Consider the following 55,101-nt stretch of genomic DNA (forward strand, 5'->3'; position numbering starts at 1 on the left):
GGATATGCCCCGATAAATCGGGGCATAGTGAATGACTCCGCTTACGCTTCGTCAGGCGCCCGAATACGGGCGCTGTTTATGATTTCGCAAGCGAAATCATAAACCAACTGGAGGGAAGGCAATTCGCGCAAGCGCGAATTGCCGGAGCCTCGCAAGCGAGGCTCAACGGCGCTGGCTAGAGGAGGAGGTGCATCACGCGCGGGCCTGTGTAGGGTGTGGGGTTCCCAGCCACCACCCCCCGCAACGAGGATGACGGACTGTCGGTCCAATCGAGTGCCGGCCGTACCGCAGTGACGGGCTCCGCTGCGCTCCACCCGAACCCCTCCCCCGCCGCTAAAACCGGCCGTTCACGTTCACGAGTACCCCGTCAGCATACAGGTTAATCCGGCAATGTGCGGCGGAGTTCGTGAAGAGTCACCCGAGAGTGGGAACGCGTTGGCCTGCATGCTGCATCACTGATGCCAACTGTGTAGCGTATGGGTCGATGGCGTGCCACCCCTGACCCTGATCATAAACTCACTGGTCGAATTCAATTAACGCGGCTCTGAATAGCTTAACCATAGAACGGAAGCCCGATATGGGAACGCTGGAATTCAACGTGCGGAGGTGCATGAGCCGTTCGGCCGCTAGGCCGAACGGCGGAGCAGCCCGCCACCAACACCGGCCACGCGTCGATGCTTTTGAGCGTCACGGCCGGTACCACCCAAGACGCAGTTCCGCTGGTGCCGGCTACGGTCTGCACCCGACGCACGGAGCCGCACGCGAAGCCGCCTCAGTCCCGCCCGCGGGCCGACGCGCAGCAACTGGCGGGGTGCCGACGGATGGATCCGCAGCCTCCCCCGCTTGGTCGCGAGCCTCGCTGCTGCATGGAGCGGCTGGAGGGCACAGCGAGGGCCGCCAGGGGGCGGGCCTCTAAAGATCAGAAGGTGCGGAACTGTGACCTGCGGAAACGTGGAAGTTCTATTCCCCTGCACGCATAGATCGTGGTCGCGGGGCCTGAGATGTATGCGGCCTAGCGGACTAGATCGTCCCTGGCTAGGGACACGCCGAAGGTGAATGGATCTCACGCATAACATCACTCATGAGGTATGTTATGCGCCTCGATGATCATGGAGGGAAGTCAGTGGCTCAGCGCTTGAGAAGCAGTGCATCGGCGCCGTCGCGGACACCGCCGTTGGCTCCCGTCCCTGCCCCGGAGCGGGACGACGTCAACGGCCTCGAATCGGCTGCCGCCCTGCTCAACAAGTTCAAGGAGCTGTCCAAGGGCGGGACGTTCACCTACGACCGCAAGCGTCGGCCCTACGCCTTCTACGGGACGAACCACTCCAGCGTCTCCGACGTGTTGCAGGCGAACCTGTGGAAGTTCCGGCTCACCACGGTGGCCCGAGACGTGCTGGACTACCTGGTCACGCACCACGACCGGCAGGCCCTGGTGAAAACGACCCAGGCGAAGCTGGGCGAGCACTTCTGCTGCTCGCAGACCAAGGTCAGCAAGGCGATCGGGGAGCTCTCCCGCCACAACTTCACGTGGAAGGAGAAGCGCGGGCTGTACCGGCTGAACCCGCTCTACGCTTACGGGTGGGGCAGTGACCACCACCGGGAGCTGGTCGTGTCGCTGCAGAACGTTCTGTTGGAGCACCAGATCGAGATTCCGACGGTCGGGAAGAAGGAGACCTCGCGATGAGCAGCACGATCCCTGGATTCCACAACCCGCAGCTGTTCGAGGTCCTGCCCAACGCCTGCCTGTCGGCCACAGCTCGCGACATCTTCGACGTGCTCACCGCGCGCCAGGAGCCCGGCGGCCTGGTCCACATCCGTCAGCAGGAGCTTGCCGAGCGCCTCGGGTTGTCCCAGTCAGCCGTTTCCCGGGCCATCAGCCAGCTGCGTGACAAGGGCATCATCAGCGAACGTCAGCGCAAGGGCACGCTGCTCATCCACCCGCTGCTGGCCGGCTACGAGTCCCTTGCCCACATGACCAACCACCTCAAGGCCCCGGACACCCATGTGTGGCCCATCAACTTCCCGGTCGGTGACATCCGCCCGCCCCGCGTACGTGACGGCCGCACCGGCACCGACTTCGACCCGGATCCCGACGATGGCGAAGACGCCACTCTTGAGGATGTCCAGCCCTCACTGCGACTGGCCGGATAGCCCGTAGCTCCTGCCCCGCCACCGCCACGGCGCCCACCCCATAGGGAGGGCGCCGTCGTCGTTCCCGGCCGGGCCGCCCCGAGCCGGTAGCACCAGGTGAACCGGACCGTTCCGGATTTCTGGAACAAGCCGCGGCTCGCCGATCCGCCGCTGCTGCCATCGGCTCGTTACAGCGGCAGCCCGCCGCTGCGCGAGCGCGCCGGCCTGCTGTACGAGCAGCACGCCTGGCCCATGCAATTGCTGCGCTGCCCCCGGACCTTCGCCGTACAGCAGACCGTGAGCACGACCAGGACCACGGGCAGCACCGATTACAGCACCGTCCCGGCCAGGGCCCGGCGGTCCCCGGTCAGGGCGTAGCGGCGGGCAGCAAGGCCGTGGTCGAGGGGCTCGCCGATCTCGTCGCACAGGAGCGCCAGTACGTCGGCGGCCTCGGTGTCGGAGAGGTAGGCGGGGGCGACTTCGAGCATCAGCTCCCCGAGCTGGTGCGAGCACGCGGCCAGGTCGTCGACGACGACGCGCAGCGCGGCGACGGCTGGGTCCGCCGACGGTTCGGCGGGCGCCTGGGACGGCGCGGTGCGGACGTCGTGCACGGCCTGGCGGACCACGGCGCGCACCGTGGCGGCGTCGAGGGTCTGGAGGCCGCTGTGGGCGAGCGCGGCGAGTCGGCGGGTGACGATCTCCGCGACGGCATCCGTACGGCCGGAGACGGCGATCAGGGCCCGCTGGGACAGGCCGCAGTGAGCTGATGCGGAAGCAGGAGCCGGGTACCTGGCGTCACATGGAGGACTACGACCTGTCCTTCGAGCGTCTGGCCGACGCCGTCGACGCCGCGACCGAGGCCCGGCGGGGCGCCCGCCGGCGGGGTGCCCGCTGGGAGGGGCCCGACCTCCGGATGCGCTGCACGACCACCGAGGCCGTGTACGAGTGGCCGGAGGGCGCTCCCTACGAGGGCGGCGCGACGTCACGTGGAACGTGCCGGGCCACGGCTCGCACGCCACCGACCCCGAAGAGGACGGGGCCCTGGCACGCTGTGCGGCTTCAAGTGGGCGGAGGGAGAGGGCCGGCGGGTGAGCGGCTTGCCGGACTGTCGCGAGTGCCGGCGCGAGGTCCAGCTCGGTGCCGAACGGTCCCGCGGCCGCTGGTGACTACCGGGCGGCTACGCGTTGCCGCCCAGATGGCAACTGGGTGGATACGGCGGTGACTACGCCGTGGAAACGGCCCGGTGCCGCCTGGACTGGGCCGAGGACGACAGAGCCTCAGGGGGTCCAGGCGGCCAGAGCGGTGGCAATGTCGCGGACGTCCAGCCCGTTCGCGGCCTGCTCGACCAAGTCCCCGGCCTGCTGGGTGCTCACCTTCACCGCGCGGCCGCTGGCGCTCAGGAAGGCTGCGGCAACGGCGGCCGCGTACAGCTCATTGGAGTGCTCCAGGGCGGGCAGCCGGACGAGGGACTGCAGGAGGGCGGCAGCGCGGTGGTGCGGCTCGGGGTAGACGGTGGTGCCCATGACGACCGCGCAGTGGCGGGCCCGGGCGGCCTCCAGAGCTCCGTAGTCGACGACGTCGGGATCGCCCGGAATCTTCTCCTGGGCGACCTGCAGGAGCCAGATGAGGTCGACGGTCAGGTTCACGCAGCCTGGTCTCCAGCGGCGGGGCGGGGGCCGAAGCGCTCGGCGAAGCCGAGGGCGTGCTCGGCGACGAACTCCTCGGCGCCGGCGAGGAACCGAGAGCGGGTGATGTCGTCGGTGAGCATCCGCGCAGCGTACTCCTCCGCCGGGACGGCCTTGCCGGCCGCGAGCGCTTGGAGCTGCTCGTAGACCTCGTCGGTGACGGTGACACGCAGCTCGCGGCGGCCGGGGTGCGAAGCGGATGTGCTCATGACGGTCTCCTGGCGGGTGGAGAACAAGAGGCCCGGGGGCCTGTGGCGGTCACCCGAGGTGGCGGCCCCGGGCGTGTAAATCCTGTGTCTCCTACCGTACGGGTACCCGCCCCCGGGGATCGCGGCCTTCTCTGGAACCGGTGCGGGCGGGCCGCACTCCGACCGGGGTCTTCGCGAGGCGGGGAGGTCGGCACGACCGGCGCTTTGCGGTTCACCCGATCGTGGGACATCGGCGGCGGAGCACCGCGAGGTCCCGGTTCGACCGTGGTTCGTCCCGTTGCACCTCACAGCCTTACAACCGTGCGGTGTGCCGTTTCACCTGGGGAAACAGGGTGTGAGCCTCACATCTGGAGGGTGGCCAGTACGGCTCTACGATCCGCGCCATGACTATCGAGATCGATACCGTTCAGGTGGACCCGGAGCAGTTGCCGGCCGACAGCTTCACCGATTCCGACATCGCCAGGATCCAACTGGTGAACGTGATCGAATCCGTCGCGACACGCCTGGGTGGGTACGCGCAGATGGTGGGTGAGGACCTGGCTCGGGCGGGTGACTACGTGCGAGCACTGCCCCACGGTGTTGAGGACTCGGTGGTCAGGCAGGCGGTGATCACCGAGAGGGTTCGCGGGACGAGCTGGGAGACCATCGGCGAGGCCCTTCGCATGAGCGCGACGGACGCCGAGGAGAAATGGGGCGAGCACGAAGCGAAGTGGCGCCGGGAGAGCCGTGCGACCACCGTCTACCGCAAGAACCCGGGGCGACATGCCGCATCAGCCGACCGGTACATCACCACGGACAAGCCGTATCAGTTCACCACTGCCACGCGACGTCCGCTGTCCGCCTCCCTGGACGCGGCCACCCACCTCACCGGCCGCGATGTCGCCGCGGCAAACAGCGCCTTCACCGGCACCCCCGCCTGCACGCACTGCGCTCCCTGACACCTGGGAGACTGAAGAGCGCCTCGCCCCGGCAGCTGCAATGCCGGGGCGAGGCGCTCTTCGTCGTACGGGGCGTGTGCCGTCAGGAACGGGGCGGGAGGCCGCCGGCGATCCGGCAGGTGTTGCGGGTTAGGTGGTAGACGGGCATGTCCAGGCGGTCCTGGCCCGGTTCGGGTACGGGCCCGAACCAGGTGTCCCCGGGCCCGTCGGCAGAGGTGATGCGCTCGCCGCAGTGGACGCAGCGGGGCGCGGCCGGCAGTGCCCAGGACGCCTCGAGTCGCGCTCGAAGGCCGGCACCCAGCGGTCCGCGCGCTTGTCGGCGCGCAGCTGGGCGAGGAGTTCGGCCGGCGCCCCGGGCGCGGGAGCGTACGGCGTGGCGGGTGCGTGGTCGGGCTGCGCGCTCATCGTGTCCTCCCGGCGGGTCCTCCCCTCACCGTACGCGCGCCGGGTGGCCGTGGATGCGGTCATGGGTGGATCCCCTCCTACCGGGTCAGGGTGCGGGCGACGGCCTGGGCGTGCTCGCGCAGCGGCAGGTCCTGCTTGTCCCAGGTGGCGGCTACGTAGTTGAGGAGTTCGGCTGTGGCGCGCTCCGAGTCGCTCGGGTCGCTGGTCAGTAGCCGGTCGGCGGCGTAGGCGACGTCGGCGGCCGGGGTGGCGTGCTCCTGGTCGTCGACGGGGCGGTAGGCGGGGGTCAGCGTGAGGGTGTACTCGTTGCCGGTGCGGGTGAGCGCGGTGATGGTGTTGAGGTTGAGCGGCCCGAAGGATGGCTGTTCGAGGGCGGCACGGATGAAGTGCTGGTGGTTGCCGATCGCGGCGACCACGGCGTCCCAGGAGTAGGCGACCCGCTTACCGTCGGGGTCCGGCTCCACGGTGGCGAGGGACAGGTCGAAGCCGGTGCCGTCGGCGTCGCGGAACCAGACCGTCTCGTCACCGGGCGCGGCCGGGGCGACGAAGGTGATGTGCGGGCTGGAGCGCAGCGCGTTGGCGATGCGGACAGCATCGTGGTCGGCATCGAGCAAAGGGCTCTTGTCGCGGTCAATGGGCGGGAATTCAGTGGTCACGCTTTTCGCTTCCAGTCAGTAGTCCAGATCGAGGTAATCAATGTCGTTGATTTCCACGTCCGACAGTCCCATAGCGCGACCGCCGCCGTCCTGGAAATACACTTCCTTGAACCCTTCGGCGATGATTCCACGCATCTCCTGGTCGCTGGCCCCCGTGTCGCGGGCGTCGAACAGGCGCTGCGCGTAGGCCGCGGGGAGGTGCACGGTGAGCCTGCGGAACCGTCCGTCGTCGGTCGTGCCGACGGCCGCGGAGTACCCGAACCGGGCCCTCGTCTCCACCGTGACCCCGCCGGTGGTGGCGGCCTGCTTCTGCCGGCGCTTGCGCACCAGCGGCTGCCAGCGAGCCTTCACCGTGTCGTCGATCTTCGCGGCGACGTCGGCGCGGGCGTGCTTGCGGGCGCCGCGCCGGTAGCGGTTGACGGAGTCGGCGGTGACACCGATCTCCGCCGCGACCGCCTTCGCGCTGCCGAACTGCTTGAGCAGGAACCCGATCTGGCCCTTGAGGGTCTTGGGCGGGTCCTTGGTGAACGCCTCGCGGTCGGCCCGCTCGATCGCGTCCTCGATCTCCCCCACGGGTCTACTCCCCTTCGTCCAGGACGGCGTCGCCGCCCTTGATGTGGCGGGCCGGGTTCAGCCCCTTCTCCATCAGATCGACCGCCCACAGCATCGACTGGACGCCCTCCAGCTTCGCCAGACCCGGCGTCGGGCCGAGGCGGAACCCGCCCGGCTGCGGCTTACCTGAGGCGGCGTACGGGAGGAAGTCGAGCGGGCTCTCCCCCGGCGAGGGGTAGACGACGCAGTCGGACAACACCGCGAGCGGGAACAGGCCCGTCATCGTCGCCATGTTGCGGAGCTTGCGGTGCATGTTGACCCGGGCCTTGCTGATGACGGCGGCGCGGATGTCGGGGCGCCAGGTCGGCCGGGACAGGGCCGGCCACGTCTCGCCCTCCTTGTAGTGCTTGCCCTGAGGGCGCTCGCGGAGCTTGCCGACGCCGCCCTTCACCGTGGCCTTGATCGCGGACAGGACAGCGGCCAGCGCCGGGTCCTTCTGCTTGTGCTGCTCCATCGCCGCCAGGAACTCGGTGTCGGACAGGTCCCTGGTGACGCCGAGGTCGGCGAGGGTGTCGACGTAGGCGTTCTTGAGGCGGTCGTGCCACGGGTCGAGGTACGCGCCGGTCTCGCGGCGCAGGTACGCCTCGATCGGGTGCACGTCGTGCCCGAGCTCCTGGGCGTAGGCGAGGGTGTGCGTCTGGTACCAGGCCGGGCCGGTCGGCCGGGAGCCGTCCGGCGTGAACGGGCTGGGCAGGCGCGCGTCCAGCTCGATGTGGGACAGGTCGGCCAGCCAGCTCCCGGGGATCTTCGGGTTGAACTTCGGGGCGTGGAAGTGGTCAGGGGCGGAGAGGCCGACGACCAGGCGGGCCGCGGCGGCGAGGAACGCGGTGTTCAGGTCGAGGCCGACCGCCCACGGCAGGGTGCACTCCTCGTCCGAGAGCGTGTCCACCGAGCGCACCCACTGGTACGCCTCCTCGTTCAGGAAGCCCCCGGTCCAGCCGGAGTTCACGACGACGGGGTGTTCCGGGGTGGCCTCCGGCGGCGCCGGGTCCATCGGCTCGGTGCCGAGGCTGCCCGCGTTGTAGCCGGACACCCAGTTGCCGGTGGCCGGGTCCTGCACGGCCTTCGTCGGCGGGCGCAGCGCCGTCATCAGCTCCAGGCCGGAGACGGCGGTGGAGCCGCGCGGGGTGATGACCCGCTGGGCGTATACCCCGAGGACGCGGGCGATGTCGGCCGGCTCCATCTCCGTCACGCCGGGCCAGGACCGCTCATCGAGGGCGTCCCAGGACAGGACCGCCAGCTGCACGCACTGCCGGTCGCGGCCCTGCGCCTTGCGGTAGACCCTGGCCCACGGGCCGAAGCCGCGCTGGGTGAGCTGCCACTTGGCCTTCGCGACCTGCTTGACGACCGGGTGGTCCTCCGGCAGGCGCAGGGAGCGGCGCTGCTCGTGGCCCTCCAGGCGCTCGGGCAGCCCGAGCTTCACGGCGGCGGCCGCGGTGAGCACGATCAGCGGATCGGAGTCCTTGCCGTACCGGTTGAGCTTCGGCGCACCGAGACCGGACTCGCGCAGCGTCCACTCCACCAGCTCCGGCACGGTGGTCGCCGGGCAGTCCAGCACGACGCCGCCCACCGCGTACGCGGAGCCGTCGCCGTCCAGGACGGCCAGCGGACCGTGAGGGAACCGCGGGTCGACCGCGGGCGCGGAGGCCTTCTTCGCCGCCGGACGCCGCGACGTCGCCGGGCGGGCGGGGCGCTCGGGCGCGGCCGGGGCCTGCGCCGGGGTGGCTACGTCGGCGAGCTCGGGCGCGGCCGGACCGGTGAACGTGTCCGGCACCGGGGCAGGCTGCGGAGCGGTCGCCGGGGCCGGAGCTCCGTGGCTGTGGGCGGGGTACTTCGCCGCCCAGCCCTTGAGGAGCCGCTGGTACGCCTCCAGGCGCGGCGACTTCGGCTCGGAGCGGCCGTTCTCGTAGTTCTTGACCGTCTGCACGGTCGACTTCAGCGCGGTCGCGAGGCGGGCCTGGGTGATGCCGGCGGCCTCCCGCAGCCGGGCACGCTCCGCCGGGGGCGGGAGCTGCGGCTCCTCCTCCAGCAACGCGTCGATGTTCGCGAACAGCTCTTCCTTAGACGCCATATCGATCCCCTTTCGCACCCTCACCCTAGCACTGATTTACCCTGACGTTTAACCCATTCCTTTAACCTGATCGGGCGGTTCGGGGGGCGTCTTGTTGGACCGTTCGCCACCGAATCTCGACGAACGCGAGCTAGTGTCAGCGAAGTTGAGCACCGCAGGTCAAGGAGCCGCCATGTCCGAGCCCATCCCCGACGACCTGCGCTGCACCCGCTGCGGTCACCTGCCCGAGCCGCTCCTGTGCCTCGGCCATAAAGCCGACGGCACACCCATCACCGACACACCCGCGGCGATGGCCGCGCTCGAAGCCGAACTTGGCCTCGCCGATGACGCGCGCCGCCGAGCCACCGGTGCCGCGCTCACCGATGCCCAGACCGCCGCGGTGCTGCGCGCCATGGCGGACGACCCCGAACTCGGCAACGGGGAACACGGGCGCTGACCAAGCACGCCAAACGCGAGGCGTCTCCTCAAGCACCCTGAGCAGCGGGGAAGCTACGGCCCAGGTCGCACAGGTCAGGAGGATCACGGTCCTGCCTGGCGCAGGGCAGGGCATGGTCGAACTAATGTCGGGGCTGTGGCGACGTACGACTTCCCCGGCGACCTGGTGTCCGCGCAGCGTGAGCTGGACGTGGTCGCCGCCGAGCTCACGGCTCTGCTGGAGGCACTGCCGTACTCGGTGGAGCCGCTGGAAGGGTGGGAGCGTCCGAAGGACTACTGGTACTCCGGTGGCGTCCGTGCCCGTCCCGCGTCCCCGGGTTGGACCGACGAGCAGCAGGACCAGGTCGCCGTTCTGCGTTCCCGCCGCCTGGCCCTCGCCGCGATGGTGGTCACCCACCCGTACTGGAGCACCCTCACAGGCGAGACCGTCTCGGACGCCCGCACCGCGCTCAAGCACCTCGACCAGGACGTCGGCGAGGAACGGCGGACTGCCTGATGTCGGACCAGGAGCAGCCCGTGCAGACGGGGGTGGACGCGCCGCTGATCACCGTGGTGCTTCCGGACGGCCAGGAGGTCACGGGGCGGTTGCACGAGCGTCGTCAGACGCCCGGGCAATGGTGGTACTGGGTGGGCGTCCCGGCGTGGCGGAACACGGACGACGGTGGTGTGGAGGCGTCGGAGTACCGGGTGTGGGTGAGAGCTCCGGCCATGGTTCGCCCGGTCGACGGCATCTCGTACAACACGGTGCCCACCCGGCGGATGAAGCCACCGACCGCGGTCGACACGATCCTAGGACCTCGTCGACCGACGGGTTGGGTTCTCCAGAAGGCCGGCCCTCGGCGCACAACCGGGCCAGCAGTCGTCCACGCTCCCGACTGCTCCGAGGCACCCTTCGACGTCCAGGTACTGGGGCTGGACGCAGCGCTGACAGCCACGGAACAGGCCGGTGTGACGCTCTGTTCGCTGTGCGGCGCCGCACAAGAACTCGAACCCCTCCTCGACCCCGCGGAGGACTCGACCGCCACGCCCTGACCGCGGCCAGGGCGCGGATGACGCGGCGTGGGGGCGTCGCGGACCGGTCGACGAGCACCGCCGCCCGGCCGCGATCTTCCAGTCGCGGTCCGTGGTGAGCGGTGGCCCTGGTGGACGATTACATGTCATCCGGGGCGGGGAGACGGACTCCCCGAGCGCGCGAGACCCAGTGGATTCGCTGGCGGGGCGGCAGCAGGGAGTACTCCAGGGTCCCGACCCGGAGCCTTCGAGGCGATGCTGTCCCCCGGGCGGGTGACCTGCACCCAGACCGGGCCCAGGGAACCGGGCCTGCCCGGTATGCCTGTTGTCCATGATCACCACCCTGCGCCGCACAGCCACGGCCGTCGCGCTCGCCGTTCTCCCGCTGACCCTGACCGCCCAGACCGTCCACGCCGCCGCGCCTGAGGAGACCGCCCCCCTCGGAGTGGCCGTCGGCCTCCTCCCTGTGTCCGACGAGAGCCGAGAGGGCTACGCACGGACCAAGTTCCGGCACTGGAACGCCGGTCTTGATCTCCGCGACGGTTGCAACACCCGGGCGGAGGTCTTGATTTCGGAGGCGATGGCCGCCCCAGCCGTGGGCCCCGGGTGCGCGCTCAGCGGAGGCGAGTGGTCGTCGTACTACGATGTCCAGCACGTCGTCGGGGCGGCCGGGCTGGACATCGACCACATGGTCCCCCTCGCGGAGGCCTGGGACTCCGGGGCGTCCGTCTGGTCGGCGGCCCGCCGCGAGGCCTACGCAAACGATCAGGCGGCGCCGCAGTCGCTCGTCGCGGTGACGGCGAAGACGAACCGCAGCAAAGGCGACAAGGACCCGAGTGATTGGCTGCCTCCGGCGGCGTCGGCGTTGTGCCGGTACGCGGTCGAGTGGACGTCGACGAAGCTCCGGTGGGGCCTGGCCGCTGACCAGGAGGAGCAGCGGCGGCTCTACCAGTTGGCAGCAGGGTGCGGTGAAGAGGTCGTCGCCTGGACCCCCGCCCCCTAGGCGCCGCACAGAACTGGCCCTGACCGCCTCGCCCACACCGGTTGGTCGAGGTTCTCTGGGCGAATCTCCTCCTGGGCGGCGATCTTGGTGAACGCCTCCGTAGGCTCTCGGCTCCGTCGTGGTCGCCGGGTCTGGCTTTCGGCGGCTGCGCGGCCGCCGACCGCTGTCGTCTCCTCGCACCGTCCGCCCGGATCGCTGGCCATCCCTATGGAGACACCCTCGCCGGCCGGGTTGCGTTGAAGGGGACTGCCCGCTCCCTTGCTGAGGCTGTCCGGCCGGCGCCCCGCCCGACCGCTGCGGGCCGTGACCGCTAGCGGGCGAGGCGTCGCCCACACGGCCAGGGTCTGGGCGAGCCGGGCTGCGGGAGATCCGGTCGATCGCCGCGGGGATCTCTACCCCACGGCCGTCGACGGAGCGTGGTCCAGGCCGTCGGCTTCTCGTCGCTTACGGTGGTGGGCCCTTCCTCTTCGGCCGCCCGCTGTACGTCGCCCGGGCCCGCGGCCGTACGGCCCGGGGTCGGGTTCCCCTTGCGGACGACACCGGGGTTCGGTGTCCACGAGCAGTCGGCGGGTGCCGGGCGTCTGCCGGATGTGCTGTTCGGTCCGGACGCGGGGAGGGGGCGGTTCGGGTGCCGTGGCGGACCTGACGGAGGAGGTGGTCAGTTGCGGATGGCGAAGCAGTGCAGGCGGTCGGCGAGCTCGCGGCCGGGGAGGAAGACGAGCCGGGAGCGAGCGCTGAGGCGGTCGAACTCGACCTCGAGGCTGGTGGTGGCGACGGCGGCGGGTGATCCGGGTGGGTCGTGGCGGCCGACGTAGGCGACGAACTGGTCGAGGCCTTGGAGGAAGTCATCGGAGATGTGGTGGCGTAGTTGGTCTTGCCAGAAGGTGGCTTCTCTGGTTTCTCCGCGGCTGAGGTGGAGGAGGTGAAGGCTGTAGGTGGCGGCTCCGTGGTCGGCGCCGGCGGCGAGCTGCCACCAGAACTGGGCGCTTTCGGAGTGGTCGGCGAGGTGGAGCATGGCGGCGTAGATCTGGATCCCGTCGATGTCGAGGTCCCCCCCGGGCGGGGAGCCGCCGGGGGGGACGTTCGCGATCTCGTCCGCGAGGCACTTGAGGTGGGTGGCGGCGGAGGGGAGGTTGAGGGTCCAGCGGGAGATGAGGGTGAGTTGGTGGCGGGCACGAGAGGTTGGGGACAGTTCCTTGGTGGGGCGGGTGTATCCGGCCTCCTCGGCGAGGCGCCGCAGGCCCATGGCGACGTCGAAGGGCCTACGGCGGGGTTCGGAGGCCTTTTGGACCTCGGTGAGGAACTGATCGGCGATGCTCACGTGGCGTCTTCCTGCTTGATGTAGGGCCGCAGGCTGAACTCCAGCCGCTCCTTGGCCTTGCGGCAGTGGTAGTCGACGGTGCTCGGGGTGACTCCCAGGTACCAGCTGATCTGGTTGGTCGAGTACTTGATCACGTAGCGCAGGACGATGACGTCGAACTGGCGGGGCGGCAGGGCGCTCAGAGCGGCGTAGAGGCCGATGCTCGTGTGCACGTTCGACAGCTCCAGCCGCTTGCTCAGCAGGGATTGCGATATGACGACCCGCCTCATGATGGCCCAGGTCTGCGCCTGGAGATTGCGCTGCTCCAGCAGGTCGTCCCAGTGGCGGAGAATCTCCAGGAACACCCGGTGGATGGCCTCCTCAGCCTCTTCGTTCGAGCCCAGGACGTAGAGCGCGAACTCGTGGAACGCCTCCTGGTTGATGAGGTAGTGGGCCTCGAAGTCCAGAGGGAGGGGCAGTACGGCGTCGACCACGGGGCCGCCGTCGTCGTCTTCGGTCATGGATCCTCTTCGTTGAGGTTGTACACGTGCGTGTGCTCCCGCGGGGCGCGGTTGTGCGCCGTCGCGTACAAGGGGGTTGGGAGTGGGCACTACTCAACCGGTCGAGAGCGCCGAACACGCATGTGCGCCTTCACCGGTGTGACGTTGAGAGATCATCTAAGTCCGTACAGTGATCACATAAATCACGGACAACGGGCCCTGACCTGCAGACTGACGGGCCGTCACGCAATGGATGTGCGCCAACGCCAGGCGTGACTGTGACGCAAGTCACTTGGTGGTTTCATAGGTAAAACACAGATTGCGAACTCGAACGAGTGAACCCCATCGACCGGACGCGGTGCGGGCGCCACCACCGAGGTCACCCGCCGGCCGCGACGTCGACGCTCGGCTGCGCGACCGCGGCCTCGGCCCGTCCCTGAGCCGCAGTGGCCTGCCGGGCGCGGCCCCATTCCCACTCGGCCTCGCGGATCCAGGGCTGGGCACTCGCGTCCTGATACAACCGGTGCGCGGTGGCCGCGCAGCGTTCATCCTCGGAGGCGTTCGGCATCAAGGCGTCGACGGCGGCCGCGAACGACGCGAAGGGCATCCCGACTTCCGTTGGGCCGTTGGGCCCACGGTAGGGGCAGGCGGCTCGTGGCGGGGTCCGCCGAGTTGTCGGCGAACCCCGAAGGGGTGCTTCCGGATGTTCCGCTCGGCCCAGACGGCGAGGAGGGTGACGGCGTCGGTGTCGAAGCCGTAGTCGGCGCTCACTCCGCCCTAACGCCCGCGCCGCAGCCGGCCGGCCCCGGCGCCGCCCGTTCCGCCGACCTTGACGCCAGAGCCCTTACCTGCGGCCGCCGTTCGCGTCGCAACCCGCTCTTCCTGTACCTCTGCTCCTCCCTCGCAGGCCTGCACTCCCGCCTACACCTCCCCTGCCGCCAGCGTCGACGCAACCCGGGCCGACCCGGCCTGCCCGCCGGAGGCGGTGGCCGTTCCTCCGATGCGAGTGAACCGGCGGCCAGCGCTGGAAGGCCCTACCAAACTTCTGCTGAACAGCTCACAATGAGAGTTGACGTGAGCTGCTTGTGTCGCTTACGGTCAAAGTGGAAACGAGCTGTTCGGTCTGCGGACCGTCATCAGAAGGAGTGCTCATGGCCACGCTCAGCATCCACTTCGACCCCGCTGTGATCGCCCGGCTCACGAGCGCGAGCGGTGGCGACACCATCCACGTCACCCTGTCCCTCGGCGGCGGGGCCTCCCCCACCGCTGCGCCCGCGCCTGTCATCCCGCACGGGCCGCTCGCCGCGCTGATGCAGGCCGGCCTGCTGAAGCGGGGCACCGTCTTGACCTTCCATCAGCGCCGTGCCAACCGGTCGGGCCGCGCCGTTGTGACCGCCGACGGCCAGCTCATCGTCGACGGCCACTCCTCACCGTTCCCCTCCCCGTCGAAGGCGGCGGAAGCCGTCACCGGGAATGTGATCAACGGCTGGACCCTGTGGCACATCGAGGGCGACGGCCGGACGCTGGACGAGCTGCGCCGGGAGCTGGACGCCCAGTAGGAGGCCGGGCCGCTCCGGCCCCACTGCGGGAGCCCTGCGGCGGGGCCGGAACAGGCACGGAAGAGACAGAAGAAGAGCTCGAACGCGCCCGGGAGACGTTGGTGGAGAAGTACGGTGAGCTGCTCGCCGAGGTGATCGTGCCGAAGCTGACGGCGGGCGCGGTGGCGCAGCAGCGTCCGGTGGTGGTGTTCGTGGCCGGGCAGGCGGGTAGCGGCAAGACGCTGGTGATGGACCTCGTGCACGCCGCCCTCGAACAGCGGGGCGGCGCGGTGCGGGTGGACCGGGACGGCTACAAGGCCCTTCACCCGCGCTACCCCGCCTTCCTGGCGGAGGACGTGCGCACGGCCGGGGTGCGGGTGCGACCGGAGACCTACCGCTGGCAGGCCGAGGTCGAAGCCCACGCCCGCGGGCGCCGGTTCGATGTCGTGGCGGAGGAGGCCCTGGCCGACCCGGCCGGGTGGCTGGACACGCTCGCCGTCTACCGGGCGGCCGGCTACCGGGTGGAGGTGGTGGCCCTGGCCGTGCCAGAGGCGGTGTCCCAGCTCGGTGTGCTGGACCGGTACCTGCGCCTGGCCGAAGAGGGTCGGGCCCGGTACGTGGGGTGGGACAACCATGACGCCTGCGCCGCCGCACTGCCCACCGCCCTCGCGGACATCGAGGCCGAGCACCTGGCCGACCGGGTCCTCGTCGTCCGGCGCGCCGGCGAGATCCTCTACGCCAACGACCTCGATCCCGAAGGCCTCTGGCGGCAACCGTCCGGTGCGCGCGAGGCGCTGCTCGGCGAGCGGTTACGTCCGTGGGACGCGGCGCAGACCGGCGCCTTCCGCCGCCAGCTCTCCGACGCCGACCGGCGGGCGCACGATCCACGGCTGCCCGAGGACTGGGCACTGGCGGTGCGGCGCGACGGCGAGCGCGCGGCCGCGCTGGCCGAGCCGCTGCGACGCGGTGCGCAGGCCCGCCGGGAAGCACCGGGCGTCGACTACCACCGGCTCTCCGCTGAGGAACACCGCTGGATCTTCGACACGCTGATCGCCCCGTCCCTTCTGGAGGACATCACGCCGCAGGAGCGGCCGGTCGTGGTGTACGTGATGGGGCAGCCCGGCTCCGGGAAGACGACCGCGGCGAGGGTGCTGCGCCGGGCTCTGCGTGGCCGCCCCACGCGCATCAGCGGTGACTTCTTCAAGGCATCGCACCCGGACTACTACGACCTGCTGCGCGAGGAGCCGCGTACGGCCGGCGAGCGCATCCGGGCGGACTACCGGGCCTGGCAGGCCCTGGCCGAGGCGGCCGTACGGGAGCGGCGCGGGGACGTGACGATCGAGATCGCCCCCGGCAGCGCGGCCGGTTTCGTGGAGGGGGCGGTGGCCTACCGGCGGGCGGGCTACCGGGTGGAGTTGGTGGTGTTGGCCGTACGGGCGGCGGATTCCCGGCAGGGCACCGCGGTGCGCTGCGCTGACGTGAACCGGCTGGGCGGTCACGGTCGCTTCACCACCGTGGCCGGGCACGACCGCCACTTCGCTGTGCTCGCCGATGCGGTGGCCGCGGCCGAGCGGGAAGCGGTGGCGGACTCCGTCATGGTGTGGGGGCGCGACGGAACGGTCCTCTACCGCAACGACCGCACGCCTCGGGGTTCCTGGGCGCGGCTGGCCAGGGCAGTGGGCGTGTTGCTCGCCGAGCAGAGGCGCCCCTACACCTTCCCGGAGGCGGCACGCTTCTGGGCCGTGCAGCGCCGCCTGCGCGCCGAGCTGCCGCACTACCGCCACGACATCGAGCAGATCGCCTGCCTGGCGCGGGCGCTGATGCCCGCGCGCTTCCAGCCGCGTCGTCTTGCCGGGCCCGCCGCCGTGGCCGCTCTCCCTCTCCCTCTCGGGCGCGGGCCCGCGATGGCGGCTACGGGCCCGTAGCCCTAAGTTCCTTCAGCCGGGCCGAGTAGGACGCGGTGATACGCGCGCTCTCCCCGGCGTCGGCTTCTTCCAGCCGCGCCCGGTCACGCACGCACTCCTGCCGCCGGGCGAGCAGTTGCTCCAGCCGCTCCGGATCGGGGTGGGGCGCGCGGCGCGCGGCCAGAATCGCCTTGCTGTACCAGGCCATCACCTCCTCCACCACATCAGCGGGAGCCTGAGGGCTGACCTCGTCGGCGGGCTCGGAGGGGCTGGAGGGGGACGCCGGATCGTGCACGGGAACCAACCTTCACAGGAAAGCGGCAAAAGGATCATTGTCGGCCGTGGGCCGGCATCCAGTCCACCATCGGCGTGCCCCGGACGTCCGGGCTGGACTGCCTTCCAGGGGCCGCCGGGCGGCATAGGTTGGGGCCAGACGATCACCTGTGGGGGGACCATGGCCGACAATCTTCGTGCGCTGTTCAGCTCCAACGACCCGTCCTTCGACGCCAACGAGGCGTTCACCAACCGGGAGCACCAGTGGGCCCTGGTGGCCGGCGCGTTGGAGCAGCATCTGCGGCGCACCGGCGAGCCGGGCTTCGACGTCGAGGATCTCGAAACGCCCCGCAGTAACGTGCTCGTCTTCCACGGCGTCGGCGGGGTCGGCAAGTCGACCCTGCTCCGCAAGATCGAGGCCGCGCTCACCGCCGCCGACCAGCGGCCCGCCCAGTGGGGCGCACCGTCCTGGACGGACCGACTGCTGCCGGTCCGGATCGATCTGGCCCGCTCCGCGTCGACCGGCTCCGACTTCGAGCGGGTCGTCCTCACCATCCGGCTCGCGCTCGCCGGATCCCCGGGCCGTCCGCTGCCCGCCTTCGACGTGGCCTTGCGCCGGTACTGGGAGCACACCCACCCCGGCGAACCCCTGGACGAGTATCTGCGGCGCACCGGACTGGTGGGACGGTTCGCGACCGCGCTGCCCCAGCAGCTGCAGACCGCGGTGGGCGAGGCCGCCGCCCTGCTGCAGTTGCCCGGCGGGGCCACCGCCGGGCAGGTCACCGGGGCCCTCGTCCAGGGACTGCGGGAGCGCCGCGAACGCGCCCGCGCCCTGGCCGGCTGTCCCCACGCGGCCGGGCTGCTGGAGGCCACCCCCGACCTGGAGGCCCTGTCCTTCTACCCGCACCTGCTCGCGTGGGAACTCGACGAGCTGCCCGCGAAGTACAAGGTGACCCCGGTGGTGCTGTTGGACACCTTCGAGGACACCGCCGACCGGCACCGCGACTTCGAGCGCCTGCTGCAGCGCCTGGTGTATCTGATGCCGAACGTGCTGTTCGTGATCAGCGGGCGCAGCCGGCTCGCCTGGGCCGACCCGGCCCTGCACGGTCAGCTCGACTGGACCGGGCCCGCCGCGTGGCCCGGCCTCACTCCCGGCGCCGGGGCGAACGGACGCCAGCACCTGATCGGCGACCTCTCCCCCGAGGACTGCGACGACCACCTCGCCCGCCGCCTGGTCCACGATGGCCGGCCCCTCATCGAGCCCGGGATCCGCGCGGCGATCACCGCCCGCTCCCACGGCCTTCCCCTCCACCTCGACCTCGCCGTCGCCCGGTTCCTGGAGATCCGCCGCACCGGCCGCACACCCGAGCCCGCGGACTTCGACCACAGCTTCCCCGCCCTGATCGCCCGCATCCTCTCCGACCTCACCCCCGACGAACGACACGTCCTACGCTCCGCGAGCCTGCTCGACGCCTTCGACCTCGACCTCGCCACCCGCGCCGCTGGCATCGACCGCCACGCCCCCGCACGCCAACTGACCCAGCGCCCGCTGGTCTCCGAGAACCCCTACGCGCTGTGGCCCTACCACCTGCACGGTGCGATCCGTACGGCCCTGCGGAACGACCAGACCGAGGACCACTGGAGTCCCGCCGACTGGCACCAGGCCGCCGGCCGCGCCCTGGCCGCCCTCGGCGAACAATGGGCCACGGCCTCCGCGCCGAGCCGGATGCTCCTCGTGGCGTGCCTGCGCCAGGGCCTGCGCCTCGCCCGCGACCACCAGCTCCGGGACCTCGGCTGGCTCACCGACGCCGCCCACACCTACACCGACGACTCCGTCTGGGAACCCCTCGCCCCACCCACCGGCCACCCCGGTGCCGACGATGGCGGCAGGGACGCCACCGTCGGTGGCGCGAGCGACGACGGGACCGGATGGGAGACGGCCGCCGACGCCCTGGCCGAGTTGCTGACCGCCATCGCCCGCCGCCAGCACGAACATCGCCAGCGCACCGCCGACCGCCTCACCGCGGTCCTCGACACTGGACTCCTCGACAACGAGCTCACCGCCTTGGCCTTGTACTACCGGGCCAAGGCCCACAAAGACCTTGGCCGCACCGCCGACTCCCGCACCGGGATGCAACAGGTCGCCGACGCCGGTGGCCGGCTTGCCCCTAAGGCCCGCCGCGGGCTCGCGAACCTCGACCGGATCTCCGGTGGTTTCCCCGCCGCCCTCGCCGCCGTCCCCACCCTCGGCTGGAAAGGCCGCCACCACCGCGTGCACGGCGACATCCACTGGCCCCACGGCCACACCAGCCAAGCCATCGCCGCGTTCGAAGCAGGGCGCACCGAGGCCGAACAGCACGATGCCCCAGGCGAGCGCGCCATCACCCAGACCCGCCTCGCCCTCGTGACCGCCTTCGCCGACCCCGTCCGCGCCGGCGACGAACTCGACCTCGCCCACCAACTCCTCGCACCTCTCGACCAGCGCGCCACCACCCTCCTCGCCCACGTCGCCGGCCTCATCAAGGACGCCGGGCACACCGACTCCGACGTTCCCGGCCGCGCCCACGGGCTACGCCGCGACATCACCGACGCCGGGCTTCCCTGGCTGATCAGGTTCCTGGAGCTCGCCCTCGCCTTCCACCACGCCGTCCGCGACGAGCACCAGGACCTCGCTGACCTCGTCGACCGGCTCCACACCCTCACCGCGGGCGGCGACTTCGCCTACCTCGCCGACATTGCCGCCGCCATGGGCAACCTCCCCCACCCACCTCGGCCCACCGTCCACTGGCTCCACGGCCACCAACCCGTACGGGAACGCTGGCGAGAGCTCGTCACCGACCGCCGCGCACACCTGAACGCTTCATCCTGACCACCGGAAGACGTCTCCCGAAGCCACCACGGCCGCAGTGCAGGCCAACGGCTGCGGGCCTGCCACCAGAAACCTTCTGGTGGCAGGCCCGCAGCCGCACAGGAATGCTCAGTACGCGCCGGGGTCCTCACCCGTGAGGGTGGACCGCAGCTCGAAGAGGGTCGTGTTCACGCTGCGCTGCTCGGCGATGAAGCCGTCAATGATGTCGCCGCGCACGATCTGCAGAGCGTTCTCGTAGCGCCGGGTCAGGGCACCGACGCCGGTCACGGGTTCAGGTCCAGCACCCGGACCGGTTCACCGTCCCACCGCTTCGGCACGATGGTGGCGACGACCGCACCGTCAGGCCGGTCCGCGGTCGGCTGTGCCGTGTGCAGGGTGTGCGCCGCGGCCCATGTCTCCTCGCGGGCGAGGGCCAAGGCGGCGGGCAGGTCTAGGTCGAGGACGGTGATGCCGGGCAGGGCGGCCAGGTGTTCCGCGGTACCGGGCCGGGCACGGTCGGCCTCGACCAGCGCGCACGCCGGGGCGTAGAGGAACCAGCCCGGCTCGACGTGGGCCCGGTGGATCAACCGGGAGGCGAGGATGTTGCCCCGCCCTGCCGCTTCCATCGCCGTCTCGTCCAGCACGATGTGCATCCCACCGCTCACCGGCCAGCCGCCTGCGCGAGACGCCGGTCCAGCTCACTGTCCAGCTCCCGCTCCTCGGACACCGTCGGCGCGTAGCCGTTCCACCCGGCCAGCGCGGCCCTGGCCCTCTCCGCACGCTCGGCCCGCTCGGCCGGCGTGAGCAGGGTCTCGGCGAGACGCGCCAGATAGGCGCGCAGCGACAGGCCCTCGGCAGCGGCGACTGCGGCGAGCCGGTCCCTGGCTTCCTCGGGGATACGAACATTGGCATCGGACATCATCGTGCTCCTTCCCACCCCGCTAGGGTACGGGTACGTACCCGTACCCGTACTCGAATCCAGGGCGAAGTTCTCGTGCCTGACCAAAGGGACGGGATCAGCACCTTGCGCGTACGGCTGCTCGACGCGGGGCTGCGGCGAGCTGCCCGTCATCGTGTCAGAGGTGCCCGGGGCCGGGCCGCGGCTGCCTCACCGTCACCCGGCAGGCGGATGGCGGTGTGCGGGTGCTGGGCAGCGGCGGGGTGTCGGCCCCGGGCAGTGGCGGGATCGTACCCGGACCCGCGCTCCAGGTCACCGCGGCGCCCGGGCCTCGTCACCACTTCGTCCGACCGAACTGAGGCCCGCCCGGCCGACAGCACTTCGATCCTGGTGCGCGTAGCGGCGGGAGGCCGGAGAATCCCGGCCATGAACACGGAAAGCCCCTTCGGCGCTTCGGTCCTCGGTTCGTTGCCGAACAGCTTCACCGTTACGGCAAGCGTCCGCCGGAGAACCGGATGCTCTCCTACGACCTGGCGGTGCTGGACGAGTACAAGCCTTGGCGGGTCTGGATGGACGAGCAGCTCGATCTTCTGCCTGGGGCGACGCTCCGCGGGCCTGCTCGACGCCTTCGACCTCGACCTCGCCACCCGCGCCGCCGGCCTCGACCGCAAGCCTCAAAGGGCAGGCCGCGCATCACCCAGTACAGGCCCGGAGCGAGCCGGTTCAGCGTCGTCGACCCGTCCGGGAACTCGATCATCTTCATCCAGCGGGACGAGCCCGCCGAGCTGGAGTACGGCGACTCCAAGAGCCTCACGGGCCTGGCCACAGCCCTCGACAACGCCTGCATCCTCAGCGAGTTCAAGAACGACGACCGCATCACCCTGCCCCACCCCGGGTACGCACCGCCCCGGCCGGCGTGTCCGCAGGCCCGGGGACGACGTCGCCCGGCTCGGGTACCGGCACCGTGCCGGGCGCGAGGATCCGCAAGGCGCGAACGACCACGCGGCCGGCTGACTCGTTGGCGGCCGTGACGATCCGGGTCTGTTCCAGCCGAGTCCTCGTCCCTCGTCGCCTAGGTCGCCGACCAACTCGTCCGCCGGCTCGCCCTGGACGCCGCGGACGAGCGTGCCCAACGCCGTGAGGCTGCCCTCGACCGGGGCCGCAGCCGCTACGGGCCCGGGGTGGCGGGCACGGCGTCTACCTATCTTTTAGCCACTCAAACCCATTATTGATCATTGAATCCATGGCTTGTGATGGTTTTAATTGATGAAATCAAGGTATGGTCCTTCTGTGGTTCCACTGTCCGGCACCAGTCGCCTTCCTGTCTCTACGTCTAGGAGAAGCTTGTGCGTGATCCGGAACATGCCCCCGGTTCTGATGGGCCCACCTGTCGTCGCACTCGGTGGAGGCGGTGGTGGAAGGCGATACGCACGGCGCCTTCCAAAGATCCCATCTCGTTCATGGCTTTGTTGGTCACCGTCGCTGATTGCTGGCAGCGTTGACGGGCGCTCAGGGCCGCGTTCCACTCTGGCATGCGGCGTACCGGCCGGAGTCGGCGTCGCACGACACGGCCGAGGGGCCTGCTCGCAGTTCCCCTCCCCCAGTATGAGGAACCACTCCAGGCCGATGCCGACGATGGGGATGGCGCGGCGGCTGGGTGGGGCGCGGGTGCGCACAGGTCAGCAGCGCTTCCGACTGCGGCTCCGTCGTCGCACGTGGGGCGACTTGCGAACCCCTCCAGGGTTGATGAGGACCTGGAGGCGTTCCTCCACGAGGCCGTGGGCGCCTACCTGTTGCGAACCCTCCAGGGTTGATGAGGACGTCCCCGTGCCGCACCCGGGCGAGGTCTGCCGTGCGTACGCGCTGCGAACCCTTCAGGGTTGATGAGGACGGTGGCCGGAACCCTGGCCGAGGCCGACCGCATGCTGTTGCGAACCCTCCAGGGTTGATGAGGACACGCATCTGCGGGGTGAAGGCTGAAGTGGTCGGGAGTTGCGAACCCTCCAGGGTTGATGAGGACCCGAACGGGGCCGCTCTCATGACCGGCGCCCGCGCCGAGTTGCGAACCCTCCAGGGTTGATGAGGACTTGTCGACCGAGTGCAGGGGCGCCCGTTGGTGGGTTTCTGGTTGCGAACCCTCCAGGGTTGATGAGGACCCGCGCTTCTCACACAGGAATCCGGGTTCAACCCGAGTTGCGAACCCTCCAGGGTTGATGAGGACCACGCCACCCAAAGCGGGGGGAGCGCCGCGTCGGCCGTTGCGAACCCTCCAGGGTTGATGAGGACTCCCGCGCCCCCAGCTCCCGCGCCTCCCGCGTTGTTGCGAACCCTCCAGGGTTGATGAGGACCCGAGGGTAAAGCCGCTGTTCACGGCCCCCGTAGGTAGGGGGCTTGACGTGGATTCTGCAGCGGTCCGTCGGTAGTGCAACACCGCAGGTAGATGGCCCTCTTCGAGATCTGTTCCTCTGGTGCCTGGGAGCTTAGCGGTAGCGGTACCAGTTCTTCCGGGCTTCCCGTTTCCGGCGTTCTGAGACGCTGGCCCTGATCACCTTTCCCGGCGAGCTACCCCGGCTCACTCGGCACAGGCTCGGCGGACTCGGTCACCGCAGCCTGGCGGCGACGCTGATCATGGGGGCGCGGTCCTGGCTGTTCGGTACCGGCTGGCCGCCTCTTCCGGCTTCCGGTTCCGCCGCGGGCGGCGCGGCGCGCACCGATCAACCTGCTTCACGCGGGCACCCGGAGCGGAGCCCGGTTGGGAACCGTAGCCGCCGTTTCGGCGTGCCGCGCCGCGCGCTCCGCCCGGGCCCGGCGCAGGGCCGCGGTGTGGCGGCGGCGCTCGGCGCGGGCCTGCCCGATCGGGGCCGGCGCACCGTCCGGGACGACGTCGGCCTCGGGGAACGCCCGGCGGGACAACGCGCGCATCGCGGCGGTCTGCCGCTCCACCGCTGCCGCGATGCCCGGGTCCGCACGGCGCGGCGCGACAGCTTCCAGGTGCGCGGCGAGCGCGCGGCGGTAGCCCTCAGACGCGGTCTCCCGGGTCTTGACCGGACCGCTGGGAACGGCTGGGGCCGGGTCTGCCGGGACAGTAGCGGCCGGGCCGGGTGCGGGCGCGGCTCCGGGCGGCAGGATCCGCAGGGCGCGTACGACGGTGCGGCCCGCCGCCTTGTTGGCGGCCGCGACGATCCGGGTCTGCTCCAGGCGGGCCTTCGTCGCCCTGGCCGTCGACTCCACGCACACGGTGAGCCGGCCGGAGTCCGAGTCGTACGACACGGCGGCGATGTGCCCGGCGAGCTCGGGGGCGATGGCCGCCCACCGCTCCCGCAGCGTCGCGCCGGCGGCCGAGAGCTCCCACGCACGTTCGGTGACCAGCGCGCCGAGCACGGCACCAAGGCCGACCGGCTCGCGCCCGTCCCGGCGCACCGTACGGAGCGGGCGCGGCTTCGACTTCGCCGTACGGCCGGCGCCGTTGCTGCGGGCCTGCTCCATCGCGGCCCGCAGCGCGACCCTCGCCAGGTCGACGCCGGACGCCTTGCCGCCGCTCACGCCCGCCCCCAGGCGGAGAAGCCGAGGTCCAGGTGCCCGAGCCGGGAGAGGCGCTGCGCCTGGTCGACCAAGCGGTTGCTGAACAGCCGCCTCGCCGACGGCTCGCCGTAGCGGTCGATGTGGTCGAACACCACCTGGTGGTCCTTCAGCGCCCGCACCCGCCAGTCGCGCACCTGGTCGGGGGTGAGCTCCTTGAGGACGAGCTCCTGGTCGTCGTCGACGTCGGCGAACTCCGGCTCCGCAGCGGGGACGACGACGGCCGGGCGCGGCACGGCCGGAGCCACTGTCGCGGCCGGGACGTCGCCGGTCCTCGCAGCGCGGGCAGTCCCGGCCAGAGTCGAGCCGCATCCGGTCGTCGCGAGGAACACCACTATTCTGAATTCAGAAGGCGTGAACTATTGTGAACTGACCGCTTGCCGTCTGCCGTCGTCCCCGGGATGTGGCAGGACGTGGCCGCTTCTGGAGCGCCGCGGCTCCTCCGCAGGGCCTCAAAGCCGCCGTTCACGTCGTGGCGGACGATTGCGGCCCACCAGTGCGTGCGGCGTCGACGACGCTGCCCTCATCGAAGGCTCGGTTCCAGCCCTCCTGGTAGATCTTGAGGTCTTCGGGTGGCAGCGCGAGATCGCCGTGGACGCGGACGGTGCTGGTGTCCCAGGGGCGGCGCCCGTCGTGGCGCGGGGTGAGCAGGACGCCGAGGGTGGAGGATTCCTCGGCGCGTCCGGTGCGGTTGGTGACCTCGTGGTGGCGGAGCTGGACGTAGGCGGCGAAGGCTCCCTGGACGGTGGGGTCGAAGCAGGTGGCGGCGCCGACGATGAGTTGGCCGGTGTTGTCCTCGTGCAGGAGACGCCGGAAGCGCCATTTGACGTGTTCGGCGGGGACCAGGGGAACGTCACGGAGCATGTCCCGCAGGAGGTGGCCCCATTCGGCCCGAGCGGAAACGGGGAGCCGGTCCAGATCGGACAGGACGGTGAAGCGGTCCGACTCGGTCAGAGAAGCGTCGAGTGAGGTCAGGGCGATGTCTTCGAGCATGATGCGGATCATGAGGTGCGCGTTGGTGCCGTCGCTGCCGGCCGGCTCCCGCGGCAGCTGGGGCCCGGAGAACAACGTGCCGCCTTCGCCGACCAGGTCAGTGTCGATGTCCTTGGGCGGGGCGACGGCGTCGGCGGCGGCGAGCTCGTAGTAGCGCACGGGCTCGTTGTCGAGGGCCACGGCGGGTTCGGCCGCGGCCCGGAAGAGGTAGTCGAGGACCGCGGTGGTGGAGCGCAGCTGGTCGAAGAGGAAGTCCCAGTCGCGGCGGGTGAGCGCGATGGCGGGCATGCCCGGCGCTGCCCAGGACGCGAGGGTGCCGGGCGGGACGCGGGGGTGGTCCAGGAGGAACACGGCGATCCACTCGAAGGCGTTTCCGTCGATGCGCAGGGTTCGGCTGCGGCCGTTGACCATGTCGGCGGACTGCAGGCGCAGTTGCCGGACGGTGCCCTTGGCCTGTCGCATCGCCTTCGCCGCGACCTTGCCGATCCATGCGGCTTCGTCGGCGTCGGACTTCGGGTCGACGGTGCGGGCCTTGACCTGGACAACGGCGCCGCGTCGACCCGCCAGAAGCAGCCGGTCACCGAGTTCCCGCACACCCGACCCCTTGACAGCGTGGGCGGCCTGCTGAAACACGAAGTCGGGCAGCCCCCAGGTCGCCGCCGCGGTGTGGGTGGCCTCCTCGGCGCCGCGGCCGTGGTCGGTGTGGGCGGGCAGCGGCAGCGCGGGCGGGACGCGACGGACGTAGGTGCCGTCGGGGGTCTCCACAATGAGCGTGAGGTCCTCGCGGTCATCGTCTTGAGCGGGCAGCCACAGGCCGGAACGAGAAGTGCGCATCATCCCATCCATTAGACACGGCATTCAGCCAACCTGTCTTGAAATCTATACACTTGGCTCGTGCAGCAGTTCGGTGGTCTGCCGGGTGCTGAGTCTCGGGACGCGGCGTTGCGAACCCTCCAGGGTTGATGAAGACGGGGCGGGACCCCGTCAGTGGCGCGGGGCGCAGTCCGTTGCGAACCCTCCAGGGTTGATGAAGACCCGAGGGTAAAGCCGCTGTTCACGGCCCTCGTGGGTAGTGCAACACCGCAGGTAGATGGCCTCTTCGAGGTCTGTTCCTCTGGTGCCTGGGAGCTTAGCGGTAGCTGTACCAGTTCCTCCGCGCCGGCGGGGAAGATGAGCTGGGCCTCGCGGAGGCCGTGAACATCGACTTCGGCGTCGACCTCTTCGACGTCGTGAAGATCGGACCCGATGTGAAGTTCTGCACCCTCCGCCCTCTCGGCCTCGAGCCGCGGCGCGTGAAATGGGAGGCCGCCGACCCCACCGCCGTGGAGGACCGCATGTGGCTCGGCGGCGTCCTCACCCGCCCGATGGCACCCAGACGCCCGGTCACGATGTCGGTGGGTCCGTCGGCTTGGCTCGCTGCGGGTGGAACGTCTCGTGCCGGGCCAGCATCGCCACGCACTCGGCGATCTTCCGGGTGCGCGTCTCGGCCCGTTTGACGGCATTGACCCGGCTGATGAGGGCGAAGCGGTTGGTTCTGGTGAGTACCTCGAACATCGCCTGCGCCGCTGGGTCGGCGGCGATCGCCGCTCGCAGGTCGGCCGGCACCTCCGCTTCCGATGACGGCGCATAGGCGGCCGTCCACCGCCCGTCGGCCTTCGCGGCGTCCACCGCGGCACGGCCGGCGGGCAGCATCAGGCCGGCCGCCTCCAACCGGGCCACGTTGGCGACGTTGCGCTGGGACCAGACACTGCGGGGCCGGCGCGGGGTGAACCGCCTCCAGGAACTCCCCTCGTCACGCTTGCGGGCCTGCCCATCGATCCAGCCGAAACACAGTGCCTCGTCGACCGCCTGCTGCCAGGTCAGCGTAGTAACAGAGCCGCCCTTCCTGGTCAGGGCGAGCCACACGCCAGGAGAGGCGCTGTGGTTGTCCAACAGCCACGCGCGCAGCGCCGCGCCGTCAGCAACGATCAACTCATCCAGCTCGGCTCCGGTCACCACCGCAGGTTAGCGCCGCAACCCGGTGTCGCGACCTGTCGGGGTGTCCTCCACACCCGCCGCGGCGCACACCCTTGTTGGCCCCCCCAGATCACCGATCGGCAGGACGACCCGGCCCAGGGTTGATGAGGACCTGCCCGCGGTGCGACAGCCTCGCGCTGTCCCGCGTGTTGCGAACCCTCCAGGGTTGATGAGGACTGGACGCCCCGGAGTCCAGCATCCACCTACGGACCGCGCGGTTGCGAACCCTCCACGGTTGATGAGGACCGGCCGCCGACGCCGTCCTACGCCTGGACGTCCACACCGACGACGACCACGACGCAGTCCCCCGCCCCGACCCCGCCCTCGCCGCCGAACTGATCAAACACCTGAAGCACAGCCACTGCCCCCCCACCCCGGGCCCGGTCGGGCCTGACAGAATCCCGGGCCCGGCCGGCTCCGTGGGGGCGAGCGGTTTCTCCTCGTTTTGGCCGGGGGTACGGACGGGTCGGGCGCGGAGGGTGGTCAGACGCTCTCGATGGTCCAGAGCTGGTTGGGCTGGTTGACGTTGGTCCACTGGTTGACGTTGTCGCCGTCGGCCGTCCCTTCGTCCTGAACGGTGAGCGCCTTGCCGCTGTTCTGGTTGATCACCTTGAACGAGCTCTGCGGGACGCCCTTGGCCGCACGGATCGTCAGGCGGATGTGGGCCTCGCCCCCGAGGGGCGTGCCGATCCTGTCCTCGATGAGGTACGGGGCCTGTGCGCCTCCCAGGCCCGCGATGACATCGCTGCCGATGAAGTGGGTCCGGGTGCCGACGACGTCCTCTATCTCGGGGGAGTCTCAGTCGCCCCTCCTTTGGAGCAGGGACTGCGCGGCGCCGGGCCACCGCTCAGAGCCCGTGACCCCGGGGCGGTGCGGCGGTGTCGGTCGGGCGCCGCCCTTCTCAGTGCCTCGCGATCCGCGGCGGGTCGACCACGCCCGGCCCGGTCTGTGCCTGAGGGCAGGCGCAGGCCGGGCCGGGAAGCGTTCCGCGTACGACGGAACACGGTGTCCCGTTCGCCACCGCTACGCCGCAGGACGGCAAACCCCGGTGGCGGCGCTCAGAATCCCGGCGGCCGGCGGAACCCGCCGATCACCTTCGAAAGGCACCGCACGAACTGGACTGCGGTGCGGTCGTGTAGGTAGGGCGCGATCACCTGGATGCCGACAGGAAGCCCGTCCCGGGTCGTCCCGACAGGTGCCACCGCCGCGGGCAGATGGTTGACCGCCGACGGCGCCATCCAGGTGAGCATGTCGCGATACGGCCGGTCGGCGCCGTCGACCCGCAGGGTTCGGACCGACCAGCCGGGGTCGGGCCGGTGGTCGTGGGGGAAGGCGGCCGTGGGGGTCACCGGGCAGAGGAGCACGTCGACGTCGCGGAAGAACTCGGCCCAGCGGCGGCGGGAGTGCTGCCGGCGTTCGTCGAGCGCGTGCCAGTCACGGAAGCGGAGCGTCAGGTCTGACGCGAACCCGCCCGCGTCCCCTTCCGCCGCGGCGCGCTCCACAAGCCCGGCATACGACTCGTCCGGCTCGACCAGCCCGCTCTGCGCCATCAGCAACGGCTGGTAGAGAGCCATCGTCTCTTCGAGCCCGACCGGTCCCCTGCCCTCGACCACGACAGCACCCTCGGCCCGCACCGCTTCCAGCGTCGCCTGCATGATCGAGACCAGCTCGCTGTCGACGGGGCAGAACGGGTCGTCGAGCCATGCCGCGACCCTGAACTCCCGCAGGGTGCTCGACCTGGCGGGAGGCAGCTCCAGCCGCCACGCCGGAGCGCGGTCGTGGTCTGCTCCCGCGAGGACGTCGAGGCCCAGGTCGAGGTCATCGGCGTGCCTGCCGAGCGGGCCGAGGACCGCCATATCGAAATCCGCCAGCGTCCCAGGAGCATGTCCCGAGACGCTCCCGTACCTCGGCACGATCCCGAACGACGGGCGCAGCCCATAGACGCCGCAGAAGTGGGCAGGCACCCGTATCGAGCCTGCCGAGTCGCCGCCGAGCTCCAGGCCGGTCAGCCCTGCGGCGAGCGCCGCGGCGGATCCGCCGGACGAACCGCCAGGTCCGCGGGTCGGGTCCCACGGATTGTTCGTGGTCCCGTAGACCTCGTTGTAGGTCTGCCAGTCCCGGGCGTCGGGCGGCATGTTGGACTTGCCGAACACGATCGCTCCCGCGTTCTTGAGGCGCGCGACCGACTCGGCGTCGCTCGTCGAGACATAGTGTCCCCAGCGGGTCGACCCCCCAGTGGTCCGCATGCCCGCAACCTCAAGACTGTCCTTGATCGTCACAGGGACGCCGTGCAGGCGGCCGAGCGGCTCGCCGCGCGAGACCGTGCGGTCGGCCTCCAGCGCTGCGGCCCTCGCGCCCTCCTCGTCCCGGGCGACAATGGCGTTCACCTTCGGATCGTGTTGCTCCACCCGGGCGAGGTAGTGGTCGAGAAGCTCGACGCTCGATACCTCCTTTGCCGCGACTGCGGCAGCGAGCTGGCCTGCGGAGCGAAATGCCAGATCGGTCATGCGACCCTCCAGAAAAGCTCGACCCGCGGCGATCACATCTCTGTGGGCGACGCAAAATCCCAGTTCAGGGCGGGTCTCATTCGACCTTAGTGGACACGGGGGACCATGTCGGGGTGTGGCTTTTCTCACTTTCCGCCACAGCTTCGCCCGGCACGCCGGGCAGCGACCGGAGGTCGACGGGATCCGGGTGGGCGCGGGGCTCATGAGAGAACTCGTCGATCGTGGGGTGTTGCGAACCCTCCAGGGTTGATGAGGACTCGTGCCCTGGAACATTGGATGATGAGCGAGTTCATGCCCTGGGGATCCCCGGCCCGAACGCCAACTAACGGACCCGCCCGAGATGGATCACGCTGACGCGGATCTGCTGGTCGCTGATCTCGTACATCACGCGGTAGGCGGCGACGTGGATGCGCAGCAGGTCCGGACTGCCGAACGCGCCGTCGGGGCGGGGGTTGTCGGCGAGGCGGTCGACGGTCGCGAACACCTGCCGTATCCCGTCGGGGTCGTTCTTGGCAAACCGCTCCGCCTGCGTGAGGGCCTCGGGCTCCCAGATGACCTCGTAGCTCACGCTTCAGCTCCGCCGAACACGCGGCGGTACGCCTCGTCGTGGGAGACGCCGGCGTTCTCGCCGCGGGCCTGGCGGGCGCGGTAGGCGGCGAGCGCACGCAGCTCCTGCAGCTCCAAGGCGTCGGCGGGGCTGACCAGAATGGCGACGGTCTGGCCGTGGTCGGTGATGGCGACGGGTTCCCGGGTGGCGCTGACCTCGCGCGCGATGGCGCCCAGCCGGGCGCGGGCTTCCACGATCGAGTACGTCGTCTCCGTCATGCTCACTACCTTACGGAAGTGTGCACCACCTGGCATCACGAACGGGTTCGTCTACTCGCGGCGCGCGAGCTCCTCGAGAGTGGGGCACGTGCCGGATGACGTACGGCTGGCCCCGCGTCGGCTCACGCCACTTCCCCCGGGGCCGGCTGGGACAGCGACAGCTCCGGGACGGCTCACCCCGCACGCTCGGATCGGGCCCGGCACAGGACGTCGGTCTCGGTCGCCGCGGCCTGACAACGCCGCTGCATACGGGCGTGCTCGATGGGAGCCGCCGCTGCCCACCCCCGAGGAGTCCGCCTCGGTCCGCGTCCCGGGCGAGGTCGAGCTGGCCGGGGTGCGCTTCGGGTACGGGGACGGGCCGGACGTCCTCGACGGCGTCGGCTTCACCGTGCCGTCCCTCACCATGACCGCCCTGGTGGGCGCCTCCGGCTCCGGGAAGACCACCGTGACCCGGCTCATCGCCCGGTGTTCCACGAGGGACGGGTCGCCCAGCGCGGCACCCCTACGGATCTCCTCGCCCTCGACGGGCACTACGCACGGTTCTGGCACCAGCGCAGCCGGGCCGCGGGATGGCGGATCACCACGGCCCGTTCATGACGGACGCCGCCGACAACGGCGCGGCCCGGCCGCTGCTAGCCCTTGTGGCGCATTGACGTCCTCGGTCAGCAACCAGCTTGTAGATCTTGGATAGGGTCCGCAGACCGCAGCCACACCCCACGGTGTGGCACCGCGCTCGCCAGCCTCCGCCGGCGCCCGAGTACGGCTGCGGGCCGCGATCCGAATGGAGTGGGAAATGTCCAGCCACCGACTGTCCAAACGAGCCCGTTGCATCGCGTGGGCCACGACGGGAGCCGCAGTGGTCGCCGGCGCCGGGATCGCGGCGCAGACCTCCGCGGCCGCCCCGAGTCTGCCCGCGCAGAAGACGTACACGGGCCGGGCATTCGACACCTGCACCGCGCCCTCCCTCGCCGCGATGAAGGCATGGAAGACCGGCTTCTACGGAGCCGCCGCCGTCTACATCGGCGGCAAGAACCGCGGCTGCGCCCAGCCCAACCTCACCGCGCCCTGGGTGAAGTCGGTCAACACCGCCGGCTGGAGGCTGATACCGCTCTACGTCGGCGCCCAGCCGCCCTGCCAGACCAGCAGGAACCCGGAGAGGTTCACCGCCGACACGGCAGCCAGCGTCGGGGCGAGCAACGCCAGGGACGCGGCCGCCAAGGCATCCGCGCTCGGCATGAAAGCCGGCAGCCCGATCTACCTCAACATGGAGTCCTACGACATCACGAACAAGCCGTGCAACGACGCCACCCTGACGTACGTGCGCTCCTTCACCAAGACCCTGCGGGCCAAGGCATACCGCGCCGGGTACTACGGCTTCGCCAGCTCCAGCGCCAAGGCCATCGCCACCGCCACCGACCGGACCGACCTCCCCGGCATCCTCTGGTACGCGCTGTGGAACAAGCGGAACACCACCACCGCCGACTGGCCCTGGGACCCCGACCTGTACGCCAACCACAGCCGCGCCCATCAGTACATGGTCAACAGCAAGGAGACCCGCGGCGGCCACACCATCACCGTCGACCGCAACGCCTGGGACGCCCCGGTCGCCATCATCGGATAGGGGAGCCGTGGCCCGGGCGCCAGAGCATGGCCTACGACATCCCCGGCCGCGGCCCGGCACCTGACGTGCAGCCGACGGCGGCGCCGTCTACTCGGGTCTCTTCTCCGGGCAACTCGTTGATCATCGTGACGCGTGCTCCGACCAGCGTAGGCGCGTCCGGCCCCGATTCCACCCGCCCAGGGAGCCGTCATCGGTGTCGCTGGACCGACAGCCGTAGTTGGGACCAAATCCGGTCCAACACACCGCAGCACTGCCTCAGCGACCTCTTCCGCGCCTACCAGCACGCTGCGCGCCACCACCACCCAGACGGTGCTGCGCGCGTACACGGTGAACCTGCCCCAGCCGGCAACCCGGTCCAAGGAGCGCCGCCTGCCGCCGGGTCGCGCCCGCCGAGCGGCTTGTCGACGAGCATGCTGATCCGCCCGGCGTCGACGTTGCCCGCGCGGTTGGTACCGACCCGGTAGTGGGCCCGGATGTTCTCGGTGCAACTGGCTGGGCGGCGGCCCGACACCTTGTTGGGGTGCGGAGCGGCTCGTCCATCGTGGTGGGCGTCGGCCATGTCTCCTCTTGGAGAGTGATCTGGGTCGTCCTGACGGTCAGGCCGCACGCGGAGTGGGAGACCAGGCCCACGGTGAACGGGCCCTGGGGACCGCGCCGAGGACGAGAGGCCATCGGGTCGTCCCGGGGTGCTGTCCTCGTGTGGCGCGAGGCGCCCCGTACCCACCATGGTGAGCGAGCCGCTGCGGGCGTCCTGGTAGGGGTTGTCCGGTCTCCGGGCGTGGTTCGGGCCTGTCGGAGCCCTTGCTTCCCAGTCTTTCCACTGGTCTATCGGCAGCGGGGGGTGCTGCGGAAGGTGGGCAGGAGCGCGGCGTTGTGCCTCAACAGCGGCGTGGCGAAGCGGAGCGCGTGCACCTTGACGGCGGGCGGTCCGGTGACGGTGTCGGCGGCACACGCGGAGTGCAGGACCCGGGGCGAGCAGTTCGCGGATCAGGAGTTCGGCGTTGGTGGAGCTGGCGGACGGCGCGGCGCCCGGGGCTGCGGTGAGCAGGGCGACAAGGTAGTTGAGGCCGTTGATCCGCTGCCAGGGGTCCGGTACGGGCTGCCCGCCGCCTTCGAGTCGGACGAGGGTGCTGTCCCGCTCCGTGTCCTCCTCGACGGCGGCGGCGCGGTGCGGAGTGTGGCTGACGCTGCCGCCCTCGTCGATCTGGATCAGCCCCAGGTCGTTGGCGCGCAGCCGGGTCGCGGGTGGTGAGCCAGGTGAGGCCCGGCAGGTCGGCGGCGGAGAGCCGGGCGAGCACGGCGGCGAGGAAGCTCGCGTGGGCCGGCCCGTGGGTGGGGTGTGGCGGGCGCGGACGGGGTGTTGCCGGTGTGGCCGCCGCAGCTGCGGGTGGTCATCGGCCGCCCTTCGCGACGGTGGTGAAGCGGCCGCTGCGGGCCGGGCCACCTTGTACGGGCCGATCGCCGGGAAGCCGGGCGCGGCGTCCGCGAAGCTTTCTGGCTCGGTGGCCAGGGCAACGACGCACCTGTGGCCGGGATTTCTTAGGTGGGTATGTCCACGTTGTTCTGGCGGTGGCTCAGTTTCTTGTCCCAGTGGCGGGTTTCGTAGCGCGGGGGCTCGTATTGGCCAGGGCTGAATTAATTCAGCCAATCGGAAAGGCTGGGTATTCACAGGATCCTCACATCCGATATGTGCGAGGTGGAGGCGGTTCGCCAGGTAGGGGATCTTGTGCGGTTGCCTCGGGCCGCATAGACAGGTCGGTGTCATATCCAACCAACACCTGCCGTCGCGTGATTGGACTTGCACCTGGCGGCGGCATGAGAGGACATTCACGTGTTCCGCCATAAGGCAAAGAGGCCTTCACCGGCCTATCGCCACTTATCTTCAGCCCTAGTCGTCGGCGCTCTGCTATTAAGTCCAGAAATGGCGTCTGCGGCCGACGGCAACCTGGTGAGCAGTCCGAAGTCGGATAGGCAGCCGTCCGCAACACCGGCCGCCGGGCCCGCGTCGCTTGCCATGGCTGGCAACCGTCCGGTGTCGGGAAAGAACCTCGCCGCCGGTCCGCAGTGGAAGCAGGATGTAAATAAGGTATGGCAGGTCGACCGGACCAGGGCCGTCCTGAGGAACACTGTCACCGACCCGGACGGAGACAAGGCCAACCTGACCTTCAAGATCCACAACGTCAACGCTGACGGCACAGTGGGCACGCAGGTCATGATTCCAGGAGAGCCATACGGCGTACTGGTCTCAGCCATGGTTGTCTCTGGTGGGACCGCCGAAGTCACCGTTACGCAGAAGGCCCTGACTCCTGGCAAGACGTACGCCTTCGCGACATCCGGGTACGACGCGACCGGGCTGTACGAGACCGCGTGGTCGGCGTACTCGAAGTTCGAAATCCGCAGCCGCATAGTGGACATCAAGCTGCCAGCCCCAAACAAGGACGCCCCGAACCCGGAGCACGACACCACCTGGCAGCCGGTCCCCGGCTATCAGTCGTACGAGAGGGGCCCGGCGCTCTCCTCCGCAGCTGCCGACAGCAAGCGGCACTGTCAGCCCGCCGGCGGCGAGAGCGCCATGCAGTTGTGCATCGGCTCCCGGCCAGCCACTGCGGCGGACCTGGAGAAGATCGAGCGGGCTCGATCTGCGCAGCGCACGCCGCGGGCCGCCGCAGCACCTCTCAACCCCAGTTGCGAGACCGGCACCAAATTCCTTTCGGCCTTCACACGCGATGCGGCCTGCATGTACCACATCTGGAGTGTGGAAGTCACCGATGAGAATGGAACGGATTCCTCCGGCTACCAGGAATTCTTCACGGCATACCACATGAAGACGTCCATGGTCGGCAACGAGATGCAGCTCTGGTCACGGATTACGCCGCTCCCGGTGGCGGCAGGGAAGGTCCCCTTTCCGGCCATCCCCGGTGCGATCAAACTGACGCTCGCTCCGCAATGCTCAACAGGCTGCTTGGATAAGCCCTCCTATTCGTGGGACGGCAACCTGATGTGGAATGGCAGCGGTGACATCGACCGGCACGAGGAGACCGGTACAGCCACCGTGAAGTGGGACGGTAAGGTTCCCGGCACGGCGGTGAAGTGGGACTCTGACCGGTCGGCGAAGCTGGCATTCGCCCCGTATGCGACCTTCTCCACGAGCGTTCCCAAGGCCATGCCCACCGGAAAAAGCCAGGGCGTGATCGGCGAGGCGATACGGGTCCGTTGCGACACCGTATACTCCGCTGCCGGCTGCGTATTCCCCGACTACCTCCCCGGGTATGCTTTCAACACCGCGAAGACTCCCGCAGCCGCAGCGAACGCCTGGCTGATCAACACCAAGATCCGCAAGGGCGCGCCGCTGCAGTTCCTGGCTGACCGCTACACGGGCGGCGTGCACGGTGAGCGGAACAAGTGGTCCCGGGACCCCGATTCGAACCGCAAGGTGATCTGCCCGGACAGGTGGGCTGCCGAATACGGGCATCCCGACACGACAAAGATCCCCGAGATCTCCGCCGGAGATACGGCGAGCTGTGACGAGTTCCCCTTCGCCTCCACGTACCAGAGTGGTGGAATGCCGGAAGGTATGGAAGGCACCAACCAGGTGCTCTCCGGGAACGCATGCGTGCAGACGTATGCCACCAAGTACTCCGATGGCGTCTGGCGATTCTGGGACGACGAGCGCATCTCCGGCCCGGATTGGCGCGAGGTGTGCGGCCGTTCGGCCATGTCCAACTGGGTAAACACAACCGCAGGAAGCCGGATCTCCAGCTTCGCCAGCAAGTTCCGTATCCTCGATAAGGACAAGTACTGGGTGAAGATCACTGGTTTCGAGAGGTGTGACGCCACCAAGGCCGTCATCAAGTGCGACATTCGATGACGCAGTGCTGACATGATCGGGCTGCGGCCGGCGATGCTGCCGGCCGCAGCCCGCATCGCAAGAGATCGAGAGATAGAGAGTCGAGTTGAAAACAGACGGAATTAAGTGGCTGGCCGACAAAGCTCCTACCTGGTCTGGCTATTGCATCCATCTGACGCGCGGACTCGATGCCGTTCAGCTAGTCAAGCGCATCGCACGAGGCGCCGCCCCCGTGTTCATTGGTGAATACACGGCCGAAGATATTGAGGCGCACCTCAACTCCCAAGGTCGCGAAATAACTGCCGTCCGCTACGGCACCCACGGCAACCTGGCCTTCACGGTTGCCCACGGCTACTGGCCGGGTGAACTCGGGCCCGGCTATAACAATGACCTCTCCCGAAACAAGGGCGAGGAGGTATTTATGCTCTACAACGACGCCCAGAACTCGAAAGCACCACCACCTCAATTCGAACTCTACCGCGACGGAGAGTATGCATGCGGCTTCCATATGTACATGCATACATGGTCGCACGAGATCACTGGTCCGGATTCTTCCCTAATTCAAGCTGACATCGAAGCAGCGGGAATCCATGACGAAGAGAGACGCGAAACGGCCCATCTAAAATCTCTCGCTATCATTGAAAAACGATTCAAACTCGCCCTACCCATGGGTCAGATACTGAACGAATCGCTATCCACGGCGTTGGTCCACGGGCACGCATAACCGTGAGGGCAGCTTCCGCTGAGGCGGTTTCGCACAGCGCGGTCGGCTATCAGGGCCAGCCGAGGAGCCGGACCACGCGGGCGTCGACGACGCGGTACCCGATCGTCACCCCTGCGGAAGCCACGGCGAGTTTCCGCAGGGCGTCCGGCCCGCTGCCCTCCGGGCGCCCACTGTGAGGGGTTTCGCGGTCAGTGGTCCGCGCATTGCCTCGTGGACCGCGCGGCGCCGTTCCGGGACGAGTCCGGCCAGGGCGCGCTGGGCCTGTGAGGTGAGGATGACCTTGTACGCGGTCATGCTGCCCACTTCTCCACAACGGCCTCCTCCTGGTCCGCAGGACCGTCGAAGCCCGCGGACCACGCCGCACCATCGTTGGCGACCGCGTCTGGGACCTCGACGAACTCGCCACCGCCCGCTGCACCCACGGCCCCCAGGCCGTCCTCAACCTTCTCGGCCGGGTCTCCGCCCCTACCCCATCCGGTCCCGGACCCTCACCAACGGAACCGCCGGCGCCCGCCTCCACCCGTACGCCGCCCTCCAGCCGCACGGGACCCGCTCCGCCAACCTCAGCCGCCTCGGCCACACCAGCCCGGGAGCGCCGGATGACCCCCACCCCAACAAGCCCCGCGCCGCAGCCGCAGGCGCGGGCGATCCTCCGTGTCCACTTCCCCCCCACCGACCGGCCCACTGACCAGGCCGGGGTCCCGTTCCAGCAGCTTCTCGGCGTGCTCAACGGGATCAGCGCCCAAGTCGAACCCCAACGTGAGGACCGGTCTGCCTACGCGGACCTCACCGGCGCCCTCCGTTTCTGGAACCTCGACGTCCACGTCTCCGCAGGCGCCGGGCCCACCCGGGCGCTCGCGGCGATGGCCGCCGACGTCACCCCGCCCGGCACCGCCACCATCATCGACGACACCCGTATGTGATCGCCGCGTTCCTCCGGCCCCGCCCCACCGCAGCCCTCCCCGGCATCGGCCCCAAGACCGCCCGGACCCTCGCCCACTACGGGCTCCGCACCGTCGGCGACCTCGCCGACACCCCGCCCGCCATCCTCCAACGGATCCTCGGAGCCACCGTCGGCCGCCGGATCACCGACCTCGCCCACGGCTGACCCCGCCCGATCGACCCCAACCGCTCCCTCGGCGCGCGCCACGACTTCGCCCGCGACGAGCTCGACTCCGAGCGCCACCAGCGTGTGGTTCTCGGCCTGGCCGAAGAGCTCGGTGCGCGGTTCCGTGCGCATGGTGAGATCGCCCAGGCCGTGACCCTCACGGTCTCCTACGCCGACCGGACCCACACCACGCGCGCCCGAGCTCTCCCCTCTGGCCCCACCGCGCACGCCCCTCTCCTCGCCCGCACCGCCCGCGACCTCCTCCACGACCTCGGCCTCCAGCGTGCGAGGGTGCGGGCCCTTGCTGTTCGCGCGGAGCGGCTTCTGCCCGCCGAGCGGCTCGTCCGCCAGCTCGCCCTTGACGGTGCCGACGACCGTGCCCACCACCTTGAGGCCGCGCTCGACCGGGCCCGGTGCGGCGGGCGCGGCGTCCGCGTACCGGCTCTCCCCGTACTTGACGTGAGCCTGGGGAGGGGCAACGTCGCCCAGACCGGCCGTCGAAGTCCTGGACGACGGCCTCTTCTTCGGGATCGGGCCGGGCCACGAAGGGGCCCTACCGGCGTACCACGGGGCCTATCTGGCGTTTCGTCAACTTCGCGGCTAGGCAGCTGGTCAGGGGCGTTGTGGAGGCGGTTCGGCTGAGGAAAGTTTCACCCTGCACCCCCCGTCGACTGATTGCATATGGGAACTGCGAACGAGTCTCCCTGGGGTGTACCCCCTAGCGCTGGCTCGCGAGTCAAGCCGACGCGCCGCCGTCGATCTCCTTCGCGAAGGATGGCGGATCGCCCCCTGATTGTGGGCCTGTAGATGCCTATCAGCGATCCCGTAGTCGTGATGGAATCGCCACGCCGGGAGGGGTTCCCCTCTCGTCGGAGATGTCCGCCACGGGTGAAAACAAAGGAGATACTTTGCAGTTAAGAACTTTGCTTGGGGCTTCTGTTGCGGCTGCTGGGCTGCTCGCCGCTCTCGTCGCGGTCCCCGCCGCAGCGGGTCCGCCGACGTCTCAGGGGGTCGAGCCTCAGCCGGTGAGCATCGCCGGTCCAGGTTCCGACCCGGCCGTGAAGCCCGGTCAGAGCCGTCTCGTCGCCGCCGAGGAGGACTGCACATCGGGCGCCGACGGGACGGAAGCCTGTCTGCGTCGTACGCCGGTCAGCAGTTCCGCGCTCCAGAACCGGCTGCGTAGCGGGTCATTCGCACCGCGGGCCGGGGCAGCGCCGCCAGCGTGGTGTGAGGACGCGCGCAACCGGGTCCTCGGAATCCGTGAAGCCGTCTGCATGATCTCCGGCCTCACGTACACGACGTACCGGACCGTCCAGGGGCAGCGGCAGGTCACCGGCGTGGCCAACCTGATCGACATCCAGTACAGCTACGGTGACAAGAGCCTGCCGACCTGGGGCCACCAGGTTGAGGTCTCCGCCTACGGCGGGTGGGGCGACGCCCTGAAGGCGTCCGTCAGCGGCAAGGCGACGAAGAGCGGCGAGTGCAAGGTCACCACGTCGAAGTTCCCGGCGAAGAAGTTGACGCCGCTGAACTCCTGGCGGCTGGGCGAGTCGTTCTTCGACACGACCGCCACCCGGACGGGCGCGGTCGGCAAGTGCACCACCACCTGGACGCTGACGCTCACCAACCCCGGCTACAATCCCGCCACCGTCAAGCGGCCCCTCGACGACTTCCGCTGCGACAACGCCTTCACGGGCAGGGTCCCCGGCTGTGTCGTGCCCTGGTACCCCTCCCCGCTGGTCTACAGCAAGCGGGCCGCGCCGCAACTCGCCTCGCACATCACCCGCGCTCAGAACTCAGGGCTCCCCGGCGCCACCCTCGGCCAGCCTCTGACCCGGACCACCTCGCAGACCACCATCGACAGGAACAGGGATCTCGCCTGCCCGCCCGGCGAGACGCGGCCTGCCGGCAAGAGCTGTGACGAGTACCCGCTCGCTTCCTCCAGACAGGGCATGGCGGCTGGCGGACAGCGGCGCAGCTTCTCCGGCTGCTCCATCAGCGGCGTACCGACGCGCACGGGCCCCAAGGGCGCGAGCGCCTGCATGATCAAAGTGGCTGACCAGAACTACCAGGGTGGCAAGAACTCTTCCTTCTACAAGACCGAGCGGGTGATGAACAAGGACCCCTTCCGGGTCCTGATCGGCGACTGACCGGCCAGATCACGACCGGGGGGCGGCGGATTCTCTCCACCGCCCCCCGGTCCGTGCATGGGCACTCTAGGCTCCCGCCATGGACGAATCGTTTGTCGTACGCGTGGATGACGGGCTCTTCTGCATCTCCGACGGCGAGGACATCACGGTCGAGTCGACACGATGGTCCACCGGGCTCCTCGCTCCGATGGACCACGGAGCGTGGATCAGGACCGGTATTCACACCGGCCGAGTGACAGTCCGGACCGAGATGCATTCCGCAGCTCCGCCCGGCGACACAGGGCCCTGGGAGGAGATCGTCGAAGCCAGCGTCCACTCTCCCGGCGGAGCGATGTTTGTCGACCCCGGATACGTGGCGGGCGAGCTCCCGTACCTCGCGAGTGGGGGGCCGGGCTGGTACCGGCTCAGGGTCCACGCTCACGGACGGGGCCTCAACCCCGACGGTGTCAGCACGGACCCCACCGAGCGCTACCTGATCCAGGCCTGGCCCCAGGACTGGAGCCCGCAGCAGGTCCTGCAGTCCAGCCCCAGGATCGAAGAGTCCCTCGCGGACAACGCCGACGAACCGACCGGCCCCCCGGTGCACCGCCCCGCGAGGACGGAACCCGAAACCGCTGAGCGGAAGCGCCTGCTGCGGCATATCCGAAACCGCTGACGTCCGGGGTCCACCCACCGGGCGGACCCCGGAACCGCACTTGCCAGACCACCGCCCGGCAGGACGACCCGGCCCAGCGCCCCTGCCTCACCAGCGTGCGACCCCTGCCGTTACGAACCCTCCAGGGTTGATGAGGACTTCACCGCGGCGCCCAGCGGCAGGAACACGACGGCGTTGCGAACCCTCCAGGGTTTATGAGGACTGGATCCGAGAGTAAAGCCGCTGGTCGAGTCCCCTCTGGGCAGGGTGTCTGAAGCTAATTCTGCAGCGATCCGCCGGTAGTGCAAGAGCGCAGGTCAGGGGGCACTTTTCGTAGCATGCCCGCTGCGTCAGCATTACGCGGTCTGGCCCAGCGGCGTTGGCTGCGGGACCGCAGCCGCTGTTCCGGCGTGCCGGGCCGCGGAGTGGGAGGCATCGTCCTGGCGGTGGCGCTCGGTGCGGGCTTGGGCGGCCGGTTCTGTCCGGCGCGCGGAGTCGGCACTGAGCGCTCACATCGTGGACCCGATGGTAGTCGTGAACCAGCCAGTCTGGTGAACCGGAACGGGACATGGAAGTCAGAAGTGGATTTATTTTTGCTTGATCGTCGGGATTCTGGAGGGATGGAGGACTTCGAGTTCAACTGCTGGCGGTGCTGGGAGGTCAATGTGGTCAAGGGGAGGCCCAAGGGTTTCTGGTCCACGACGCACTACGAGTTGCCTGGTACGTGGACGTGCTGGTCGTGTGGAACGGAGAACACAACCCCCGACGACTGAGCTCCTGCTCCTGGCCGACGTCGTCGACGACCGGGCCGGGCGCGGCGACCGAACGTGGCGCGGGCCCCACCATCGTCGGCACCGGCACGGCCGGGACTTCGGCGGCCTGCCGGCCGCGGACCCTCCCACTCGGCAGCCCGGACCCAGGTCTAGGCTGTCACGTCTTGGTGCAGCCGCCGCGCGGTCGCCACACGGCGTTCGTCCTCGGAGGCGTTCGGCATCGAGGCGTCGACGGCCGCGGACGGCACGAGGGGCATCTCGACTTCCGTTGCGCCGGTGGGCCCGCGGCGGGGGTGGACGACCCGGGGGCGGGGTCCGCCGAGTCGTCGGCAGACCCCGCGGGGTGTTTTCAGATGTACTGCTCGGCCCAGACGACGAGGAGGGTGACGGCGCCGGTGCCAAGGCCGTAGCAGGCGCCGCGGAGGATCTGCGCGGTGGCGACGCGGCGGTGCCTCTTGGCGCGTCGGACATGCGCTCGGAGAGGGCTCCTCTCACAGGTGGCGGGCCGGTTCGGGGCAGGTTGCCGGGGGTTATCGTGCACGTGGATGTCCCCTTCTTCTATGGGATGTCGAGGGAGGGGAGCCTTCCGGCCTGTGGCCTTGGAACCGTGGCCGGTTGGGGATCCCTTTTCGTGGGTCTGGATCAGGTGCGGCGGGCGAAGAACTCGTAGAGCCGGTCGACGAGGTGGCGGTCGGGACGGCGGGCGATCATGCAGGCCGAGCCGACGCTGCGGGACGCGAGCCGGTCGACCTCCCCCTCCAGGCGCCCGGTCGGCGCGGTGGCGTCGGATCCGTGGCGTCGGACGTAGCGGGCGACAGCCTCGAGCCCTTCGATGAACGCGTCGTCGGGCGGCTGGCTGTCGTCCATGGAGCCGGTGAGCTGGTGGTACCAGTGCCGGGATTCGCGGCCTTCACCGAGGTGGGTGTGGTGGAGGTGAAGGCAGTAGGCGGCGGCCCGGCTGCCCGCGCCTGCCGCGAGCTGCCACCAGAACTGCGCCGACTCGCGGTGTCCGGTGAGGTGGAGCAGGCAGGCGTAGACGAGAGCGCCCTCGACGTCGAGGGCGTCTTCCTCTAGGAGGCGGGCGCTCTGCTCGGGGTCATCGGCGAGCCGGTCGACGTGCAGGGCGCTGCCGGGGCCGTTGAGGATCCAGCGGGAGACGGTGGCCAGGCGGTGTCCGGCCTGGGCGGAGCGGTCGAGGTCCGTGGACGGGGTGGTGGGGCGGGCGGCATCGCCCGGCGCGGTACCGCATCGTCGCGGCGGACGCCGGCACGCGCCGAACGACGCCGCCCACTGGAACTTCCTCGTCCCCGACGAGCTGAAGGACGCCGGTAACCATGTGATCGACGCTCTCCCGCGAACGCAGGCGGCGTGCCAGGCCGAGTCGTTGGCCCTCGCCCTTGACCGGCCCTGGGTGTACCCCCGTTTGTGGTCTGAGCTTGGATTCTTTGCGCGCCTTCGCGGGCCTGGTTCCCGTCATCGTGATTCGGCCCTTCGTTGCAGGTAGAGACGATATTTGACCCGCGATCAGCGACGCGCGACCCTCAAAGAACTGTGGTCCCTAGGGTCTTTGGACCTCAACCCCCCATCTATGCTGGGGATGTTCCTTTGTGGCGTCTGCCTAGTACTTCACCATCCGGTGGAGGCCCGGCAGCGCAGCCGGGCTATCTCGGACGCTACGGAGGCACAGATGGAAGGCAAGAAGCCCGTCGATGACGGTGACGAGGAGGAAGCCGCCAAGCAGCGCCAGGAACGGCGCCAACGTGTTTGGCAGCTTCTGATCGACTGGTCACCGACGATCGTGGGCATCGCCAACCTCGTGGTACAGCACTTCTCCTAGCGGAGAACCCGTGAGCGGGTCGTAGCGTCGGGCGCAGCAGCAAGCCCGGCCGATTCGTAGACGACCGGGCTCACTGGCTGTGTCGCGGATGGAGGGCCCTGGACCTGGGTAGCCGCCCAGGGACGGGGCCCTCTGCGTCAAGTTTTACGCGTTTCCGCCTCTCGATCGTACGGGAAATCGCGTCCCGGTCCACAACCCAGCCTTGGGTAAGGGCCCATCCGTACATCAGACGGGTTCGGGAAGCGCGTAAGTGATGCCGACGTCTCCAGCGGACGTCGCGGCGAGGGCCACGACCTTCCAGACTGCGGCGGGAACACCCGTCCGGTGGCCGTCGTAGGCATCGTTGAGCAGGTCCACGGCCAAACGCATGGACTTGCCGTCCGGCCCCTCGGCCGAGAAGAAGACCCTTTCCGCTGTCCAGGGGCGTGCGTCGACAGCGACGAACTCCACCAAGGCGTGGTACGCGGCGAAGTCTCTGCCGTCCTGGGTGAGAGTGAGGGAGCCCGGCCGAAGGCAGATGCCGATGCGCGCCTGGGTTTCGTCCTGTGCGATGACGGGTTCGCCGGTGGCGCTCAGGCCCATGCTGCTCTCCACGGGGAGGGGGGATTCATCTGCTGAGCATCGCAGTTGGATACCCACCGGGGAGTCAGAATCCATTAGATCTGAGGGGGCCACCCTCACGGTGCCGGGGTTCCTCCAGGACGCCCGCCGAGGACGCCTCGGGCGCGGAGGTCCGGCAAGCAATGTCGGGCCGGTAGAGGGGTTCGCCGTCGATGTCTGCCGTGGTCGCGACCGCTCTGTCCCGGCACGGATCCGACGGCTTGCTCCTCCTGGAGGCGGGGGTGGCGCTCGGTGCCGGGGCCGAGAGGCCGGCGGCGGGGCGGCGTGGTCATGCCGGGGATCGTACGGGCCGCCCCGGCGGCACGCGCAGGGAATCCGCGGGCTGGGGCCGTTGGCCGCTGCGCCCCATCAGACGCCCCATCAGGGCTCCCAGGCTGCAACCGGGGGCCGGTCGGGTCTGTCTCCATCGCCATGAGAACCATACGAAGGCCAGGATCGACTCCGCACGCACGACCGGCACCGGATGGCCGGGAGTTACGGCTGTGGCGGGTCGGCCGGGCCCTGACCGTCACCTTCATCGCCGCAGTGCTGGTCGCGGGCGGCGTCTTCTACGGTCTGGTGGTCGTGCTGGACTTCCAGGGCGTCGACCGCACCGCAAAGCTCGACGCGCGGACCCTCTTCGACTTGGTCAAGGTATCCTTCGGGGTGGTCGCCGGAGCCGGAGCGCTCGTCGCCCTGGTCGTCGCCTACCGCCGCCAGCGCGTCGACGAGGCTGGCGCCCACAGAGAGTCCACCCGCCTGCACACCGAAAGGTTCACCCAGGCCGTCGAGCAGCTCGGATCCGACTCCCCCGCCGTTCAACTCGGAGGCGTCCACGCTCTCGCGGGCCTGGCCGACGACGCACCCGACCAGGGCCTGCGCCAGACCTGCATCGACGTCCTGTGTGCCTACCTCCGTCTCCCCTTCACCCCCGACCCGGGCAACGATCCCACCCACCTGGAGGAGCACCACCGCTACCTCGCCCTGCGCGAAGTCCGGCACACGATCCTGCGCCTCATCGGCGACCACTACCGCATACCCCAAGGAGCCCACCGTTCCTGGCAGGGCTGCGACCTCAACCTCACCGCAGTCACGATCGACGGACCCATCGACCTCAGCGGCGCGTCGTTCTCCGGCGGCACGGTGTCCTTCGACCGCGCGTCGTTCTCCGGCGGCACGGTGTTCTTCAACGGCGCGTCGTTCTCCGGCGGCACGGTGTCCTTCAACGGCGCGTCGTTCTCCGGCGGCACGGTGTCCTTCGGCAACGCGTCGTTCTCCGGCGGCACGGTGTCCTTCAACGAAGCGAGGTTCTCCGGCAGCACGGTGTACTTCTACCTCGCGTCGTTCTCCGGCGGCACGGTGTCCTTCAACGAAGCGAGGTTCTCCGGCAGCACGGTGTCCTTCCGTGAAGCCACGGGGCCAGCCCCGGACGGGCTTCTCGCTGCCGTCGGCAGTCCTGCGCCGGCAACGGTGACCCTTGCCTCGACGTGGACTTCCAATCCATAACAGGAGGGGGTCGGAATCGGTCGATTCCGCCCCCAGCTGTTGATCCAATCGGTTCGGCCCGCCGACCTGCCGGAACCGGCCGCCGATCCAATCGAATCCGGTCCACCATTCCGCCTTCCCATTCCGCCCCCGCTAGGGTGGTCCACGGACACCGCCGGACCCCGCCCGGCCCACCCTGGGAAGGCGAAGAGCACATGGCCGACCGGCTCTACCTGCGGCACTCCACCGACAGGCAGACCGACGCCCGCCAGCGCCACGCCCTGGCCCCGCTGCTGGCCGCCGGCGCCCCCATCTACGAGGACCCCGCCACCTCCACCAGACAGCTCTCCCTCGACCGCGCCGGCTTCACCGGGCTGCTGAACGAGGCCGCCGTCGACGACACCATCCGCATCGCCGACGCCGCACGGCTCTTCCGCTCGGTCGCGGACATCCTCGCCCTGCGGCCGGTGCTGATCCGCCGCGGCCTGCACCTGCGAGTCGAGTCCGGACTGCTGTCCGGCATCGACCTCGCCTCCGACGACCCCGGCACCAAGATGATGGTGAACGCGCTCGCCTCCGTGCTGGAGTTCCAGCGCGACATGATCTCCGAGAACACCCGCGAAGGCGTCGCCGCCGAAGCCTCCGGCAAGACGCTCGGCCGCCCCACCGCGCTCGACCCGGACCAGGCGGCGAAGGTGGTCGAGGCGTTCGGCGAAGGCACCGCCGTCAAGGCCCTCGCCCGGCAGCACCAGGTCGACCCGAAGACGATCCGCCGCGTCCTGGACGCCGCCGGCGCCCGCGAACTCCCCGAGCAACTCGACGCCCTCACCGACCCGGCCACCGAGCAGCAGCCGGAGCCGGACCCGGTGATCACCCTCGACCTGCCCGGCCTGCTCGCCGACCACCTGCTCGCCGGCGGCGACGAGACCGTCCGCACCGCACTCGCCTCCGGCCGGACCATCCGCCGCGGCCAGGGCCACTCCCTCCGGATCACCGCACCGCTCGAACTCCACCGCACCGCGCTGCAGCAGGCCGCCGCCCTCGCCACCGACACCGCCAACTCCGCCGAGCGCAAGGCCCACCGGGTCTACGCCACCCGCATCACGGCCGCGACCTGATCATCATGGGCTTACCGCTAACCACGTCCTGACTGATCCCCGAACCCGGCTTCGGGACTGGTGAGCTCGCATGTTGAGGTGTCGCGTATTCCAGCTCAGAGCGCCCCGATCGGTCACTTTGGGTCATGCGGGCGGTGTCCAGGGTCCGGCCCGGAGTGAATATGGTCGTCCCGTGGCGCGTTCGAAGCGCTTCGGGAGGGGAGAGAGCCGGTGGACATCGTCGCGATTATGGAAGCACTGGCTGAACAGGGCGTAACGGTGCTGTTCAAGGCCGACGCTGAGCGGATGGCAGAGAGGGGCAAGCCTTGGACCTTCGTCGCCACCGGAGCGCCGTTGCGCGAGGACGTCCTTGTGCGAACCGATGCCGCGTCTGTGGAGCAATGCCTCGCAGCGTGCTTGCCCCGCCTGCGTGAGCTGGGCTTTTCGTTCCCTGAGTGAGAGAGCGGGTGTGACCGAACCGCCGCCCTGGATGTCAGTGCCGGCTGCTTACATGAGCCCATGGACACCGTGCACACGACCGCCGCTCTCCTCCCGGACCCCGCCGAGCTCCGCGCGCACCTGCGCGCGCTCGCCGTGCTGGACCAGGCGATCTGCCGCGACCCACAGTTCTCCCGCTACTCCTTCTCCACCACCTGGGGGCCTGGGACGGAGGCGGCCCTGATGGACAACGGCTCGGGTGACGACTTCTCCGTCCTCTTCACCCCGGCCGGTGTGCTCGTCCGCGGCTTCGACCACGAGTCGGAGATGAGCCCGTACGCCACGGACGACGAACAGGTCTGGCCCGGTGTCATCGACGAGGTGCCCGCCGCGCTGCGCCCGCTCCTGGACGACCCGGCCTTCGTCGACGAGGGCCTCGGCGCCCCGCGGGTCACCGCCTGCCTGTGGTGGGAGACCGGCGGCAGCGCCTGGCGCACCGGCTCGGCCATCGAGTTCCCCACGGGCAGCCCGGACCCGGACGGCTCCAGGCACCTATTCCGCCTCCTCACCGACCGCTCCCCCGAGGCCGTCCAGGCGCACTTCGAGGAGGACTACGAGCGGCCCGTCCCCGTCGACACCGTCCGCCACGTCCTCGCGGGCCACCCCCTGTCCCCCGAAGCCGCCCGCGGCCTCAACCCGGCGGCGCTCTCCGACGAGGCCCTGCTCCGCCGGATCGCCGCCGACCCCGAGGTCGAGGCGTACCTCGCCTGCGACGGCGAGTTCGATCTCACGCGAACCGACCCCATCGAGTCGATCGCCCTGCCGGCCGGTCTCCCGGTGGAGCCCGTGGCCGGCTGCAACGCGGGAGGCACCCACTACCTCTGCGGCCCGGCCGGCTCCGACCGCGTCCGCCCCGTCCTCTACACCGACTCCGAGGGCCAGGCTTCCCTCATCGCGGAGTCCCTCTCCGAGGCCCTGACCTTGGCCATCGTCCTCCCCTCCTGGCACGACGCCCTGGCCGGCTTCCGTCCCCCCGCGCTCAACGCCAACTACCTTGAGGACAACCCGTATCACCCCGAGGTTCGCGACCGCCTCCTCGCCGCCCTCCGCCTCCCCCCGGCCACCGAGGTCGAGGTCCTGGCCCGCCTCCTCACCACGGCCGCCCGCACCGTCCCGGACGGCTTCCTCCCTTCGGTCGAGGGCGAGGAGGACGCGGCCTTCGAACCGATGCTCCGTCTGCCGACCGAGTAGGACAGCCCCGGCAGGGGCGGGTGCTGAGCTGCCAGGTGATGGTGCAGACCGGGCAGCGGCCCCAGAAGTCCGGGTCTGGGTTGGTGCACTTCGCGCACAACGGCTCCACCCAGGTTCCGCTGCGGGCCTGGGCGACGGTGCCGCAGCCACTACAGTCCTGTTGCGAACCCTCCAGGGTTTGATGAAGACACGCTGAGCACGTCAGCTCCTGGCCGTCCACGTACGGTTGCGAACCCTCCAGGGTTGATGAGGACCGCCTGGCGCCGCGGGCTGCACGCCAGCCGCCGTCGGCGGTTGCGAACCCTCCAGGGTTGATGAGGACTCCTCGCCCCACCCGAGGGTAAAGCCGCTGTTCACGGCCCTCGTGGGTAGGGGGCTTGATGTGGATTCTGCAGCGGTCCGTCGGTAGTGCAACACCGCAGGTAGATGGCCCTCTTCGAGGTCTGTTCCTCTGGTGCCTGGGAGCTTAGCGGTAGCGGTGCCAGTTCTTCCGCGCTTCCCGTTTCCGGCGTTCTGAGACGCTGGCCCTGATCACCTTTCCCGGCGAGCTATCCCGGCTCACTCGGCACGGGCTCGGCGGACTCGGTCACCGCAGCCTGGCGGCGACGCTGATCATGGGGGTGCGGTCCTGGCTGTTCGGTACCGGCTGGCCGCCTCTTCCGGCTTCCGGATTCCGCCGCAGTCGCCGGGTCTGGCTCTCGACTGCGGCGCGAACACAGGCGGCCATCTCGTCGTCGCGGGGGTTGTGGTGCTCCTGGTGGGCAGCGAGCGCGGCTAGATCCCCGGGGTTCTTCGGTCGGACCCGCGGCCGGCTGTCCGGCCGCGGTCGGCTCGGCGCGCACCGATCAACCTGGTTCACGCGGGCACCCGAAGCGGAGCCGGGTTGGGAGGATTCCATCCGGTGCCCGCCGCCGAGTGTGGCCGCGATGCGGTCGGCGTTCCGTGGGCAGGGGCCGGCTCATGGGAGTGGGCTGGCTGTGCGCTCATCGGGGGCACCCCTCTTCCCTGTCTGCCCCGAGCCTGTCCTCTTCCGAGTGCGTGGGTTGAGCTGAACACGGGACCTGGCGTGGGCTGCTACGAGTAGAAGGTCGTGGGCTCCTCTGGTCGGTACACCTTGCACAGGTGGTAGTCCGGCGCCCCGTGCTGCCGAACCCTTGAAGCGGTCCGCACCCTCGCCGCGGTGGTGCCCGAGCTCGTTGGGTGTCTCCAGGGCGTGCGGTTCCAACCGGCTGGATGTGATCAACGGCTGTGTGGCCGTGACGGGTCTGGCCTTGTCAGGCTGGCCGTCAGAAGGAGCCGAAGAAGCGAGCCCACCAGGTGGGACGCTGAACATGCGAGGGCAGTCGGCTTGGCCCGTCGTAGTCGCTCTCCATCAGTTCTTCTGTCACCACGACGTAGCCGAGCTCGACCAGCGCCCGGTTGACCCTGGCGAGGTCAGCGCCGTCGAGCTCGCCCTCAGCCTGTGCCTCCTCAGTTCCGAGGAAAGCGCCGGGGTTGTCCGCGCACACGAGCGCCAACGAACCGAACTTGCTCACGCACACGACGATCCGGGTCCCGCGTACAGTCGCGTCTGCGGGCACGACGACACGTCCGTACTCGCTGGAGTCCTGGATGTCCTGCTCCGCCGTGCAGTGAGCTGCGAAGTCACTTCCAAGTCGGGCCACCAGGCGACGGAAGTGGATGGCGCTCGCACCACGGTCGTAGGTCTGCGGCCACTCCAGCCACTGCGGATCGTCGAGGTCACGCAGCAACGCCAGCAGACCCGCTTCGCTCTCGGTCATATGCACATCCTGCCGAGACACGCCCTCCCGGAGTCGTTCGGGTGTCACCGCGCTCACGGTCCGCCCGACAGCACCCATTCAGGTTCAGTGGTACTAAAGATCTTCATCGTCGATAGGTTCGGGGTCGCGAAGGTAGGCAAGGTCGAAGACGTAGCGCTCGGTGACCGGGCAGTTCTTCCATGCCCGAGTGAGGTAGCCGTCGGGGGTGTCGTCGGTGAGGTGATGGAGCGTGGTCGCGTAGTACGCGGCTGTCGCTTCCCGGTTTTCCCACCAGGCGTAGCCGTCGTAGACGCCGGGGCGGGGAAGGGAGATGTCGCCTGCCGGGCCGGCGTCGAGTTGTCCGATGACGAGGCTGCCCGTTTCTGATTCGATACTGACGCTGACGTGGCCTTCGGCGTTGGAGGGGGGCGGGGGTGGGGTGTCCCAGACGCGGATGATGACTTGGACGGCGATGTCTGGTTGGAGGCTGATGAGGTAGAGGTGGTAGCCGTTGCCGGCGACGACTTCTACCTCTGCGGCGTCCAGGGCTGCTACATCGCCTTCGTAGGCTTCAGCGTCGTACACCTCGACAACTCCGCGGCTGGGAGTGGCCGTCACTTTGTGTTCGGCAAGAAGCATCATGGGTAGAAGACCTTCCTACTCGTTGAGACCCATACCCGAGCCCTTCTCCGCCTGGCCCGGCACTGCATCAGCTTGCTGTTCGCGATGCTCCGCGACGGCACCTTCTACGAACCCCGCGTACCCCACGCGATGGCTGCATGGACCAACCCACAGGCAGCTCGGGTCACATCAGCATCTTGTGCTGTCCGCCCACGCCGAGACCTCCGCGGCACCCCGACGGACAGCTGCTTCCGGGTCCCGGGTGAGTTGCCCGCAGACCGCTGCAACGTGCAGCACACCGTCCGGCTCCACGAGCGCGTCATGCACCCCGGTCTGCAGCCAGTCAGCCTGGTGGTCGTCCGCCTCGGCAACCGCAAGAGCGATGAGCTTGATGGCGGCCACCGTCCCCATACGGGCCAGCGCCTCTGCCGTCTGCCGGGTCACCGCCGTGTCCTCGCCGTCCAGCAACAGCCCCACCAGCGCTTCCGCAGCCTCAGGAACAACAGCGAAGGAAGCAAGGTCACGCCCGGCACGAACACGTTGCGACCACGAGGGAGACGACGCCTCAGCCAAGGCCGTCTCCAACCTACTTGTCATCTCCGACACGACCAGACGGTCTCATGCCCCACGCAGAAGATCGAACCCCGGCCGACGCTGCCCACCCGCTTGACCAAGGACATAGCGGCCCCCGAACCAGCGGGGTCGATCTCCTTTCGGCGACGGGCGCTTACACGATCTTGAAGCGGCGGCTCAGGCGGCTCCCTGTTCTCGCAACTGAGCGAAGATCTCCTCGTCCTCCGGCGTCGACCTCCGCGTCGAACTGGGCCCGCCGTTCCTCGGCCATCACCGAACACCCCTGTCTACAGCGGGACTGCCGTCTCCGCCACGGTAGCGACAGCCGGCGGCCAGCCGGTGTCGAACGGCCAGGACTTCCCCCCATTACCTTTTTGGTGGTCCCGCAATGGGGCTCCCGGCCTCCGGGCCCGGCATGACTGCTCCCCCCTGTTGAACGTATGGCCCGGGGGGTGGTGTCACCGGTCCCGGAGGCACTGACAGACCCGGCGTCCAGGAGCTACTACGACAAGAAGATCGCCCAGGGCAAGCACCACACCCAGGCCCTCCTCTGCCTCGCCAGACGCCGGGCAGACGTCCTCTTCGCGATGCTCCGCGACGGAACCTTCTACGAACCTCAACCCGCCAAGTCAGCCTGAATCGCCGAGAGCCCGCCGTGCTTCAGCCCACAGCCGCTCGAACTCCTCCGCGGAGATCTCGGCCGCCCGCGGCTGGTCCTGCCAGCCGTCCATGGGACCTTCGGCGAAAACGCCGTACTGCCGTTCATAACGGAACATCGCCGCGAGATCTGCATGATCACGCAAGTGCAGCACCTCCTCCAACGAGGCCGCCATCACCGGACGCGAGTCCCGCCCCCGGACCTCAACCTGTCGCGCTGCCCAGCCTTCGTCATCGGCCTCGAAATACAGCCACAGATCTTCGTCCTCGTAGTAGGTCCGGAACCAGGTCGTCATGCCGCAAATCCTGACCCACGACCTTGACCAAAGAGATAGGGGCACCCCCCCAGGAGACCAGGCCGATAATCAAAGCCTCGGCCGCCGGCCCGCGGGTCGGCGGCCGAGGCTTTGACGTTGTTTACGTTGATGTCGTGGCCCCGCGAGGTCAGCCATCGCTTCACGGCCGCGCGCTCGGAGATGGCCCGGGTGATCTCCTCGGCCGGTCCCTCGCCCTCCAAGCTCTTGAGGATCGAGTTGAGCTCCCCCTCGGTCGCGAATGTGAGCAGCCAGGTCGAGCCCAATCCCGCCAGGCGCTGCTGCTCGGCCCAGGCCCGCCGCTGGTCAGCGATCTCGCGCCCGATGGCTGGTGCATCGTGTTCCGCGGCGCTTCGTTCGTAGTGCTGGAAGTACGCTTCCAGCATCTGGTGGACGATGACTTCGTCCTCGGGGTCCGTCGGCATCTCGTCCTCGCGGCTAACGGCCGCGAGCTGCGCCAACGCCTTCTGCCGGATCTCGCTCGCGTTTTCCGGGAGGGCCCGCCGCACCGGCGTGGCCCGACAGGGAGAGGACTCCGGGGTAGACGAGATCGACTCGTGCGACGACGCAGCGCAGCAGTTGGCCGCGCCAGGAACCGAACTGTTGCAGTGCACGTCTCCCGCATCATGATCTCGAGCGAGCGCCAAGAGCCCGTGATTTCCAGCAAGCTGGTCTCGCCGTCGGTAGTGAGTGTGGATCCGTCGGAGACCAACGATTACAGCAGCTTCGCCGAGGCGTACACGGCCGCTAACGAAACCAACCTGGTCAATGCCTACTACGAGCGGCCCGCGATGCTGGCCCTCGCTGGAGACGTGGCTGGCCGGCGGATCCTCGACGCCGGTTGCGGCTCGGGGGCCCTGTTTGCCGCGCTGCGCGACCGCGGCGCCCTTGTGAGTGGCTTCGACACGAGTGCCGGGATGCTGGAGCTGGCTCGGCAGCGGCTCGGCGACAGTGCGGACCTGCAGGTGGCGGACCTGGGCAGCCCGCTTCCTTACGCTGATGACACGTTCGACGATGTGGCGGCGTCCCTGGTGCTGCACTACCTGGAGGACTGGGGGCCGGCGCTGGCCGAGCTGCGACGCGTACTCAGGCCCGGCGGTCGGCTGATCGCGTCTGTCGACCATCCCTTTGCCATCAACCTCATACACCGCGAGGCCGGTCGCGAGGCCGAGTGCCACTACTTCGACACCACCAAATGGACCGTAGAGTGGACCGTGGGCGGCCAGACCGCCCTGGTGAGCAGATGGCACAGGCCGCTGCACGCGATGATCGAGGCTTTCGTCGGGGCCGGTTTCCGGATATCGGTCATCAGCGAGCCGGATCCTGATCCCGCCGCCCGCGAGCTGTTTCCCGAGGCCATCGCGGCCGAGCCGCGCTTCCTGTGCTTCCTGTTCTTCGTCCTGCAGGCCGAGTAGCAACCAGAACGACCTGACCGCTGGTAAGCGGTCAGCTTTTCTCGTCGTCGGCCGCTTTCTCATCGGTGCTCGGGTCACGCAGCGGGCGCAGCCCGGCCGTCGGCGGGCGGGTGAAGGCGTAGCGGCCGAGGAACTCCCACGCGACTTCCAACGAGAGCTGACCTACGACGGGCTCCGGGCCGCCGAAGCCAAGGAAATGAAGGGCGGGCACCTCCCAGCCGGCAAGACCGACACCGTCCGCACCGCCTGGCGGACCACGGTGGCCGGGTTGTGCGAGCGGCCGGTCTCCCGCAGGACCTGGACGAATCGCGGCGCGGTCCTGGGCCGCGTAGGCGCGCATCAGGTCGATCGCGTTGCCCAGTCCCAGTGGTTCAGTCCGTGCCGCCGTACGCCCGTGCCGGTGCGCCGCTTTGGCGAGCACCCCCGCGCTGGCCGGGGCTGACGCGGTAGATCACCCTCGTCACGCGCGGGGCGAGTTGCGAACCCTCAAGGGTTGATGAGGACACCGCGCCGCCAACTAACGGACCCGCCCGAGATGGATCACGCTGACGCGGATCTGCTGGTCGCTGATCTCGTACATCACGCGGTAGGCGGCGACGTGGATGCGCAGCAGGTCCGGACTGCCAAACGCGCCGTCGGGGCGGGGGTGGCGGCCCCGATGCCACGGCGCCCGGAGAGGGTGGCGTCGTCACGGGGACCAGACGGCCTGGAAGAAAACCTCGAGGTCGTGGTCGGAGTGGGTGAACCCGAGGGACTCGTCGGTGATGCCGCTGCCACCGCCCTGGGAGGCCTCGGCGGCTACGGCTTGGCGGCGCTGCTGGGCACGGGGCCTGCCCGATCAGAATTGGAACGTCGTCCGCGACGATGTCGGGCTTGGGGGAACGCCCGGCGCGACAGCTCGCATCGCCTTCGTCTACCGCTCCACCGCTGCCGCGATGCCCGGGTCGATGCGGGACGGTGGCGCGCCTGGCGGTGCGCCTTGAACGCGCGGTGGTACATACCCGGCCGGCGGTATCCTGCACTCCACTGGTGCCGCGGGCGCGGCTGGTTGCGGACTTGGTTCGGTGGCGCCGGGTTGAGGCTGGTCTTCATAGGGCGCGGGGGCCCAGGACGTGCAGGGTGCGGACGTTCGCCTTCGGCACCTGTTCGTTGGCTGCGGCGATGAGCTTCGGTGCGCTCCAGCGCAGCTTCGTGTCGAGGACCAGGGTGTCGGGGAAGACGTCCAAGTGGCCGGTGTCCGCGTCGAACTTCACGGCTTGGACGCGCCCGGCGAGTTGGGGCACGGCTGCGGCGAGGACGGTGTCGCCGGCGGCCGGGGCGACCATGCCGCGTTGGGTCATCAGCAGGTCAATCGCCGTGCCGAGCCCAAGCGGCTTGAGCTCGGCACGGCGATCGACGGTGGTGGTGCGCCGCTTTGGCTTCTTGGTGGCGGCGCCGGGCCTGCGCCGCTGCTTCGCGTACCGGGTCGTCGTCGGGGCCCGCGCCGTCCACGATCGTCAGAAGTTGAACGTGAAATCCAGGAACTTGGTGCTCGCGGTGGCGAAGTTGAGGGCATCACGGAAGTAGGCCGGATCGACGTCGTTCGGCGGTTTGGGCATCGTCGGGTACTGCCCGGACGTGGCGAAGTCCTTGTTGTCGGACAGGACCTGCACGGTTCCCTGAGCGAGGATCAGCGCGAGCGTGGTGGCGTAGTCGACCCAGTCCTTGTCCTTGCGCCGGTGTGCGGGGACGCTGTCGATCGCCGACACCAGGTCCTTCTTCTGCGGCTTGAAGTTCTTGGTAGCGATGTCGATGAGCAGCGGCCCGAAGGTTTCGACCGCCTGCCACACGAGAGGCCAGATCTTCTCGTCCGGCACGCTC

At 69.6% G+C, this 55,101-nt stretch carries 57 protein-coding genes, 2 pseudogenes and 1 CRISPR repeat array (1 of these 60 only partly in view); of the genes and pseudogenes, 28 read left to right on the forward strand and 31 right to left on the reverse strand.

Annotation, left to right across the window (positions count from 1 at the left end; all coding sequences use genetic code 11):
- The first annotated feature begins 1,174 nt into the window (after window positions 1–1,174).
- Both ACFWIA_RS27760 and ACFWIA_RS27765 read left to right on the forward strand, forming a co-directional pair.
- The gene (locus ACFWIA_RS27760) at window positions 1,175–1,684 is read left to right on the forward strand and encodes a hypothetical protein (RefSeq protein WP_387009697.1); all 510 of its coding nucleotides are present in this window, start codon (window positions 1,175–1,177) and stop codon (window positions 1,682–1,684) included.
- Entirely contained in the window at window positions 1,681–2,151 is a 471-nt protein-coding gene (locus ACFWIA_RS27765; protein ID WP_387009699.1) for a helix-turn-helix transcriptional regulator, read from the forward strand. The genes ACFWIA_RS27760 and ACFWIA_RS27765 overlap by 4 nt, the downstream gene beginning before the upstream one ends.
- A 308-nt stretch (window positions 2,152–2,459) precedes the next feature.
- Here the strand turns inward: ACFWIA_RS27765 and ACFWIA_RS27770 are convergent, their stop codons facing one another.
- The 3 genes from ACFWIA_RS27770 to ACFWIA_RS27780 form a co-directional block, all read right to left on the reverse strand.
- Complete coding sequence (locus tag ACFWIA_RS27770; protein WP_387009701.1) at window positions 2,460–2,756, reverse strand: hypothetical protein; 297 nt, start codon at window positions 2,754–2,756, stop codon at window positions 2,460–2,462.
- A 651-nt stretch (window positions 2,757–3,407) separates the two neighbouring features.
- Window positions 3,408–3,776 (reverse strand): fic family toxin-antitoxin system, toxin component, encoded by a 369-nt coding sequence (locus ACFWIA_RS27775; protein WP_387009703.1) that lies wholly within the window; start codon window positions 3,774–3,776, stop codon window positions 3,408–3,410.
- Window positions 3,773–4,024 (reverse strand): hypothetical protein, encoded by a 252-nt coding sequence (locus tag ACFWIA_RS27780; protein WP_387009704.1) that lies wholly within the window; start codon window positions 4,022–4,024, stop codon window positions 3,773–3,775. The genes ACFWIA_RS27775 and ACFWIA_RS27780 overlap by 4 nt, the downstream gene beginning before the upstream one ends.
- 383 nt (window positions 4,025–4,407) lie before the next feature.
- Here ACFWIA_RS27780 and ACFWIA_RS27785 point away from each other — a divergent pair, with 383 nt between their 5' ends.
- Window positions 4,408–4,962 carry a hypothetical protein gene (locus tag ACFWIA_RS27785; RefSeq protein ID WP_387009706.1) on the forward strand — a complete coding sequence of 185 codons (555 nt, stop codon included), beginning with the start codon at window positions 4,408–4,410 and terminating at the stop codon, window positions 4,960–4,962.
- 482 nt (window positions 4,963–5,444) lie between these two features.
- Here the strand turns inward: ACFWIA_RS27785 and ACFWIA_RS27790 are convergent, their stop codons facing one another.
- Genes ACFWIA_RS27790 through tap form a run of 3 tightly spaced genes read right to left on the reverse strand, consistent with a single transcriptional unit; the run spans window position 5,445 to window position 8,706 of the window.
- Entirely contained in the window at window positions 5,445–6,023 is a 579-nt protein-coding gene (locus ACFWIA_RS27790; RefSeq protein WP_387009708.1) for a hypothetical protein, read from the reverse strand.
- 15 nt (window positions 6,024–6,038) lie between these two features.
- On the reverse strand, window positions 6,039–6,596 hold the full coding sequence (tpg, locus tag ACFWIA_RS27795) for a telomere-protecting terminal protein Tpg (protein ID WP_387009710.1): 558 nt from the start codon (window positions 6,594–6,596) through the stop codon (window positions 6,039–6,041).
- Window positions 6,597–6,600: 4 nt separating this feature from the next.
- The gene (gene tap / locus ACFWIA_RS27800; protein ID WP_387009712.1) at window positions 6,601–8,706 is read right to left on the reverse strand and encodes a telomere-associated protein Tap; all 2,106 of its coding nucleotides are present in this window, start codon (window positions 8,704–8,706) and stop codon (window positions 6,601–6,603) included.
- 172 nt (window positions 8,707–8,878) lie between these two features.
- Here tap and ACFWIA_RS27805 point away from each other — a divergent pair, with 172 nt between their 5' ends.
- The 4 genes from ACFWIA_RS27805 (at window position 8,879) to ACFWIA_RS27820 (ending at window position 11,155) form a co-directional block, all read left to right on the forward strand.
- On the forward strand, window positions 8,879–9,142 hold the full coding sequence (locus ACFWIA_RS27805) for a hypothetical protein (protein WP_387009714.1): 264 nt from the start codon (window positions 8,879–8,881) through the stop codon (window positions 9,140–9,142).
- 135 nt (window positions 9,143–9,277) lie between these two features.
- The gene (locus ACFWIA_RS27810; RefSeq protein ID WP_387009716.1) at window positions 9,278–9,637 is read left to right on the forward strand and encodes a hypothetical protein; all 360 of its coding nucleotides are present in this window, start codon (window positions 9,278–9,280) and stop codon (window positions 9,635–9,637) included.
- On the forward strand, window positions 9,637–10,173 hold the full coding sequence (locus tag ACFWIA_RS27815) for a DUF6233 domain-containing protein (RefSeq protein WP_387009718.1): 537 nt from the start codon (window positions 9,637–9,639) through the stop codon (window positions 10,171–10,173). Before ACFWIA_RS27810 ends, ACFWIA_RS27815 begins: the two co-directional genes overlap by 1 nt.
- Window positions 10,174–10,483: 310 nt before the next feature.
- Entirely contained in the window at window positions 10,484–11,155 is a 672-nt protein-coding gene (locus ACFWIA_RS27820) for an HNH endonuclease family protein (RefSeq protein ID WP_387009720.1), read from the forward strand.
- A gap of 658 nt (window positions 11,156–11,813) precedes the next feature.
- Here the strand turns inward: ACFWIA_RS27820 and ACFWIA_RS27825 are convergent.
- The 3 genes from ACFWIA_RS27825 to ACFWIA_RS27835 form a co-directional block, all read right to left on the reverse strand.
- Window positions 11,814–12,476, reverse strand: coding sequence for a hypothetical protein (locus tag ACFWIA_RS27825; RefSeq protein WP_387009722.1), 663 nt, complete (start codon window positions 12,474–12,476; stop codon window positions 11,814–11,816).
- Window positions 12,473–12,976, reverse strand: coding sequence for an RNA polymerase sigma factor (locus tag ACFWIA_RS27830; protein ID WP_387009724.1), 504 nt, complete (start codon window positions 12,974–12,976; stop codon window positions 12,473–12,475). The genes ACFWIA_RS27825 and ACFWIA_RS27830 overlap by 4 nt, the downstream gene beginning before the upstream one ends.
- A gap of 358 nt (window positions 12,977–13,334) precedes the next feature.
- Window positions 13,335–13,562: a hypothetical protein gene (locus ACFWIA_RS27835; RefSeq protein WP_387009726.1), complete on the reverse strand. Its 228-nt coding sequence runs from the start codon at window positions 13,560–13,562 to the stop codon at window positions 13,335–13,337.
- A gap of 544 nt (window positions 13,563–14,106) precedes the next feature.
- On the opposite strand from ACFWIA_RS27835, the gene ACFWIA_RS27840 reads away from it, so the two are divergent.
- Together ACFWIA_RS27840 and ACFWIA_RS27845 are read left to right on the forward strand one after the other, a co-directional pair.
- Entirely contained in the window at window positions 14,107–14,514 is a 408-nt protein-coding gene (locus tag ACFWIA_RS27840) for a DUF4357 domain-containing protein (RefSeq protein ID WP_387009728.1), read from the forward strand.
- A 101-nt stretch (window positions 14,515–14,615) separates the two neighbouring features.
- A complete protein-coding gene (locus ACFWIA_RS27845; protein ID WP_387009730.1) occupies window positions 14,616–16,418 on the forward strand; it encodes a zeta toxin family protein in 1,803 nt (600 codons plus the stop codon).
- Here ACFWIA_RS27845 and ACFWIA_RS27850 read toward each other — a convergent pair.
- Window positions 16,405–16,692: a hypothetical protein gene (locus ACFWIA_RS27850; RefSeq protein ID WP_387009732.1), complete on the reverse strand. Its 288-nt coding sequence runs from the start codon at window positions 16,690–16,692 to the stop codon at window positions 16,405–16,407. The two genes, ACFWIA_RS27845 and ACFWIA_RS27850, sit on opposite strands and share 14 nt — an antisense overlap.
- A 159-nt stretch (window positions 16,693–16,851) precedes the next feature.
- On the opposite strand from ACFWIA_RS27850, the gene ACFWIA_RS27855 reads away from it, so the two are divergent.
- Window positions 16,852–19,539, forward strand: a complete 2,688-nt coding sequence (locus ACFWIA_RS27855; protein ID WP_387009734.1) for an ATP/GTP-binding protein — start codon at window positions 16,852–16,854, stop codon at window positions 19,537–19,539.
- Window positions 19,540–19,647: 108 nt separating this feature from the next.
- Here the strand turns inward: ACFWIA_RS27855 and ACFWIA_RS27860 are convergent, their stop codons facing one another.
- The 11 genes from ACFWIA_RS27860 to ACFWIA_RS27910 all read right to left on the reverse strand — a co-directional run bounded on the left by ACFWIA_RS27860 (window position 19,648) and on the right by ACFWIA_RS27910 (window position 30,336).
- Entirely contained in the window at window positions 19,648–19,806 is a 159-nt protein-coding gene (locus ACFWIA_RS27860; RefSeq protein ID WP_387009736.1) for a hypothetical protein, read from the reverse strand.
- Window positions 19,803–20,171, reverse strand: coding sequence for a hypothetical protein (locus tag ACFWIA_RS27865; RefSeq protein WP_387009738.1), 369 nt, complete (start codon window positions 20,169–20,171; stop codon window positions 19,803–19,805). Before ACFWIA_RS27865 ends, ACFWIA_RS27860 begins: the two co-directional genes overlap by 4 nt.
- Before the next feature lie 8 nt (window positions 20,172–20,179).
- On the reverse strand, window positions 20,180–20,437 hold the full coding sequence (locus ACFWIA_RS27870; protein ID WP_387009740.1) for a hypothetical protein: 258 nt from the start codon (window positions 20,435–20,437) through the stop codon (window positions 20,180–20,182).
- A 1,704-nt stretch (window positions 20,438–22,141) separates the two neighbouring features.
- Window positions 22,142–22,764: a CRISPR direct-repeat array (repeat unit 29 nt; unit sequence GTTGCGAACCCTCCAGGGTTGATGAGGAC).
- Between the two features lie 376 nt (window positions 22,765–23,140).
- Window positions 23,141–23,959, reverse strand: a complete 819-nt coding sequence (locus ACFWIA_RS27875; protein ID WP_387009742.1) for a DUF721 domain-containing protein — start codon at window positions 23,957–23,959, stop codon at window positions 23,141–23,143.
- Entirely contained in the window at window positions 23,956–24,231 is a 276-nt protein-coding gene (locus ACFWIA_RS27880) for a hypothetical protein (RefSeq protein WP_387009744.1), read from the reverse strand. The genes ACFWIA_RS27875 and ACFWIA_RS27880 overlap by 4 nt, the downstream gene beginning before the upstream one ends.
- A gap of 229 nt (window positions 24,232–24,460) precedes the next feature.
- On the reverse strand, window positions 24,461–25,822 hold the full coding sequence (locus ACFWIA_RS27885) for a hypothetical protein (protein ID WP_387009746.1): 1,362 nt from the start codon (window positions 25,820–25,822) through the stop codon (window positions 24,461–24,463).
- A gap of 549 nt (window positions 25,823–26,371) precedes the next feature.
- Window positions 26,372–26,986, reverse strand: a complete 615-nt coding sequence (locus ACFWIA_RS27890) for a YdeI family protein (RefSeq protein ID WP_387009748.1) — start codon at window positions 26,984–26,986, stop codon at window positions 26,372–26,374.
- Between the two features lie 501 nt (window positions 26,987–27,487).
- On the reverse strand, window positions 27,488–27,613 hold the full coding sequence (locus tag ACFWIA_RS27895) for an RICIN domain-containing protein (RefSeq protein ID WP_387009750.1): 126 nt from the start codon (window positions 27,611–27,613) through the stop codon (window positions 27,488–27,490).
- A gap of 449 nt (window positions 27,614–28,062) precedes the next feature.
- Complete coding sequence (locus ACFWIA_RS27900) at window positions 28,063–29,511, reverse strand: amidase (protein WP_387009751.1); 1,449 nt, start codon at window positions 29,509–29,511, stop codon at window positions 28,063–28,065.
- Between the two features lie 322 nt (window positions 29,512–29,833).
- Window positions 29,834–30,079: a type II toxin-antitoxin system RelE/ParE family toxin gene (locus tag ACFWIA_RS27905; protein ID WP_387009753.1), complete on the reverse strand. Its 246-nt coding sequence runs from the start codon at window positions 30,077–30,079 to the stop codon at window positions 29,834–29,836.
- The gene (locus tag ACFWIA_RS27910) at window positions 30,076–30,336 is read right to left on the reverse strand and encodes a type II toxin-antitoxin system Phd/YefM family antitoxin (protein WP_054231238.1); all 261 of its coding nucleotides are present in this window, start codon (window positions 30,334–30,336) and stop codon (window positions 30,076–30,078) included. The genes ACFWIA_RS27905 and ACFWIA_RS27910 overlap by 4 nt, the downstream gene beginning before the upstream one ends.
- Window positions 30,337–30,801: 465 nt before the next feature.
- Between ACFWIA_RS27910 and ACFWIA_RS27915 the strand changes: the two genes are divergently transcribed.
- The 10 genes and pseudogenes from ACFWIA_RS27915 to ACFWIA_RS27960 all read left to right on the forward strand — a co-directional run bounded on the left by ACFWIA_RS27915 (window position 30,802) and on the right by ACFWIA_RS27960 (window position 40,441).
- On the forward strand, window positions 30,802–30,933 hold the full coding sequence (locus tag ACFWIA_RS27915; protein ID WP_387009755.1) for a hypothetical protein: 132 nt from the start codon (window positions 30,802–30,804) through the stop codon (window positions 30,931–30,933).
- A 196-nt stretch (window positions 30,934–31,129) separates the two neighbouring features.
- A complete protein-coding gene (locus tag ACFWIA_RS27920; protein WP_387009757.1) occupies window positions 31,130–31,957 on the forward strand; it encodes a glycoside hydrolase domain-containing protein in 828 nt (275 codons plus the stop codon).
- A 1,921-nt stretch (window positions 31,958–33,878) separates the two neighbouring features.
- On the forward strand, window positions 33,879–35,825 hold the full coding sequence (locus tag ACFWIA_RS27925; RefSeq protein ID WP_387009759.1) for a hypothetical protein: 1,947 nt from the start codon (window positions 33,879–33,881) through the stop codon (window positions 35,823–35,825).
- 85 nt (window positions 35,826–35,910) lie between these two features.
- The gene (locus tag ACFWIA_RS27930) at window positions 35,911–36,528 is read left to right on the forward strand and encodes a hypothetical protein (protein WP_387009761.1); all 618 of its coding nucleotides are present in this window, start codon (window positions 35,911–35,913) and stop codon (window positions 36,526–36,528) included.
- 302 nt (window positions 36,529–36,830) lie between these two features.
- Window positions 36,831–37,123, forward strand: a pseudogene (locus tag ACFWIA_RS27935) (hypothetical protein); the annotation flags it as partial.
- A gap of 4 nt (window positions 37,124–37,127) precedes the next feature.
- Window positions 37,128–37,451, forward strand: a complete 324-nt coding sequence (locus ACFWIA_RS27940) for a hypothetical protein (RefSeq protein WP_387009763.1) — start codon at window positions 37,128–37,130, stop codon at window positions 37,449–37,451.
- Entirely contained in the window at window positions 37,448–37,636 is a 189-nt protein-coding gene (locus tag ACFWIA_RS27945) for a helix-hairpin-helix domain-containing protein (protein ID WP_387009765.1), read from the forward strand. Before ACFWIA_RS27940 ends, ACFWIA_RS27945 begins: the two co-directional genes overlap by 4 nt.
- 9 nt (window positions 37,637–37,645) lie before the next feature.
- Window positions 37,646–38,278, forward strand: a complete 633-nt coding sequence (locus ACFWIA_RS27950) for a hypothetical protein (protein ID WP_387009801.1) — start codon at window positions 37,646–37,648, stop codon at window positions 38,276–38,278.
- A gap of 632 nt (window positions 38,279–38,910) precedes the next feature.
- Window positions 38,911–39,786 carry a hypothetical protein gene (locus ACFWIA_RS27955; protein ID WP_387009767.1) on the forward strand — a complete coding sequence of 292 codons (876 nt, stop codon included), beginning with the start codon at window positions 38,911–38,913 and terminating at the stop codon, window positions 39,784–39,786.
- Between the two features lie 79 nt (window positions 39,787–39,865).
- Window positions 39,866–40,441, forward strand: coding sequence for a hypothetical protein (locus ACFWIA_RS27960; protein ID WP_387009769.1), 576 nt, complete (start codon window positions 39,866–39,868; stop codon window positions 40,439–40,441).
- Window positions 40,442–41,835: 1,394 nt separating this feature from the next.
- Here ACFWIA_RS27960 and ACFWIA_RS27965 read toward each other — a convergent pair.
- Window positions 41,836–42,060, reverse strand: coding sequence for a hypothetical protein (locus ACFWIA_RS27965; RefSeq protein ID WP_387009771.1), 225 nt, complete (start codon window positions 42,058–42,060; stop codon window positions 41,836–41,838).
- A 15-nt stretch (window positions 42,061–42,075) separates the two neighbouring features.
- On the opposite strand from ACFWIA_RS27965, the gene ACFWIA_RS27970 reads away from it, so the two are divergent.
- Window positions 42,076–42,267 carry a hypothetical protein gene (locus ACFWIA_RS27970; RefSeq protein ID WP_387009773.1) on the forward strand — a complete coding sequence of 64 codons (192 nt, stop codon included), beginning with the start codon at window positions 42,076–42,078 and terminating at the stop codon, window positions 42,265–42,267.
- A 613-nt stretch (window positions 42,268–42,880) separates the two neighbouring features.
- Window positions 42,881–43,030 (forward strand): hypothetical protein, encoded by a 150-nt coding sequence (locus ACFWIA_RS27975; RefSeq protein ID WP_387009775.1) that lies wholly within the window; start codon window positions 42,881–42,883, stop codon window positions 43,028–43,030.
- Between the two features lie 225 nt (window positions 43,031–43,255).
- On the opposite strand, the gene ACFWIA_RS27980 is transcribed toward ACFWIA_RS27975, so the two are convergent.
- Complete coding sequence (locus ACFWIA_RS27980) at window positions 43,256–43,612, reverse strand: hypothetical protein (protein WP_387009777.1); 357 nt, start codon at window positions 43,610–43,612, stop codon at window positions 43,256–43,258.
- Window positions 43,613–44,062: 450 nt separating this feature from the next.
- Here ACFWIA_RS27980 and ACFWIA_RS27985 point away from each other — a divergent pair, with 450 nt between their 5' ends.
- From ACFWIA_RS27985 to ACFWIA_RS28000, 4 genes are all read left to right on the forward strand, one after another.
- Window positions 44,063–45,136 carry a pentapeptide repeat-containing protein gene (locus ACFWIA_RS27985; protein WP_387009779.1) on the forward strand — a complete coding sequence of 358 codons (1,074 nt, stop codon included), beginning with the start codon at window positions 44,063–44,065 and terminating at the stop codon, window positions 45,134–45,136.
- Between the two features lie 194 nt (window positions 45,137–45,330).
- Entirely contained in the window at window positions 45,331–46,233 is a 903-nt protein-coding gene (locus ACFWIA_RS27990; protein WP_387009781.1) for a recombinase family protein, read from the forward strand.
- Window positions 46,234–46,443: 210 nt separating this feature from the next.
- On the forward strand, window positions 46,444–46,671 hold the full coding sequence (locus tag ACFWIA_RS27995; protein ID WP_387009783.1) for a hypothetical protein: 228 nt from the start codon (window positions 46,444–46,446) through the stop codon (window positions 46,669–46,671).
- A 60-nt stretch (window positions 46,672–46,731) separates the two neighbouring features.
- On the forward strand, window positions 46,732–47,901 hold the full coding sequence (locus ACFWIA_RS28000; RefSeq protein WP_387009785.1) for a hypothetical protein: 1,170 nt from the start codon (window positions 46,732–46,734) through the stop codon (window positions 47,899–47,901).
- A gap of 1,286 nt (window positions 47,902–49,187) precedes the next feature.
- On the opposite strand, the gene ACFWIA_RS28005 is transcribed toward ACFWIA_RS28000, so the two are convergent.
- The 3 genes from ACFWIA_RS28005 to ACFWIA_RS28015 form a co-directional block, all read right to left on the reverse strand.
- A complete protein-coding gene (locus tag ACFWIA_RS28005) occupies window positions 49,188–49,682 on the reverse strand; it encodes a hypothetical protein (RefSeq protein ID WP_387009787.1) in 495 nt (164 codons plus the stop codon).
- Between the two features lie 93 nt (window positions 49,683–49,775).
- The gene (locus ACFWIA_RS28010) at window positions 49,776–50,303 is read right to left on the reverse strand and encodes a hypothetical protein (protein WP_387009789.1); all 528 of its coding nucleotides are present in this window, start codon (window positions 50,301–50,303) and stop codon (window positions 49,776–49,778) included.
- A 168-nt stretch (window positions 50,304–50,471) separates the two neighbouring features.
- Window positions 50,472–50,879 (reverse strand): hypothetical protein, encoded by a 408-nt coding sequence (locus tag ACFWIA_RS28015; RefSeq protein WP_387009803.1) that lies wholly within the window; start codon window positions 50,877–50,879, stop codon window positions 50,472–50,474.
- Window positions 50,880–51,328: 449 nt separating this feature from the next.
- Here ACFWIA_RS28015 and ACFWIA_RS28020 point away from each other — a divergent pair.
- Window positions 51,329–51,493 (forward strand): annotated as a pseudogene (locus ACFWIA_RS28020) (IS110 family transposase); the annotation flags it as partial.
- Here the strand turns inward: ACFWIA_RS28020 and ACFWIA_RS28025 are convergent.
- Entirely contained in the window at window positions 51,485–51,808 is a 324-nt protein-coding gene (locus ACFWIA_RS28025) for a hypothetical protein (RefSeq protein ID WP_387009791.1), read from the reverse strand. The pseudogene ACFWIA_RS28020 and the gene ACFWIA_RS28025 sit on opposite strands and share 9 nt — an antisense overlap.
- Window positions 51,805–52,473 carry a hypothetical protein gene (locus tag ACFWIA_RS28030; RefSeq protein ID WP_387009807.1) on the reverse strand — a complete coding sequence of 223 codons (669 nt, stop codon included), beginning with the start codon at window positions 52,471–52,473 and terminating at the stop codon, window positions 51,805–51,807. The genes ACFWIA_RS28025 and ACFWIA_RS28030 overlap by 4 nt, the downstream gene beginning before the upstream one ends.
- Between ACFWIA_RS28030 and ACFWIA_RS28035 the strand changes: the two genes are divergently transcribed.
- Window positions 52,453–53,241, forward strand: coding sequence for a class I SAM-dependent methyltransferase (locus ACFWIA_RS28035; protein ID WP_387009805.1), 789 nt, complete (start codon window positions 52,453–52,455; stop codon window positions 53,239–53,241). The two genes, ACFWIA_RS28030 and ACFWIA_RS28035, sit on opposite strands and share 21 nt — an antisense overlap.
- A 31-nt stretch (window positions 53,242–53,272) precedes the next feature.
- Here the strand turns inward: ACFWIA_RS28035 and ACFWIA_RS28040 are convergent, their stop codons facing one another.
- The 3 genes from ACFWIA_RS28040 to ACFWIA_RS28050 form a co-directional block, all read right to left on the reverse strand.
- On the reverse strand, window positions 53,273–53,581 hold the full coding sequence (locus ACFWIA_RS28040) for a hypothetical protein (RefSeq protein WP_387009793.1): 309 nt from the start codon (window positions 53,579–53,581) through the stop codon (window positions 53,273–53,275).
- Between the two features lie 748 nt (window positions 53,582–54,329).
- Window positions 54,330–54,581, reverse strand: coding sequence for a hypothetical protein (locus ACFWIA_RS28045; RefSeq protein ID WP_387009795.1), 252 nt, complete (start codon window positions 54,579–54,581; stop codon window positions 54,330–54,332).
- Between the two features lie 156 nt (window positions 54,582–54,737).
- Window positions 54,738–55,101, reverse strand: the 3' portion of a protein-coding gene (locus ACFWIA_RS28050) for a hypothetical protein (RefSeq protein WP_387009797.1). It continues 107 nt past the right edge of the window; the window shows 364 of its 471 coding nt (coding positions 108–471); its start codon lies off the right edge, out of view — the gene reads right to left on this strand; the stop codon is at window positions 54,738–54,740.

The sequence above is a fragment of the Streptomyces sp. NPDC127068 genome, from assembly GCF_042724695.1.
In the GTDB taxonomy this organism is placed as follows: Bacteria; Actinomycetota; Actinomycetes; order Streptomycetales; family Streptomycetaceae; genus Streptomyces.

What these genes read in the sequence shown, in the direction of transcription:
- ACFWIA_RS27990 (WP_387009781.1), top strand. Translation starts at nt 45,331, where the DNA reads ATGGCCGACCGGCTCTACCTGCGGCACTCCACCGACAGGCAGACCGAC.
- ACFWIA_RS27960 (WP_387009769.1), top strand. Translation starts at nt 39,866, where the DNA reads ATGGACGAATCGTTTGTCGTACGCGTGGATGACGGGCTCTTCTGCATC.
- ACFWIA_RS27870 (WP_387009740.1), bottom strand. Translation starts at nt 20,437, where the DNA reads ATGTCCGATGCCAATGTTCGTATCCCCGAGGAAGCCAGGGACCGGCTC.
- ACFWIA_RS27840 (WP_387009728.1), top strand. Translation starts at nt 14,107, where the DNA reads ATGGCCACGCTCAGCATCCACTTCGACCCCGCTGTGATCGCCCGGCTC.
- ACFWIA_RS28005 (WP_387009787.1), bottom strand. Translation starts at nt 49,682, where the DNA reads ATGACCGAGAGCGAAGCGGGTCTGCTGGCGTTGCTGCGTGACCTCGAC.
- ACFWIA_RS27830 (WP_387009724.1), bottom strand. Translation starts at nt 12,976, where the DNA reads ATGACCGAAGACGACGACGGCGGCCCCGTGGTCGACGCCGTACTGCCC.
- ACFWIA_RS27765 (WP_387009699.1), top strand. Translation starts at nt 1,681, where the DNA reads ATGAGCAGCACGATCCCTGGATTCCACAACCCGCAGCTGTTCGAGGTC.
- ACFWIA_RS27785 (WP_387009706.1), top strand. Translation starts at nt 4,408, where the DNA reads ATGACTATCGAGATCGATACCGTTCAGGTGGACCCGGAGCAGTTGCCG.
- ACFWIA_RS27985 (WP_387009779.1), top strand. Translation starts at nt 44,063, where the DNA reads ATGAGAACCATACGAAGGCCAGGATCGACTCCGCACGCACGACCGGCA.
- ACFWIA_RS27980 (WP_387009777.1), bottom strand. Translation starts at nt 43,612, where the DNA reads ATGGGCCTGAGCGCCACCGGCGAACCCGTCATCGCACAGGACGAAACC.
- ACFWIA_RS27805 (WP_387009714.1), top strand. Translation starts at nt 8,879, where the DNA reads ATGTCCGAGCCCATCCCCGACGACCTGCGCTGCACCCGCTGCGGTCAC.
- ACFWIA_RS28025 (WP_387009791.1), bottom strand. Translation starts at nt 51,808, where the DNA reads ATGACGACCTGGTTCCGGACCTACTACGAGGACGAAGATCTGTGGCTG.
- ACFWIA_RS27865 (WP_387009738.1), bottom strand. Translation starts at nt 20,171, where the DNA reads ATGCACATCGTGCTGGACGAGACGGCGATGGAAGCGGCAGGGCGGGGC.
- ACFWIA_RS28015 (WP_387009803.1), bottom strand. Translation starts at nt 50,879, where the DNA reads ATGACAAGTAGGTTGGAGACGGCCTTGGCTGAGGCGTCGTCTCCCTCG.
- ACFWIA_RS27900 (WP_387009751.1), bottom strand. Translation starts at nt 29,511, where the DNA reads ATGACCGATCTGGCATTTCGCTCCGCAGGCCAGCTCGCTGCCGCAGTC.
- tap (WP_387009712.1), bottom strand. Translation starts at nt 8,706, where the DNA reads ATGGCGTCTAAGGAAGAGCTGTTCGCGAACATCGACGCGTTGCTGGAG.
- ACFWIA_RS27820 (WP_387009720.1), top strand. Translation starts at nt 10,484, where the DNA reads ATGATCACCACCCTGCGCCGCACAGCCACGGCCGTCGCGCTCGCCGTT.
- ACFWIA_RS27815 (WP_387009718.1), top strand. Translation starts at nt 9,637, where the DNA reads ATGTCGGACCAGGAGCAGCCCGTGCAGACGGGGGTGGACGCGCCGCTG.
- ACFWIA_RS27925 (WP_387009759.1), top strand. Translation starts at nt 33,879, where the DNA reads ATGGCGTCTGCGGCCGACGGCAACCTGGTGAGCAGTCCGAAGTCGGAT.
- ACFWIA_RS27780 (WP_387009704.1), bottom strand. Translation starts at nt 4,024, where the DNA reads ATGAGCACATCCGCTTCGCACCCCGGCCGCCGCGAGCTGCGTGTCACC.
- ACFWIA_RS28010 (WP_387009789.1), bottom strand. Translation starts at nt 50,303, where the DNA reads ATGATGCTTCTTGCCGAACACAAAGTGACGGCCACTCCCAGCCGCGGA.
- ACFWIA_RS27835 (WP_387009726.1), bottom strand. Translation starts at nt 13,562, where the DNA reads ATGCCCTTCGCGTCGTTCGCGGCCGCCGTCGACGCCTTGATGCCGAAC.
- ACFWIA_RS28035 (WP_387009805.1), top strand. Translation starts at nt 52,453, where the DNA reads ATGATCTCGAGCGAGCGCCAAGAGCCCGTGATTTCCAGCAAGCTGGTC.
- ACFWIA_RS28000 (WP_387009785.1), top strand. Translation starts at nt 46,732, where the DNA reads ATGGACACCGTGCACACGACCGCCGCTCTCCTCCCGGACCCCGCCGAG.
- ACFWIA_RS28040 (WP_387009793.1), bottom strand. Translation starts at nt 53,581, where the DNA reads ATGCGCGCCTACGCGGCCCAGGACCGCGCCGCGATTCGTCCAGGTCCT.
- ACFWIA_RS27975 (WP_387009775.1), top strand. Translation starts at nt 42,881, where the DNA reads ATGGAAGGCAAGAAGCCCGTCGATGACGGTGACGAGGAGGAAGCCGCC.
- ACFWIA_RS27855 (WP_387009734.1), top strand. Translation starts at nt 16,852, where the DNA reads ATGGCCGACAATCTTCGTGCGCTGTTCAGCTCCAACGACCCGTCCTTC.
- ACFWIA_RS27910 (WP_054231238.1), bottom strand. Translation starts at nt 30,336, where the DNA reads ATGACGGAGACGACGTACTCGATCGTGGAAGCCCGCGCCCGGCTGGGC.
- ACFWIA_RS27920 (WP_387009757.1), top strand. Translation starts at nt 31,130, where the DNA reads ATGTCCAGCCACCGACTGTCCAAACGAGCCCGTTGCATCGCGTGGGCC.
- ACFWIA_RS27940 (WP_387009763.1), top strand. Translation starts at nt 37,128, where the DNA reads ATGACCCCCACCCCAACAAGCCCCGCGCCGCAGCCGCAGGCGCGGGCG.
- ACFWIA_RS27885 (WP_387009746.1), bottom strand. Translation starts at nt 25,822, where the DNA reads ATGCGCACTTCTCGTTCCGGCCTGTGGCTGCCCGCTCAAGACGATGAC.
- ACFWIA_RS27955 (WP_387009767.1), top strand. Translation starts at nt 38,911, where the DNA reads ATGATCTCCGGCCTCACGTACACGACGTACCGGACCGTCCAGGGGCAG.
- ACFWIA_RS27965 (WP_387009771.1), bottom strand. Translation starts at nt 42,060, where the DNA reads ATGGACGACAGCCAGCCGCCCGACGACGCGTTCATCGAAGGGCTCGAG.
- ACFWIA_RS28045 (WP_387009795.1), bottom strand. Translation starts at nt 54,581, where the DNA reads ATGACCCAACGCGGCATGGTCGCCCCGGCCGCCGGCGACACCGTCCTC.